We start from the raw sequence: 57252 nt of genomic DNA, 5'->3' as shown, positions 1-57252 counted from the left end.
CAACGAAACCTTAGGTCCAATGGGCGCAGAAGAGAGTTATTATCAAGGCTTGAGAAATGCCTATTTGCCAGCAAATAGTAAATTTCATGCACTTGAAGAGCTTAAGATGGTACGTGGCTTTGAGGGTGAAAAATATTTACTGATTGCGCCTTATGTGAGTGCTATTGCAGTTCAAGATGCTAAAGTGAATATTAATACAGCGCCTGCAATTGTATTGGCGAGTTTAGCTGAAAGTTTGGATGTCGAAACAGTAGAGGCTGTATTGGAGCAAAGACAGCAGAATATGGAACATTTTTCCAATGTCGATGAATTGTGGAGTCTGGAGCCATTCTCTCAAGCCAAAAATGAAAATCAAACCGCTTTAAATGCATTACTGGGTGTGAAATCTATTTACTTTCAGGCCAAAATTGAGGTCATGTTGAGTGAAAGAAAGCGTCAATTTCAGACCTATTTGCTCAGAGAAGATAAAAAAGTGCATGTGCTTTATCGTTCGCTTGCACCTGAATAAGGCAATCAGAAAAGACCGATCGTGATAAATGGTAAATTTAATGCGCTTTAGTTCACTTTTGTTCTATAATTAGCATTATTTTATTGACGATTCATACCATTCAGACACATGTTAATTCGTAAGTTGTTTAAGTTCGAAAATGCGCATATTGTGCGAAACTGCACATCGGATCGCTGTAAGCGTTCGATTCATGGGCATAGTTATAAAGTTGAATTATTACTTAAAGCTTCGAAGTTGGATCATGGTCAAATGGTGTATGACTTTGGTTTGCTAAAAGGGCTTATCAAAGATATTTTTGACAGTTTTGATCATGCCATCTGTTTTTGGCAGCATGATGATCCTGAATATATTCAAGCGTGTCAAAAATTCAGTGCACGTTGGGTGGCATTACCTGTTTCACCGTCTGCAGAACAATTCTCGCGAATCTTTTTCTTCTTGGCTCAGCAAATACTCGCATCGACCGAAACACAAAATGGTGAAGGTGATGTAGAGGTCTATTCTGTGATTGTGCATGAAACAGACACAGGTTATGCACAAAGCTTTTTAGAAGATATTGAAAATGAGCAGATGGGTATTTTGTCTTTGGATGAGATTGTATTCTCAGAGCAGGTACAGTCGGAATGGACAGATCCACAGATGTATCAAAAGCTGAAGCAAGGTTTTAAATTCCAAAATCCAAGCGTGGATTTACAAGTAAAAATTTAATTTACAAATTAAGAAAGAATTTTAAGGGATTAGGAAATAAGCATGTCTTATACCGATCAACAACTACACAAGTTGGATAAAGTTCAGCTTGATGCCAGTTGGAAATATGGACTCAGTGATTTCTTGCTCAGCCCGCAAATGGATGAGTTAAGAGATTTTTTGGTGTCGGAAAAGCAAGCGCAGAAAGAAATCTATCCACCGAGCAGTCTGATTTTTAATGCGTTTAATACCACACCTTTAGAGCAAGTAAAGGTTGTGATTTTGGGTCAAGACCCGTATCACGGACCCAATCAGGCGCATGGTTTGAGTTTCTCTGTGCAAAAAGGGATTGCCTTGCCACCCTCCTTACGTAATATTTTTCATGAATTACATGCGGATATGGGTGTGGAGATTCCTCGACATGGTGACTTGACCCATTGGGCTGAACAAGGGGTGTTGTTATTAAACAGTGTGTTGACTGTAGAAGCGGGGCAACCGACTTCGCATCAAAAACGTGGTTGGGAAAATTTTACCGATCATGTGATTGATGTATTGAATGAACAGCGAGAACACATTGTATTTATTCTCTGGGGCGCCTATGCTCAACGTAAAGGACAAAGAATAGATCCAAACAGACACCTCATCTTAAAAGCAGCACATCCATCTCCTTTGGCTGCGAACCGTGGTGGTTTTTTTGGATGTAAGGTTTTTTCTAAAACAAATAATTATCTCAAACATAATGGCATTGAGCCGATAGATTGGCAGCTGGACGCATGACAAACTCTCCCGTATTAAAAAATTATCACCCAGACGTTCTTGTAGAAGAAGCGATTAATGGTTGGCGTATTGTCCGTTTAAATCGCCCTAAGTCGTTGCACGCTTTAGATGAATCGATTGTTACAGCCTTATTGGAAGTATTTCAGGACTTTCACCACGATGATCGTGTTAAGGCAATTTGGCTAGATTCAACCACACCAAAAGCTTTTTGTGCGGGTGGTGATGTACGTAAATTACGTCAATTGGTGATTAATTCTGAAGTTGATGCGGCAAATAAATTCTTTGAGCAAGAATATGCCTTAGATCTACTTTTACATAACTACGCTAAACCTGTATTGGTTTGGGGAGAGGGTTATGTGATGGGTGGTGGTCTAGGTTTGTTTATGGCAGCACCATTTCGTATGGTGACACCATACTCACGTTTGGCAATGCCGGAAATCAATATTGGTTTATATCCAGATGTGGGTGCAACCCGTTTCTTGGCTGATCGTGGTGCGATTGGCTTGTTTACAGGTTTGACTGGTTCAATCATGACAGCGGCAGGTGCTTATAGCATTGGTTGGGCAACGCATATCTGTGATGCGCATCGCGATAAAGTGTTGGATAAGCTGATTAATATTGATTGGGGGCATTACCCAGCGGGCGATTTCCGCGCGATTGATGACACTTTAAATAGTCTGCATCGTCCTGTAGGGCCTGGTCCATTACAAAATTCATTAGATGTCATTCAAAGTGTTTGCCGTGGTGTGAATTTCGAGCATGACTATGAGTCGATTATTGGCTTACGTGATGCGCGTAGTGATTGGTTGCGTCAAGCCAGCGAAAACTTGCAAAAAGGCTCTCCAGCAACGGCAGCATTAACTTGGTTGCTGTGGCAATGGGGTAAGCAGATCCATTCTTGGAATGAAGTGTTTGAGTTGGAAACACAAATTTCGGACTGGAAAATCCGTCATGCTGATTTTGTTGAAGGTGTGCGTGCACGTCTGGTGGATAAAGATTTGGCACCAGAATGGAGTGCGGGAACGGATATGTCTTTAAAAGGAATCTTATCTGCTAATCCACCTATAACAACCATTGAAAGCTGGAATCAGCTTCTAAAACAGTATGGTGTGATTGCCTAAAGCAATGTCCGAATTTGAAATTTATTCAGATGAATACTGGATGCAGCTTGCTTTTGAGCAGGCTGCATTGGCTGCTGCTGAACAGGAAATTCCTGTCGGTGCGGTATTGGTGAGTCAAAATCAAATTTTGGGTGTTGGGCATAATGCGCCCATTTCTCTGATGGACCCGACAGCACATGCTGAAATTCAGGCGATCCGTCAAGCCTGTCAAAACCTTCAAAACTATCGGCTTCCTGCCGATGCCGTTTTATATGTCACTTTAGAACCTTGTACCATGTGTGTAGGTGCTTTAATTCATGCACGTATTGCGCGTGTGGTCTTTGCAGCGACTGAGCCTAAGGCGGGTTCGTTGGTTAGTGCTCGAAAGTTATTAGAAACAGGTTACTACAATCATCAATTTGAAGTGCTTGGTGGGTGTCTAGAAGCACAGTGTTCTCAGCAATTGAGTGATTTCTTTAAAATGCGACGACTGCAAAAGAAAGAACAGAAAATACAACAAAAACTTGACGGTTTAAAATAATTGATCAAATTTCATGTAGAATTTGATGACAATAATAATTGTCAAATTGAGATGAATATATGAATTCGATTCAAGTACAAAAGAAATTTAATGCGCCTGTGCAGCAAGTCTTTGATTTATTAGCAAAGCACACAACTTATAATGTGGCATTTGCACCCATTCAGGTGGAGAGAGTGGTTGATTCGGCAGATCCTCAGCGTCCAGATGGTTTGGGTTCAGTCAGACGATTGGGTTTGGGACCTGTAAAGCCATTGAAGGAACAAATTACGCTAATGCAGGAAAATCAAAGAATTGAATATAAAATTATTCAAAACCCATTGATTAAACACCATCTTGGCATAATCGAATTTGAGGCATTAAATCCTGAGTCAACATTGGTGACTTATACGATTGAATTGCAGGCACGTGTTCCATTTGTCAATAAATTAATCCTTGCACAGCTTAAATCAGCGATTAAACTAGGCTTTTCTAAACTCGCAAAATCTGTATAAGGTAAAACGGAATAGCAATGACAGTAAATATTATTACCATCGATGGGCCAAGTGGTTCAGGTAAGGGCACTCTTGCGGCAAAGCTGGCAGGACATTACCAGTTCCATTTATTGGACTCAGGTGCTTTATACCGTTTATTGGGTTTGTCGTTGCATAAGCAAAACTTATTAGATGTGCTGGATCAGCAATTAGATCGTTGTGCTGAAATTGCAACAAATTTAGACATAAAATTCGTAACCACTCCAAATGAAACACAAATTTTATTAGAGGGTGAAGATGTCACTCAAACCATTCGAACAGAACGTGTAGGAGAATTCGCATCAAAAGTTGCAGCAATTCCTGTGCTTAGAACGGCATTGTTTGACCGTCAGCGTGCATTTGCACAAGCGCCAGGCTTGGTTGCGGATGGTCGAGATATGGCAACGGCGATTTTTCCAGAAGCGCAAGCGAAGATTTATTTAACTGCTTCAGCACAATCCCGAGCCGAGCGTCGGGTAAAACAGTTGCAGGGTATGGGGCTGGATGTTAAAATAAACGACATTTTAGCTAATATTGAAGCTCGCGACAAACGAGATATGGAACGCGAAGTCGCTCCACTCAAACCCGCAGCCGACGCTTTGATTATTGATAGCTCTGAATTAAACATTGATGAAGTGTTTAATCTGATGACTCAATATATCGATAAGCAATTAGCAAAGTAAAGAAATTTTTAGCGAAAGCATAGCTTGATCAGTTCATAACGGACTATGTAGACGCTTAACTAAAACGGCCTTGTCTGATCCAAGACCGCATACTTTATCGGGTATATCATGACCGAATCTTTTGCAGCCCTCTTTGAAGAAAGCGAATTAAACCTCAACGTTGAAAAGGGTGCTGTCATCCAAGGCGTTGTAGTAAGCATCGACTCTGACTGGGTAACTGTTGACACTGGCCTTAAATCTGAAGGTGTTGTTGACCGTGCTGAATTCTTAAACGAACAACGTGAACTTGAAGTTCAAGTTGGCGATACAGTTGATGTTGTTGTTGAAGCTCTTGACAACGGTATGGGCCAAACTGTTTTATCACGTGAAAAAGCGAAGCGTGCTGAAACTTGGACTAAACTTGAAAAAATCTTTGAAGATGGCGAAATCGTTACTGGTGTTATCTCTGGTAAAGTTAAAGGCGGTTTCACTGTTGACATCGGTCCAGTTCGTGCGTTCTTACCAGGTTCTTTGGTAGATACTCGTCCTATCCGTGACACGACTCACCTTGAAGGTAAAGAGTTAGAATTCAAAGTAATCAAACTTGATGCAAAACGTAACAACGTTGTTGTATCTCGTCGTGCTGTTATGGAAGCTGAATCTTCAGCTGACCGTGAAGCTCTTCTTGCTCAGCTTGAAGAAGGTCAAACAGTTACAGGTACTATCAAGAACCTTACTGACTACGGCGCATTCGTTGACCTTGGCGGTATCGATGGTCTTCTTCACATCACTGACATGGCTTGGAAACGCATCAAGCACCCATCAGAAGTTGTTGAAGTTGGTCAAGAAGTTACTGTTAAAGTACTTAAATTTGACAAAGAGCGTAACCGCGTATCTTTAGGTCTTAAGCAATTAGGCGAAGATCCATGGTTAGCGATCATGAGCCGTTACCCTAAAGGTTCTATCGTTAAAGCTCGCGTTACTAACTTAACTGACTACGGTTGCTTCGCTGAAATCGCTGAAGGCGTTGAAGGCTTAGTACACGTTTCAGAAATGGACCACACGAACAAAAACATCCACCCATCTAAAGTTGTTCAGATTGGTGATGAAGTTGACGTTATGGTTCTTGAAGTTGATGAAGAACGTCGTCGTATTTCTCTTGGTATCAAACAAACTCGTGCTAACCCATGGGAAGAGTTTGCTAAGAACCACGACAAAGGCGAGAAAGTTTCTGGTACGATCAAATCTATCACTGACTTCGGTATCTTCATTGGTTTACCAGGCGGTATCGATGGTCTAGTTCACTTGTCTGATATTTCTTGGAACGAACAAGGCGAAGAAGCTATCCGTCGTTACAAGAAAGGTGACACTGTTGAAGCGGTTATCTTGTCTGTAGACGCTGAAGGCAACCGTATCAGCCTTGGCATCAAGCAAATGAACAGCGATCCGTTCAACGATTTCTTAGCTGCTAACGAACGTGGTGCTTTGGTTAAAGGTACTGTAACTGCAGTTGACGCTAAAGGCGCTACTGTTAAGTTGGCTGACGAAGTAGAAGCTCAATTAAAAGCTTCTGAAATCAACCGTGACCGCGTTGAAGATGCAACTAAATTCTTAGAAGTTGGTCAAGAAGTAGAAGCAAAAATCATCAACGTTGATCGTAAATCTCGCTCTATCAACTTGTCGATCAAAGCGAAAGACGAAGCTGAAGAGAAAGAAGCTGTTGCTAACTTGAAGACTGCATCTGCATCTCAAGACAATGGTCCTAAGACTATTGGTGACTTGATCAAAGCTCAAATGAACCACTAAGTAGGTCGTATAAATTGTATTGTTAATGTAATTTAACTAATACTTTTTACACAAATACTGTAAACGGTAGCGTAGTATTTAATTATTGCGCTACCGTTTTGTATTTAAACAGGTTATTATCAGTTTAGGTACAAGTAGTACAAGTAGCTTGATAATTAAAGAGGTCGCAGATGACTACTGAAGCACTTAATAAGTCTGACTTAATTGAGCGTATTTCTCTAAAAAACCCGCATTTAGCGGAACCTTTAGTTGAAGAAGCAGTTAAGATCATGATTGATCAAATGATTGCAGCACTTTCGTCTGATAGTCGTATTGAAATTCGCGGGTTTGGTAGTTTTGCCTTACATCATCGTGAACCACGCATTGGTCGCAATCCTAAAACAGGAAAGTCTGTTGAAGTTGCTGCAAAGGCGGTTCCACATTTCAAACCTGGTAAAGCATTACGTGATGCGGTGAATGAAGCTATAAATCAATAATAATAAAAAGTGGGGTGTATATGCGTTATGTATTGGTCGCCATATTAATCATTCTATTTGGTTACTCGTTGGCTTTGGTTTTACAGAATGGTACTGAAGTCACGGTTGATTTGTTGTTTACACAAGTCCCTGCAATGCGTTTGGGTTTAGTTTTATTGCTGACTCTGGCATTGGGTGTGGTAGTAGGATTATTGCTTGGTGTGCAAGTATTCCGTGTGTTTCAAACAAGTTGGGAGATTAAGCGCTTACGTAAGGATATTGATCACCTACGCAAAGAACAAATTCAAGCTGCGCAATTGGCTGCTGCTGAGGCTGCTGCGAATGCAAGGCATGAAAAAACTGTATTTGATGTAACAAACGATAATAAAAGCCCATTATAATGGGCTTTCTTTTTGTCTGACTAAAGGTAAATTCTCTTGAGTATCATTGTTGCATTAGATGCTAAAAGCCAAATTGATGCGTTGCACATTGCAGAGCAGTTAGATCCTGCATTATGTCGAGTAAAAGTTGGTAAAGAGTTATTTACCCATGAAGGTCCAGCTGTTGTTAAAGCTTTGCATGCGGAAGGCTTTGAAGTTTTCTTGGATTTGAAATTTCATGACATTCCGAATACCACGGCTCAAGCAGTTTGCGCAGCAGCAGATTTGGGTGTATGGATGGTGAACGTGCATGCATCAGGTGGTCGTAAAATGATGGAAACCTGTGTAGCGCGTTTAAAAGCAGGTAATTATGCAACGCAACTGATCGCTGTGACTGTTTTAACCTCAATGGGTCGTGAAGACTTGCGTGATATTGGTTTAGATATTGAACCATTTGAACAGGTAAAACGTTTGGCACAGTTAACACAAGCGTCAGGTTTGGACGGTGTAGTGTGTTCTGCACAAGAAGCCAAGATGCTGCGTGATTTATTGGGACAAGATTTTGCGTTGGTAACTCCTGGCATTCGTCCAGAGGGTGCAAATGCAGATGATCAAAAACGTATTGTGACACCAAAACAAGCGATGTTAGATGGCTCTACACACCTGGTTATTGGGCGCCCAATCACGAAATCTGACAATCCACGCCAAACACTAAAAGATATATTGGCTACGCTTTGAGATGATGAATAATTGATTGAAAGCCTTTCGAATGAAGGGCTTTTTTTATGAATTGAATATTAAGAAGGTGAATAGGTGATAAATAAAAAATTATTTGAGCTTGATGGGGCTAGTGATGAAGAGCAGGTTGCTGAGTTGCAGAACACTTTAGAGGAAACGCTGTTAATTGAAGAAAAGAAAGAAGAGTCTTCTGCTGATTGGTCATCTGGAATTGATTTGTTGGATATTGGATCCGCTGTCATTGACGCAGTCGTAGATCTTGTTGGTCATATTGATATGGATTTGTAGTATGTCTGGCTCAATTTTATTTATTTCCCTTGGTATTAACTTATTAACATCAATACCAAGGGAGATTGTCTTGCTCTTAAAGTGCGGCAAGTACACTCACAGCGATGGGTGCCAGAATAGAGAGAATAAAACCACTCACCATTGCGTGTGGAATGAAGTCATTGCCACAAGCCTGTTTGACCATAGGTAATGATACATCCATGGCAGTTGCTGCGGCTGAGGCAATCGCAGAGCGGGGGTAACGCCAGCCAATACAATACATCAGAATAATCGCAATAATCTCTCGGAATAAATCATTAATTAACGCAATACTGCCAAGCGCAGGGCTTTTTAGTTCTGAAACTACAATGCCACTCATGGAATAGAACCCGTACCCTTGCGAGAGCATAATCAGGTCTTTGAGTTGAAGATGTTGAAGGAACATGCTGGCAATTAAAGCGCCGATAATTGAACCGATAATGCACCCAATTGGAACGAGCAGGATTTTCAAGTTTAACCAAGAACGATCTAAGGGGCTAAAGGCAAGATCCAGCCCAATTAAGAACATAAATGCGAGTAACAGATACCAAGTGTTTACTTGGATGGGTAAGCCATAGTTTTCGAAAAATTTGGCAAGTACGAAACCGACTGCTAAGGCTAAGCATGCATAGGAAATACTGATAAAAGATTTGAGTAAAAGGTCGAGCGAAATTTTACCTGAAGTGGGTTGAATCCCAATGAATTTATACAGTGCGAAACAGCATAAAAATGAACCTATAGTCGTCAGGAAAGCGAGTGTGGTTGCGCTGGTTAAAATCTGCGAAGAACCATGAATATCTTGTAATGCATGGGTGAATTCCATGCTAATGCCAATCAAGAGTAAGTAGGAAAAATAAGGTAAAACTTTAAAGCAAAACTGAACTAAGTAAATCGGTAGTTTTTTTGCGAATAGATAGCCTGCTGCGAGGCAAAGCAGGAGTTGTGAAATCAGGATCAGGGCTTGCATGGTAAGAATATTAATTTGCAGTTGCAGCATCATAACTTAACTGTGCCATCGTTGCAGCGACTTGTGCGTCAGATTGCATTTTTTGTTATGGAGAGATTAACTAGATTGGATACATATTTTTATACGATTGTAGTTTGATAGATTCGGCAATTTTCAAATGCACTAAATTGGGTTAAAAAATGGATTCACACCAATATTGTCACAAATATGAAAAGATCCATTCTCAGTCTTATGTATTTAATACAAGCGATGCGTAAAGCTGGGATTGATGTTGATCAGCAGTTACAAGGGATTGGCTTGAGTGTCGATGCGTTGGACCCTACCGCAATAATTCATCCGCGATTAGAACGTGATGTTTTAAAAGTATTGTCCGAGCAAGTTTCCACTGAGCAGGGTTTATATATTGGGCAGCATTATGCTTTGGCAGGATATGGTCCATTGTTGATGTTGTTGGTCACGAGCGACACGATTCGAACTGCTTTAGAACGAGTGATTGCATATCAGCCCTTAACCCATTTAACAGCAAAACTCAGTCTTAAGTTTCAAAATCATCAGGTTGCATTGTGTTATCAGGCAGATGATCTAGTAGATGAATTGAATATGTTTCGTGCGCAATCGGAATTGGCAGGGACTTATAAATTTATTCAAGAGCTATATAAAAAGATGAGGCTGATTGTGCCTCAGCTTAAGGTAGAGTTACCATTTGATCCACCTGAAGATCCTGACATTCTCGCAATGTATCAGGCCTACTATGGTTCGGATATTACGTTTTCACAACCTTATGCAGCGTTTTGGTTTGATGAGGCTGTACTGGATATTCATATTCTATCGGCAGATCAAATGACGTTTCGGATTTATGATTATAAGTGTCAAGCTGAAATGAAGCGTTTGGCACAGCAGTCTACCGTACCCGATTTGGTTGAGCGTGTTCAGGATTATCTGGATTTACAACAAGGTGCAATACCAACCATGGCGGAAACAGCACAAGCCTTGCATATTCCTGAGCGCACATTGAGGCATCAGTTACAACAGTTAAATAGCAGTTATAAGCAGATTAGAGAGCAATTGATTAAAGAAAAGGCATTGAGGTTGATTGAATATCAGGAGTACACCATTGAAATGATTGCTGAATTATTGGGTTATTCTGAACCAGCGGCATTTAACCATGCTTTTAAACGCTGGTTTGGACGTAGTCCTCGGCAATATTCCAAGTAGTACGGATACTCATGCCAAAGTTTTATTTATTGTTCCCTAATTTTCGTTATACTTTCGTCAGACCAAAATAGTAATCAAGATATGTCGGATTTAAATCTTCACAGCACTGCCTTTGCACCATTATCACCAGCTGAACGTTATGCGCAAGCCTTGGCTTCTGGGCAATTTATGCCTGATGAAGCGCAAGCACAAGCTGTACATGAGTTAGATCGCGTCTGGCAAGAACTGATTCAGCGCTACAAGGCATCAAAAAAAGCATTTCGTCGCTTTCGTCGTCAGACTTCTCCACAGGGTGTCTATATGTGGGGCGGTGTTGGTCGCGGTAAAACATGGTTGATGGATCAGTTTTATGACTCGATTCCATTCCGTCGTAAAACACGTATGCATTTCCATCACTTTATGCAATATGTGCATCGTGAGCTGAATAAATTATCTGGTCAGCGTAATCCTTTGGATGCAGTTGCGGATCAAATTTATAAAGAGTCTGTGATTATCTGTTTTGATGAGTTCTTTGTGACCAATGTTACCGATGCAATGATTCTGAGTGATTTATTCCAGAAATTGTTTAGTCGAGGTGTAACGCTGGTTGCGACATCAAACATTGCTCCAGATGGTTTATATAAGAATGGTATTCACCGTGACCGTTTTATCCCAACCATTGAGATGGTGAAGAAAAACTGTGTCATTTTGAATGTGGATGCAGGTGTGGATTACCGTTTGCGTGTATTAAAGCAAGCACAATTGTTTAAGCACCCATTAACGCATGATCATAAAGTTTGGATTGCTCAGCGTTTTACAGCATTAACACAAACACAGCATCAGTCACAAGAGCCGATTGTGATTAACAGTCGTTTGGTAGAAACCATTGGTCATACTGAAGATGTATTGTGGTGTGAATTTTCTGAGTTGTGTTTAAAGCCGCGTAGCCCTGCTGACTTTATTGAAATTGCGAATATCTATAATACAGTTTTGGTTAGTAATGTTCCGCATTTGACAGATTATCTCTCTGAGGGAACGCGTCGATTCATTTATTTGGTCGATGAGTTTTATGACCGTGGAGTCAAATTATTGCTGACTTCGGAAGATACGATCATTGATATTTATCAAGGTGAAAAGTTGGCATTTGAAATTGAGCGTACACGTTCACGCTTACTGGAAATGCAATCTGATGATTATTTGCATTCTGAACACCGACTGATTGAGAAATCTGCCAAAGATTTTAACGAATAAGCAAAGAAACGCCATTAAATGGCGTTTTTTTATGGGTGAAAGTATTGTATGTTAAATCAACATTTTTGCTTGTATATGGAAAATGCGTCAGATCAAACAAGAAATGAAAATAAGTAATTGGGATGAGTTTGATAGATGTTCTGAACTTAAGTCTAATTTCGACATTTCTAAAACTTAATAAACTGTAAATAGAGTATTCATGGAAGTAATAATACAAACTTATCAGCATTTTATTTGATGATGTCAATATTTATTTTCAAGAAAATGCTTACTATTTAGGAGTGTGATATTACTATTCAGCAAAGTATAAATCGGTATACTAGAATCTCTTGTTATAAAAAGTAGCAATATCAGGAAAGACAATGACTGTACGTATTCAAAAAGGTAAGTTAGCGATTGCTAAAGAACTTTACGATTTCATCGAGAATGAAGCTTTACCAGGTTCTGGTTTGGACAGCGAAACATACTGGAAAAACTTTGAGCAAGTCGTTGTCGATCTTAGCCCAAAAAATAAAGCGCTTTTGGCAAAGCGTGAAGATCTTCAGGCTAAAATTGATGAATGGCACCGCAACAACACATTTGAATTAGAAGCTTACAAAGCTTTCCTAAAAGAAATTGGCTACTTGGTACCAGAAGTAGAAGATTTCCAGATCAGCACAGAAAATGTTGATGAAGAAATTGCATTATTGGCAGGACCACAATTGGTTGTACCTGTACGTAATGCACGTTATTGCTTAAATGCGGCAAACGCACGTTGGGGTTCACTCTACGATGCACTTTACGGTTTTGATGTGATCTCTGAAGAAGGTGGCGCAGAAAAAGGTAAAGGCTACAACCCAGTACGTGGCGACAAAGTAATTGCATTTGCAAAGAATTTCTTAAATGAAACTTTCCCACTTGCACAGGGTTCGCATGCTGATGCAACACGTTATGCAGTGGAAAATAACAAATTGGTTGTAACCCTTAAAGATGGTTCTACAACTGGTTTAGCACATGAAGCACAATTCGTTGGCTTTAATGGTGAAGAAGCAAACCCTTCTGAAGTTGTTCTATTGAACAATGGTTTACATGTCATTATTGAAGTTGATGCAAACAGCCCAGTGGGCAAAACCGATGCTGCTGGGGTAAAAGACTTAGTGCTTGAAGCTGCAATCACCACCATTCAGGATTTAGAAGATTCTGTTGCTGCAGTTGATGCAGAAGAGAAAGTTGAAGGCTACCGTAACTGGCTAGGCTTAATGAAAGGTGATTTGCAAGAGTCTATCGAGAAAAATGGTAAAACTGTTACTCGTACATTAAACAAAGACCGTACAATTAAGAACCTAATTGGTGGTACTACGACATTGCATGGTCGTTCATTGATGCTTCTTCGTAACGTGGGTCATTTAATGACGAACCCTGCGGTACTTGTAGATGGCGAAGAGATTTTTGAAGGCATCATGGATGCATTGGTAACACCATTGCTTACCATTGCTGATATTCGTGGTCAAAACGAGAACAAAAACTCTCGTAAAGGTTCAATGTATATCGTTAAGCCGAAGATGCATGGTCCAGAAGAAGTTGCATTTGCAGTTGAACTTTTTGAGCGTGCAGAACAAGCGCTTGGTCTACCTGCGAAGTCTGTAAAAATCGGGATTATGGATGAAGAGCGTCGCACATCTGTAAACTTGAAGAACTGTATTGCTGCTGCTAAAGACCGCACAATCTTTATTAACACGGGCTTTATGGACCGTACTGGTGATGAAATCCATACTTCTATGGAAGCTGCACCAGTTGTTCGTAAAGAAGCTGTTAAAACTCAAAAATGGATTGCTGCTTATGAAAACCGTAACGTGGCAATTGGTTTAGAGTGTGGTTTGCAAGGTAAGGCGCAAATTGGTAAAGGCATGTGGCCGAAGCCAGACAGCATGAAAGACATGTTGGCGACTAAAGCGGCTCATCTAAATGCGGGTGCATCATGTGCTTGGGTACCATCTCCAACAGGTGCTGCACTACATGCAATGCATTACCATCAAGTGAATGTGAAAACGCGTCAAGATCAGTTGAAAACTGAAGAAATGCTTTCATTAGACGACTTGTTAACACCTCCTTTTGCTCCAGATACAAACTGGTCAGCTGAAGAAATTAACAATGAGCTTGAAAATAACTGTCAAGGAATCTTGGGTTATGTGGTTCGTTGGGTAGATTTAGGTGTGGGTTGTTCGAAAGTTCCAGATATCAATAACGTTGGTTTGATGGAAGACCGTGCAACATTGCGTATTTCTTCTCAACACGTTGCGAACTGGTTGCGTCACGGTATTGTAACGCGTGAACAGGTTGAAGAAGTATTGAAGCGTATGGCGAAGATTGTTGACGGTCAAAATGCTGATGATCCATTGTATACACCAATGGCAACAGACTTTGATAACAACATCGCTTTCCAAGCAGCTTCTGATCTTATTTTCAAAGGTGGTGTACAGCCTTCAGGTTATACAGAGCCATTGTTGCACGCTGCGCGTTTAAAATTAAAAGGTTACACTGGCGACTAAGTTAGCTGCCTTTGTTAAAAAGCCTCCTTATGGAGGCTTTTTTATTTGCGAGTTTGTCTAAGAATTTTGAGCAAGAATCCGCAAATGAAAATTAAAAGTTGAGATTTAAATGTAGATGGTCTTTAGATGTAGAAATAAAAACAGGTCTTTCAGTATGAAAGACCTGTTTTAAAAAGCATAAATATTATCGGTTTAAGTTATTGAAAATATGCTTCAAACTATCCATCATTTTTTCAATTTGAAGAGGGGTTAGGCCTTCAAAAGATTGTTCTAGGACTGCGCTGGTTAAGTCATTAATCTTGTGCGCCATTTCGTGTCCTTTCTCTGTGAGAATTACACGGGTAATGCGTGCATCATCTTCACATGAGTAGGTGTCGACCAAACCTTCGTCTTTAAGGCGATATACAATTTTAGTGGTTGTCGACATTTTGGAAACCACCATATCTGAAAGATCAGATACGCTCGCATTGGGTTTGGATTTTAAGGCAAGTAAGATACGACGACGAGAATTATCCAAGCCATACTTTTTGAGGACTTGATCGACCTTTTGTACGTGCTGCGAATAAACCTGTGTCACCCAGAAAAAAGGAAAGTTATCTAGGCTGAAGTCATCTGTCGTAGGTAAAAATTTCGCATACTTTTTAGTCATATGTGATTCCCGTCATTTATTTTTATATTGCTTAATTTTATGAGAATTATCTCATGATAAGCAATATAACTGTGATGAAATAGTCAATTAGAAATCAACAAGATGTGTATTTCTATTTAAATTTGACTAAATCGTGTTCCTTTAAGTGCGAATTTAAAATTAAAATAAGCACTGCTATGAGTTAAGTGATTCTTTTTGTGTGGATTAGCTGATGTGCAATTGCTCTATACTGCTTGTAGCATCAGGATCCTACACATGAATTCGGTTGGGATAGGCAATTTAATTTACTTGATTTGTTTAAAAAACGACCTGCAAATCCGTTCGGGTGTACATTTTAGTGGAAAAAAATCATTTGAAAACTCTCTTTATTAACTAGGTGATACCGATACGTCTCACATCAAAAATAAAAATTGACAGATGAATTATTTAAATATTTTTATATAACAATGTCTTATTGTAATGAGATCCCTATTTAAAATAATTAAAAATCATTTATGACTGCTCGGTTTTCTTGTTTTGTTAAAATCAATTCGCTCAATGTATTTGAATTGTATCTAAAGATCATATTTTAATCTTTTCTTAAAATCAAATGTAAATTTCTGATTTTGTAAAAAAATTAAAAAAAGTAATTACAAAACGGGGAGAGTGTGCATAATAAAACAATCTATTGTTGAAAAGAGGTTATACATGGATCCGTCGCCGTGCAGGTCTAGCTTATTGAAATCAAGCCTTGAGTTAATCGAGGTGAATAAATAATGGAATTCTTATTAGATCCTGGAATTTGGGTTGGTTTGCTTACCCTAATTGTATTAGAAATTGTTTTAGGTATTGATAACCTAGTCTTTATTGCCATTTTGGCAGATAAACTTCCACCAGAACAACGTGATAAAGCACGTGTTATTGGTCTTTCTCTTGCATTAATCATGCGTTTAGGACTATTGTCCGTAATCTCTTGGTTGGTTACTTTGACCAAACCACTGATCCAAATTGCCGATTTATCCTTCTCGGGGCGTGATTTGATTCTGCTCTTTGGTGGACTGTTCCTTGTGTATAAGGCTGTCACTGAATTGCATGAGAAAATGGAAGGCAAGCCAGAGATTAAATCCACTTCATCTGTTGTATATGCGGGCTTCTGGGCTGTTGTTGCGCAGATTATTGTATTGGATGCAGTTTTCTCACTAGATTCTGTCATTACCGCAATTGGTATGGTGGACAATATTTATGTGATGATGGCTGCGGTAACTATCGCAGTTATTGTGATGTTATTTGCATCTAAGCCATTAACCAGTTTTGTAAACCGTCATCCTACAGTGGTAATTCTGTGTTTGAGCTTCCTGTTATTAATCGGGATTAGCTTGATTGCTGAAGGTTTTGGATTCCATATTCCGAAAGGTTATATCTACTCGGGTATTGGTGTGGCCATCCTGATTGAAGCATTTAATCAGTACTCAAAACGTAATGTAGCGAAACATGAATCTAAGATTCCTTTGCGTCATCGTACTGCGGATTCCATCTTAAAACTCATGGGTGGTAAAGTAGAGTCATCGCAATTGGGTGCTGAGCAAATTGAAGCACATGAGGCATTTGCCGACGAAGAACGCTACATGATTGGTGGTGTTTTGACACTGGCCGAGCGTTCGGTTGCATCTATTATGACGCCGCGCAATCAAATCTCTTGGATTGATTTAAACGATACACCTGAAAAAATCCGTGAGCAGGTACTTGCGGTGCCACATAGTTTATTTCCAGTCTGCCGCGGTAGTTTGGATAAGGTGATTAGTGTGGTGCGTGCCAAAGAATTATTAGATGTGCTTGATGATGGTGAAGAAGCACTCAAGGCATTAATTAAGCGTCAACGTCCAATTTTCATTTTTGAGAAGATGAAAGTGATTGATGCGATTAATACCTTAAGAACGTCTAAGGGTTCATTGGTTCTTGTGACAGATGAATTTGCCAATGTGAAAGGCTTAATTTCACCACTCGATGTTTTTGAAGCGATTGCGGGTGAATTCCCAGACGCAGATGAACAGTTAGATCTGGTTAAAATTAACGATGAAACTTGGAAAGCTTCTGGCATGCTAGATTTGTATCAGTTAGAACTAGAGCTAGGTATGCTGGATTTAGTTGAAGATGATGCAGGTTATATGAGTGTTGCGGGTTTGCTTTTAGATAAAACCCAAGGCGATGTTCAAGTCGGTACAAAGTTGGACTATCAAGGTGTCCACTTCGAAGTAACGGAGCTGGAAGATAATCGCATTAAATATGTCACGATTATGTATCGCCATTAATTAAGTTTGTTAAAAAAGCCCGAAAGTTCGGGCTTTTTTATTGAATAAAAAGTCCATCAAGCCAGATTGGAGTGTGGCACAGCTTGATGGAGAAACTAGTTTCGTAGTTGCTGTTCAATTACATCCCAAAGGTTGCGATGTGATTTTCGGAACATCTGCATGTGTCCAATACTTTTATGTTGAAACTGTTGAGGTTTTAGTTCAATCATGGATGTTTTGGCGTTGGGGTAAAGTTTGAGTAGTGCTTGTACATTGGGCTGGGTGGCAATTTCATCATCAGATGCCCAAATTGCTGTAATAGGGCAAGTAATTTGATTGTGATAGTTCGGTAGTTGTTCTTTTTTCACAGCATGCATGACATAACCTTGTGTCCCACAAAACTCAGCCCATTGTTTGGCAACTTTTTTAGGCAGGTTCTCCCCCATACCAATCATTTTGGTAGCACCAAATCCTTTTAGCTTGCTGGAGATTGGGAAGAGTAAGTGGAACATGATTGGGGCGAGGAATTTAGTCTTACCTTTTAAGCCATGTATATGCCCTGTGGAGCCCGATACAGCAATCACTTTGGCAACCTTGGGGTAGTTTGGGGAAATGCCAAGTAGCTGCCCACCTGCACTATGACCCAGAAGAATGACTTGGGATGCTTTGGTTTGGTCTAATAGACAATCGATTGCAGCGGTAATATCGAGTTGTCCCCAATCGACAATACTGGCTTCAGATTGGTGCAATGGACCATGTAACGAGGCACCAATGCCCCTAAAGTCAAAGCTCATGACGCTATAGCCTATGCTACTCAGCCACTCGGCGTAGGAGTGATAAAATTCCTTAACAATACCTGTGGCGGGACAGATTAAGATGGGTAAGGTTTTGTCGGAATTCACTTGGCTTGGATAAAGCTTTGCACTTAATTTATAACCATCCGCGCAATGTATGTATAAGGATTTAACTTGAGTATCCATGAGTGAAGTTTCAATTACTATTTCACAATACTTTAGCTAAGTTCTAAAAAGAAACCTGTAAAAAATATGACTTACAAGTCAGATAAGCGTAGAAAATTCTTAAATAGGGTTGTTGAATGGTTGTGTATTTTTCTGTTGCTGTGAAGCTGGCGATTATTTTTAGTGGCTTGTTTTTATGGGTGGGCATGTTCACAGGGGTTTGGAAATACTGGCAGATCAGGAAATCACCACAAGCACGAGCGCATTATTATGTGGATATTGCGCATCGAAGTAGCTTGTTATATGCACCTGCAAGTTTAATTTTGGCGGTCTTGGCTGCATTTTCAGTCTGGCCAGCGTTGTGGAATTTGGTCTTTGTTTTACTGAACTTATTCTTTTTTAGTGCTTCAATTTTAAGTTATGTTCTGCATGGCTTTTTTAAAGATACGAATAATCAATTTAAAGAGCCACATCGGCTAGGAAAACGAATTTTGCCAAAAACTGTGATGACCTTGAGTATGTTCTTATTGCTGTTGAGTGAGTTATTTGCGACAGGAATGTTAATCTTGGGAACAGCGTTATATCTTTTTTAATAATTATAATTTGGATTTGAAGATGGATGAATAATCATCCATCTGTTTAATCGGTGGTCTTAGATTTCTTTTGGGCGCGGACTTTTTGGTCTATGGCGGCCCAACCATAAAAGGCGGCAGAAACAAAAAGCGCGTAGGCAAAATATTCGGCTTTTAGATGTCCTTGAATTAATCCATGAAATAGCAAAGTAAGCATCAAGGCCACGGTGGTGCTTAAATAGGTGACCATGTTTTTATTTGCCTTCAGAGCGTTAATGAAGACTTGCTTATTGAAATGTAATGATAACATCTCCATCCCTCCTATGAATTTGACTAAAACCTAAGTGTTTTAGTCGGATTGGTTAGTAATGTTGTACTTCGAATTTAGGGGTATTTCAATAGCTAATACCTTTATTTTGTCGAAAAACTATTACTTATATAAAAATTTATATGGGAAATTGTTTATTTTGTGAATAGTTCATATTTTATTCGGTAATACTAGCTTGCACATTTGTTGGGATACAAATGTTGAAAATATGAACTTCATCGCCTAACACCTAGCCTAATTCGATCTACGAAAAAACTTAATAGTGCTTAAGTCGAATAAAGCAAAAAGCAGACCAAATTATGGGAAATTCAAACGAGAGCTGTTGGAAGAGAGGTGCATGCAGGGCATGTTATTGCATGTCTGCGAAAAGTAAACAATAAAGGTAGATTTGGGTAAAATCGACATTTATTGGTCACATATAAAATCGAATTTGGGTAAAATTGGATTTTAATTACAAATCGAAAGATTATTTTCTAAATTTGTCGCAGATCATTGCAATAACTAAGACCAATAAAGATGGAATTAACCATGCAAGGTTTTGTTCATTTAAGGGTAAATGTTGAACAAATTCTGGTAAAAAAGCATTCAATTCTGCTGCTTTAAGACCTTCTAAAATACCAAAAAGAAAAGATACTGCTGTGACTGGTGCAATAACGGCTGGAGGATTTTTCCAGAATTTTGCAAAGAAGCTCAGCATAATCACCACAATTGCAGGCGGATAGATCGCACACAATACAGGGACAGAAACTGCAATCAGTTTAGTCAAGCCTAAGTTGGAGATCAGTAGAGAAAATCCAATTAGAACAAAGACTAAAATTTTATATGGTATCTTAGTTAATTCTGAGAAGTATTCTGCGCAAGCACAAGTCAGACCAATTGCAGTTACCATGCAGGCAAGGAAAATCATACCAGTAAGGAAGATTGAACCTAGATCGCCGAATGCATGTTGTACATAAGCATGCAAAATAATCGCACCATTAGCTGCATTTGGAGCAACTTCATGGCTTCCAAGACCGAGTTTAAATAGGCTGAGATAAACCAGCGTTAAGCCGACACCTGAAATTAGACCCGCAATCACAGCGTACTTGGTCACTAACTTTTTGTCGGTTACACCACGTGAATGGATCGCATGAATAATCACAATACCGAAAACTAGTGCGCCGAGCGTATCCATGGTGAGATAGCCATTCACAAAGCCTTCAGAAACGGGGCTGGCGACATAATTATTAATTGCAGGAGGGATGTAACCTGCTGGGATTAAAAATGCAGCAATACCGAGCACAGCAAGAGAAATGATCTTAATTGGTGCAAGGAAATGTCCAACCGTATCCAAGAGTTTATTTGGATAGAGTGAAATGAGCGTCACAATAGCAAAATAGATAACACTGTAAATAAACAGGCTATTTGCTGAAGTGCCAAAATAAGATGAGAAACCAATCTCATAAGAAACTGTTGCAGTACGTGGCGTAGCAAAGAGGGGTCCTACAGCCAAATAACAGACAACGGTTAAGATTAAGCTTGCTACTTTACCGAGTGGAGAACTCAAGAGTTGAATTGAGCCTTCAACGCGTGAAAGGGCAATAATCGTGATTACAGGTAGACCCACGGCAGTAACAAGGAAGCCTGCAGCTGCAAGCCATACGTGTTCACCGGCTTGTTGGGCAACAATTGGTGGAAAGATAATATTGCCTGCTCCAATGAACAGAGCAAAGGTCATAAAACCCAAGGCAATAATATCTCGAGTACGAAGATTCGTCATATCAGGAGATGCATTGACTAAAAACAGGCGATTCTAGTAGAAAAATAAGGACTTGGGAAAATTTTTTATATGTAATATGAATTTTTTTTATACAATCTTTTCTGTGTTTTATTTAATGGTCGAATTATATTGCTGAAAATGGATGAAAAAATGCTAAACAGTATGTTTAGAGATTTGTAAAAAAAATCATCGTGTATTGGGCTAATCGTTTAGATGTTTTGCCTTCAGCTTGTCTGAAGATTGAAGTGCTTAGGCTGAGTGGGTGCGTTAAGCAACATTTTTAAATGAAAAGGATTATAATGCCTGCATCATTTAAGAGGGTGAGGATATGCTGGCTTCTTCAGTAGTGATTAAAACTGAGCAAGATATTGAAAAACTACGTGTGTCTGGGCGTTTGGCTGCACAAGTTTTGGCAATGATTGGCGAGCATGTTAAGCCTGGTGTAAGTACAGAATATCTAGATGATATTTGCCATGATTATATTGTGAATACCTTAAATGTGACTCCTGCCAATATTGGTTATTATGGCTATACCAAAACCACCTGTATTTCTCCGAATGAAGTGGTTTGTCACGGAATTCCATCTGCAACCCGTATTTTAGAAGATGGGGACATTATTAATATTGATGTTGCAATCATTAAGGATGGTTATTTTGGTGATACCAGCCGAATGTACTATGTGGGGAGTGTGAAGCCAGAAGCCAAAAAGCTGGTAGATACAACCTATGAAGCTATGCTCGCGGGTATTCAAGCGGTGAAGCCTGATGCTACATTAGGTGATATTGGTTTTGCGATACAGTCTGTCGCGCAGCGTGAAGGCTTTAGTATTGTAAAAGATTACTGCGGACACGGCATTGGTAAGGTTTACCATGAACAACCTAGCGTTTTGCACTACGGTCAACCTGGTCAGGGCTTGAAGCTGAAGAAAGGTATGGTGTTTACCATTGAGCCGATGGTGAATATTGGTCGTGGATCGGTGAAAGAGTTAAGAGATGGTTGGACTGTAGTGACCGTAGATAAGTCACTTTCTGCTCAATGGGAACACATGGTTGCAGTAACCGAGACCGGCTTTGAACTGTTAACCCCATGGCCAGAAGGAACAGGTGATTATCCTGAAATCAAATGACGGCTGAGTGAAAGCTGGATTTAGACTTAAGTCTAAATTTTTGCCTTTTATGGTTTATTGATAGCTAATTTCTATTGAGATTCGATTGAAGGCAAATATTTTCAAGGTCGAGTGAATATTGGTCAGAAGAATTAATCGTTTTTTTATATTTGATGAAATTTTGCGCGATTCATATAATGCACTCCAAGATTCTAGCTGTAGTTTCTTATTTTGATTTTCAAGCTTATCCTCCTCGGATAAGCTTTTTTTTTGAGTATTATTACTTGTGACTGAGATGTTCCACTAAATAGTCGATGAATACCCGCACAGCAGGAAGTTGTCCACGACGTGATGGATAGACAGCATGGAATATCCCGTGTGGTGCTTTCCAGTCAGGTAAGACGCGAACCAGTTCACCTGTTTTGATGTAATCTTGCGCAATTGAATCAGGTAATAAAGCAATACCACAGTTCTGTCGCGCCAGTTGCGCCAGCATCATTAAATCAGAACCCATAACAACAGGATTGACTTTAATTTTCTTTTGATGATTTTGATTGTCGTGCACAGTAATCTGTTGATCAAGATGTTCATCCACCATGCTCAGAATATGGTGCTTCGCCAAATCTTCAGGTTGCTTCAGTTCACCAAATTCATTTAGATAGGCTTGGCTGGCAAATAAGTGTTGTTCAATCAGTTCAAATTTTCTTAAGATCAGGCTTGGATCATCATCAAGATTGGAGCGAACACGCAAAGCGATATCGATGCCTTCATTAATGACATCGACACGTCGGTTACTGACCAAGAGCTGTACTTTAATTTCTGGATATTTTTTTAAAAAGCCGGGCAAAACTTTAGTGATTTCATTTTGGGCAATCGAGACGGGTAAGCTGACTTTAATAACACCGCGTGGTTCAACACTTAAATGGTCGACTAAGTCATGAGCCGCTTGTGCGGCATTCATCATGACTTGTGCGTGACGGTAGACGTTCATGCCAATTTCTGTGACAGCAAAATGGCGTGAACTTCGCTGAATCAGTCGTACGCCCAGACGCTCTTCTAAATTGTAGACGCGACGACTCAGTTTGGATTTGGGGATGTCGGTTGCCCGTTCTGCAGCACTAAAACCGCCGTGTTCCACCACTAAAGCAAAGCAATAAAAATCATCTAAATCAGATAACATTTATAATTCCATTTATGCAACGATTTTTAAAATTTAGTGTTAATGTTGCATATTGTCAATTTTAAAACGTAGGTATTTCATGTAAATTTTCGATGGAATCCTTTAGACTGCAAACAAGAGATTACAGTTGAAATAAGATGTACCAACAAATCATTGAAATAGATTCAGCCGAAAGCAATATCTGCTGTCCAATTTGTCAGCATGCCGTTGTGGATTGGTCGGAAGAGCAATATATTCAGCCGTGTGAGCATACATTGTTTATTGCAATGGATTTGGGTTTTGAATTTGTGTCAGACCGTTTTGAACAGAAAATGTCGCGTTCAGTTGATGAAATTCATGACGATGAAACTGCCAATGTCTATGCTGAAATCATGAAGGTTGATTTTGAGCAAGCCATTTTGGTGCGTTCGGAATTAGGTGTGGAAAATATGTATCGCTATACAGGTTTTGCAGTCTAATTGAATAAAAACAGCTCCATGAAAGGAGCTGTTTTTATATGCAGGCTTAGCCTTCAATTTCTTCTTCAATGTCGTCGTCAGCGGTATCCATACCAAGTTCTTTCAACTTGCGAGTTAGGGTGTTACGCCCCCAACCTAAAAGTTCAGCGGCATGACGTTTACGACCACGCGTTTGTTGTAGTGCAGCATTAATCAATGTGCGCTCAAACATTGGTGTCGCAATATCCAGAATCTTCATTTCGCCATTTTTGAGCTTTTGAATTGCCCATTGACCCAGTAACTCATCCCAATGATGTAGCGAGATACGGTCGAAATTGGAAGTGGTAGTTTGTTCTGATGATTTCTCAATCGGAATCTGTTTCAGTTCAGAAGGCAGATCTTCAGGATAAACCTCACGACCTGTGATCATCACCGTAAGCCAGCGGCATGTATTTTCCAATTGGCGAACATTACCTTGCCAAGGCAATTGCTGCATGTATTCTTGTGTTTCAGGGCGCAAGATTTTTGGGCTAACCCCGAGTTCTTTGCCTGCACGCGCCAAGAAATGCTGCGCGAGCATAGGAATATCTTCGCTACGATGCGCAAGTTTTGGAATGTGAATACGGATCACGTTGAGACGGTGATACAAGTCTTCACGGAAGCGACCTTCATTTACCAGCTTTTCTAAATCTTGGTGCGTTGCTGCAACAATGCGGACATCGACTTTGACTGGGATGTGACCACCAACGCGATAGAATTCACCATCTGCCAAGACACGTAATAAGCGAGTTTGTGTTTCAAACGGCATATCCCCAATTTCATCAAGGAACAGTGTGCCGCCGTTGGCTTGTTCGAAACGTCCTTGACGTTGCGTATTAGCGCCCGTAAATGCACCTTTTTCATGACCAAATAATTCGGTCTCGATCAAGTCTTTTGGAATGGCAGCCATGTTTAAAGCAATAAATGGTTTGCTGCTACGCGGCGAATGGCGGTGTAAGGCATGCGCAACCAATTCTTTACCTGTACCAGATTCACCATTAATCAGTACGGTAATGTGGGACTGAGAAAGGCGACCAATCGCTCGGAAGACTTCCTGCATGGCAGGTGATTCACCAATAATTTCTGTCGATTGAATTGGAGAAGCAGTTTTTGCAGATTCTTGTTGTTGTAGCTTGGTAATATGCAGGATGGCACGATTGACCAATGCCAATGCTTCATCAATATCAAATGGTTTAGGTAGATATTCAAAAGCACCAGTTTGATAGCTTGACACTGCGGATTCTAAATCAGAGTGCGCCGTCATAATAATGACAGGGAGGTCTGGGTAATTGCTTTTGACTTTGGCTAAGAAGGTTAAACCATCGATACCCGGCATACGGATGTCAGTCAGAATGACATCAGGTGCATCGGTAGCAAGCTGATCTAAAGCAGATTGTGCTTCTTCAAAGCTGGTGACATCAAAACCTTCTTCTTTAAATGTTTTTTCAAGCACCCATCGCATGGCGCGATCGTCATCAATTACCCATATTTTATTTCGCGACATGGTTAGACTCCCAAGGTAAATATAAGCTAAATACTGTTTTTCCCGGAACAGATTGGCATTCAATCATTCCGTTATGTTGATGCATAATGTTTTGTGCAATACTCAGACCGAGTCCTGTGCCTTTGGCACGCCCAGTCACAAGTGGATAGAACACGGATTCCAAGATCTCTTCAGGAACGCCTGGTCCATTGTCCTCAATATCAACGCGAACTGCAGAGCGATTCAGCACACCATTAATCGTGACCAAGCGTTGAATACGAGTTCTTAAAACCAGTTCAGGTTGATGTTCGGTAAAGAACTCTTTATTTTCCATCATGGCTTGAACGGCATTGACGCTGATGTTAAGCATGACCTGAATCAGTTGATCACGATCAGCATTTACGTCAGGTAATGAAAGGTCATAATCACGTGTGATCTTGATTTTCTTTTTGGTTTGATTGGCAATCAGTGAACGAACGCGTTCCAGAGGTTCGTGAACATTGACGGGTTCATAACTTGGTAATTGACGTGAACCGAGCATGGTATCTGCAAGATTACGTAGACGATCGACTTCACTAATAATAATGTCAGTGAATTCTGAATATTCTGGGTTGTTTAAACTACGTGCGAGCAGTTGTGTTGCACCGCGAATCCCGCCTAAAGGGTTCTTAATTTCGTGAGCTACCCCGCGAATGAGCTGGCGTGCAACCTGATGCTGCTGAATAAGATTTTCTTCTTTGGAAATTTTCAGCATACGGTCAATCGGATTCAGCTCAATTAACAGTAAAGGGTGATAAGGCTTACCGGCATTTAGTTGCGATACGGTGTAATCCACATGAATGTCTTTAAAGTTGACATTGATGGTGGCTTCACGACGTGTATAAGGTTGACCCGTAGCTAAAGTGTTAAATAATGCTTCTTGTGTATTGAATTCATCGTTAGGCATATGCAGCAAATTGAGGACGGGTTGTCCATTTGCTCGCAATAAACTCATATCAAACAATGACTCGCATGATGAGTTTAAATAAAAAATATTAAGTTTACTGTCGACAAGCAAAATCGCGGTGGTCAAATTGTCCACCAAAACGCGGTAGTCGATAGTATGTGGCTGATCCATTAGCGAGGGTATCCTGTGTTAAAATGGCGCAATGGCATCTTCAAAAAGCAATTAATAGTCCAATATTGGAACGCAATTGATGCAAATTAAGCAAAATGCACGCCAACTTTAAATCCAGCGTGTCAAAGTTGAGCCTTTATTAAGAAAATGCGCTGAAATTGGACTTTATTAAAATTGTAAGCCGAAGATTATGGGTAGATAACTTTTAAAATGTATCAAAATGGTGCAAATGTAAATATATAAAGCAAACAGTGGATTAATTTTGGTGCATTACAGAAAGAGTAGGCTTTCCACCTATTTTTATGAATAGAAAAGTCTTACAATACGCGGATTCTAGTGGAGCGCAGATTCATGAAGTCCCCCAAAGTCGGTTTTGTTTCTTTAGGTTGTCCTAAGGCATTGGTAGATTCTGAACGAATTTTAACTCAGTTAAAGACTGAAGGTTATGATGTGGCATCAGATTATGATGGTGCCGATTTGGTTGTTGTTAATACCTGTGGTTTTATTGAATCTGCAGTACAAGAATCATTGGATGCGATTGGTGAAGCTATGAGCGCCAATGGTAAAGTTATTGTGACAGGTTGTTTAGGTAAAGACGAAGATAAAATTCGTGAAATGCACCCAAATGTCCTTAAAGTCACAGGTGCGGCAGCCTATCAGGATGTCATGGAAGCGGTACATGAATATGTGCCTGCGCCACCAAAGCACAATCCATTTATTGATTTGGTACCAGAGCAAGGCATTCGCCTAACCCCGAAACATTATGCTTATTTAAAAATATCGGAAGGATGCAACCATCGTTGTACCTTCTGTATTATTCCAAGCATGCGTGGTGATTTAGTCTCACGTCCAGTTGGTTCTGTTCTGGATGAAGCGGCCGCATTAAAACGTGCAGGCGTAAAAGAAGTGCTGGTGATTTCTCAAGATACTTCGGCTTATGGTGTAGATACCAAATATAAGCTGGATTTCTGGAACGGTCAGCCTGTTAAAACTAAATTTTATGACATGTGTGAAGCCTTAGGTCAATTAGGGATCTGGGTACGTTTGCACTATGTCTATCCATATCCGCACGTAGATGCTGTTATCGATTTAATGGCACAAGGTAAAATCTTACCGTATTTAGACATTCCTTTTCAGCACGCCAGTCCGCGCATCTTAAAATTGATGAAGCGACCAGCCCACAGTGAAAACACTTTAGAGCGTCTTAAGTTGTGGCGTGAGAAGTGCCCTGAATTGGTGATTCGATCAACATTTGTGGTTGGTTTCCCTGGTGAAACTGAAGAAGATTTCCAAATGTTGCTAGATTGGTTGAAGGAAGCGCAGCTAGATCGAGTAGGCTGCTTTACTTACTCACCAGTTGAAGGTGCTACGGCAAATGATTTACCTGATCATGTGCCTGAAGAAATTAAACAAGAGCGTTATGAGCGTTTTATGGAAGTTCAGCAAGAGATTTCTGTTGCGAAACTTCAAAAGCGTATTGGTCAAGTCATGACAGTATTGGTTGATGATCTTGAAGAAGAGTTCCCTGTTGCAGTTGCACGTTCTTATGCTGATGCGCCTGAAATTGATGGTAATGTCTTTGTGGAAGATATCGACAAGGGTCTGATTAAAGCTGGTGATCTGCTTGAAGTTGAAATTACCGACGCAGATGAATACGACTTGTTTGCAAAGTTGATTCGAGTGAAATCGGCTTAAGTAAATCCATTTATAGAAAAATAGAAATTAAGTTAATTTGGAGTTTGGAATGTCAGATTCAAAGAATCCACGCTATTCTCGCATCTTGCTAAAACTTTCGGGTGAAGCGCTTGCGGGCAATAAAGACATGGGTATCGATGCACAAGTACTTGATCAAATGTCACTATCAATTGCACATTTGGTTGGTTTGGGTGTGCAGGTTGGTATTGTTGTTGGTGGTGGTAACTTATACCGTGGTAGCCAGTTACAAAAAGATGGTTTGGTTGGTCGTGTAACGGGTGATCAAATGGGTATGTTGGCAACGGTGATGAACGGTTTAGCCATGCGCGACGCATTGGTACGTCGTAACATTAAAACGCGTTTAATGTCAGCATTGCCAATTGGTACTGTGGTGGAGTCTTATTCTAGTCGTGATGCAATTCGTCATCTTACTCAAGGTGAAGTGTGCGTATTTGTTGCGGGTACAGGCAATCCATTCTTTACGACTGATACTGCGGCTTGCTTGCGTGGTATTGAAATTGAAGCGAGCCTCATCTTAAAAGCAACGAAAGTTGATGGTGTTTATAACAAAGACCCAAGCAAATTTGATGATGCAGTTAAATATGATCACTTAACATTCGACCAAGTGTTGGATGAGAAATTGGGTGTGATGGATTTAACAGCAATTTGCTTGTGCCGTGACCATAATGTTCCGCTTCAAGTGTTTGATATGAACAAGTCTGGCGCGTTGCTTTCTGTGGTTATGGGTGAAAAAGAAGGGACTCACGTTACGAATTAATGTACGTGAGCCTGAAAGCTCTTTATACTACTCGCTATTTTAGTAATTACATCTTTAAGAATTAAGTAAGGAAGATCATATGATTAACGATCTTAAAAAAGACGCAGAAGACCGTATGAACAAGTCGCTTGACTCGTTGGAACATGGTTTTGCAAAGGTTCGTACTGGACGAGCGCATCCATCCATTCTGAACGGTGTAATGGTTCCTTACTATGGCTCTGATGTTCCTTTAAATCAGGTTGCTAACGTTGGTGTAGAAGATTCTCGTACACTTTTAGTTCAGCCGTTTGAGCGTTCAATGGTTGCAGCAATAGATAAAGCGATTCGTGAATCAGATTTGGGTCTTAATCCAATTACTGCGGACGCGATTCGTGTACCAATGGCGGCTTTGACTGAAGAAACACGTCGTGACATGCAGAAAGTTGCACGTAACGAAGCTGAAAACGCAAAAGTTGCTATTCGTAACATTCGTCGTGATGTATTGGGTGATCTCAAAGCATTGTTGAAAGAAAAAGAAATTTCTGAAGATGATGAGCGCCGTGCAGGTGATGATATCCAAAAAATCACAGACAAATACGTTGCTGAAGTTGAAAAGCGTTTGGCTGCTAAAGAAGCTGAATTAATGAAGGTCTAAGATTAATGACCACATCTGAAGACGCTACACATCTTCCAAAACATGTTGCCATCATTATGGATGGCAACAATCGTTTTGCCAAAAAAATGCAAATGCAAAAGGGTGCGGGACACCGTGAGGGTAAAAATGTCCTTGATCCGATTGTTGAGCATTGTCGAAAAAGAAATATTCAAGCCTTAACCGTTTTCGCATTTTCAAGTGAGAACTGGAATAGACCTCAGTTTGAGGTGGATTTGCTGATGAATTTGTTGGAAGAAACAATTCATGAGCAAATCCCGCGCATGGAAAGATTTGAAATTGCTTTGCGATTTATTGGTGATCGTTCTCGCTTGTCTCCGCATTTACGTGAGTTAATGTTGCATGCCGAGCAAAGGACTGCTAAGTTCACTCAAATGACTTTAACCATCGCAGTAAGTTATGGTGGTATGTGGGACATGGCGCAAGCAGCTCAGCAAATTGCTCAAGAAGTAAAAGCTGGTAAGCTTGAGGTTGAACAGATTAATGCTGAGCTTATGGGGCAGCATATTAGTTTGTCTGATTTGCCTGCTGTAGATTTGCTGATTCGCACAGGTGGAGATTATCGACTGTCGAATTTCTTGCTTTGGCAAGCAGCTTATGCAGAGTTGTATTTTACTGAAACTTTATGGCCTGAATTCGGTGTGCAAGAATTTGATCATGCACTTGAAGTCTTCGCAGGGCGTGAGCGTCGTTTCGGTAAAACATCTGAGCAAATTCAACAAGATAAATTTGAGAATTAATAAATGTTAGAGCGGATTATTACCGCATTGGTATTGGTGGCAGTTGTACTGAGCTGTATGTTTGCCACTCAATCACAGTATCCGATGTTGATTCTGATGATTGTTGCCGCTGGGGTTGCTGGCTATGAGTGGTTTAAGCTCATGCCTAGAAAAACAAATCAAATCATCAAGCCTTTTGCATGGTGCTACGGTCTAGTGACTGCAGCATTAGCAACTTTGGCATTATATTTTAAAGACATTGCATTATTGTTGTGGTGTGCTTCTATTTTATCTTGGTTAGTCAGTGTTTATTGGGTAAAAAATTATCCAGAATATGATGGCTGGTATAACAATAGCCTGTATTTTTTGGGTTTTGTGTTGGTTGCTGCAGCCGTTACCGCTATTTTTGCGCTATGGTTTAGTTCGCCATGGTGGTTAATGTACCTGTTCTTGCTGGTTTGGGGAGCGGATAGTGGTGCGTATTTTGTTGGACGTAAGTTTGGTAAGAAGAAGCTTGCACCCGATGTTAGTCCGAATAAATCTGTAGAGGGTTTGTACGGTGGAATTTTAACTTCAATGATTATTGTGATTGCGGTTGAGATTCTGTATCTGGATTTAACCTTAGCACAACATATTTTGTTTTTGATTCTCTCTATAGTCACGGTGTTTAGTTCGGTACTGGGTGACTTGTTTGAGTCAATGATCAAACGTCGTGCAGGAATTAAAGATTCTGGTCGCATCTTACCTGGGCATGGTGGGGTTTTAGATCGTATAGATTCATTATTAGCTGCAGCACCAATTTTTGCTGCGGGTATGTATGTGTTAAAACTTATTGGCGTAGATTTGTAAATGTCACAAGCTGTTTGTATCTTAGGTGTAACGGGTTCTATTGGTCAAAGTACCTTAAAAATACTGCAACAGCATCCTGAAGACTATTCAGTCTTTGCGATTACGGCATTTAGTCGAATTCAGGAGCTGGTACACATCTGTAAGCAGTTCCGACCTAAAGTTGTGGTGATTCCATCTGTAAAAGAGCAGGAGTTGCGTCAACTTTTTTTACAGGAAGATCTTCAGGAGATTGAAGTCTTGTTTGATGAGGCTGGCTTAGAGGCCGTGGCTCGTCATCCTGAAGTTGATGTGGTGATGGCAGCGATCGTCGGGGCAGCAGGGCTATTGCCGACCTTGGCAGCAGTTAAAGCAGGCAAACGAGTGTTGCTTGCCAATAAAGAGGCGCTGGTGATGTCAGGCGATTTGATGATGCAAGCAGCGCGCGATCATCAAGCTTTATTATTGCCAGTCGACTCTGAACACAATGCGATTTTCCAGTGTTTACCCGAACAATATTTAAATGCAGAGCGTAATGGGCAGCCAAAACTGGGTGTGTCACGTATTTTGCTTACTGCATCAGGCGGTCCATTTCTTAACCATTCCTTAGATCAGTTGCATGGTGTTACGCCAGCACAAGCTTGTAAGCATCCGAATTGGTCTATGGGGCAAAAAATCTCGGTGGATTCAGCGACTTTAATGAATAAAGGGCTTGAACTCATCGAAGCGTGTCATCTCTTTGCAATTTCAGAACATTTTGTAACAATTGTGGTTCATCCACAGAGTATTATTCACTCCATGGTGCAATATGTTGATGGTTCAACGTTGGCGCAAATGGGGAATCCAGATATGTGTACTCCAATTGCGCATGCTTTGGCTTGGCCGAAACGTATTGATACTCATGTTCCAGCTTTGGATTTATTTGTAAATCATCGTCTTGATTTTCAGGAACCAGATACTACTCGTTTTCCTGCATTGAGTTTGGCGCGCCAAGCGATGCAAGCGGGTGGTTTGGCACCTGCAATATTAAATGCAGCCAATGAAGTTGCCGTGGCATCTTTCTTGCAAAAACAGATTCGTTTTACAGATATACCCGTAGTAGTTGAACATACATTGAATCAGGTTGAAAATGGTTCTGCGGATTCAATTGATTTAATCTTACAAGTCGATTCAACTGCGAGATCAATTGCTCAGCAGTTTGTAAGCAGTAAAGGAAGCTAACATGAATGCCTTGTTTATGATTATTGCAGCAATTTTATTGCTCGGGCCTCTCATTGCAATTCATGAGTTCGGACACTATTTTGTTGCACGTAAACTCGGCGTTAAAGTTTTAGTTTATTCAATTGGCTTTGGTCCAACTGTATTAAAGTGGACATCTAAAAAGTCGGGCATTCAATATCAATTGTCAGCCTTACCTTTGGGTGGTTATGTCAAAATGTTGGATGAACGTGAAGGTAATGTTGCAGAAGCTGATTTGCCTTATGCCTTTAACCGTCAGCATCCATGGAAACGTATTGCAATTGTAGCTGCTGGACCATTAATTAATCTTATTTTTGCAGTTTTATTGTTTTGGGTATTGTTTCTACCTGCGCAAGAACAGTTAAACACACGTGTGGGTAAAGTTTTGCTAAACACGCCAGCCGCTGCAGCACAAATGCAAGTTGGAGATAAGATTACAGCTGTAGATGGTACGAAGACGACAACTTGGGAACAACTTAATTTTGCTCTGGTTGATCGTGCAGGTGAAACGGGAGTGATTCATATCGATGCTGATCGAAATGGACAACTCCAGTCTTTTGAATTGCCAATTAAAAACTTCTTGAAAGATCAAAATCAATCGCCTTTAGATAGTCTGGGTTTTATCCCTTTCCGTCCACATATTCCCGCAGCGGTCATGAAATTAAGTGAAGATGGTGCGGCAATTCGTCAGGGCATGAAAGAGGGTGACCGCATTGTCGCGATTGATGGCGTGAAGATGAAAGACTGGTTTGATGTGGTTGAGGTGGTGCAAGCATCGCCCGAGAAACTACTTAAAATTGATGTCTTGCGTCAAAATCAGTTGGTGCATTTGGAAGTCATGCCGCAAGGCAAGCGAGATAACATGGGTAATGTGTCTGGCGCGCTTGGTGTGCAAAATAACCCAGGCAAGGTGGTTATTCCTGAAGAATACAAACAAACCATTCAATATGGTCCTGTAGAAGCTTTTGGTAAAGCGTTAGATAAGACAGGGCAAATTAGCACCATGATCTTGAATTCTATGGTAAAAATGGTGCGTGGTTTAATTGGGTTGGAAAACCTATCTGGTCCAATCACCATTGCCAAAGTTGCTGGTCAAAGCGCTGAAATGGGATGGCAAACTTTCATTTCATTCATGGCGTTGATGAGTGTAAGTTTGGGGATATTAAACTTGTTGCCGATTCCAATGCTGGATGGCGGACATTTAGTGTACTACTTTATTGAATTGATTCGTGGTAAACCTGTTTCTGAACAAATACAATTGGTTGGTTTAAAAATTGGTATGGTACTGCTGGGTAGCATGATGCTCCTCGCATTATTTAATGACTTTATGCGTTTATAACAACGTGCTTTGAAATTAACATCGGAAAAGACTGGCATGCAGCACACACATTTATTTATGCCTTTGGCACTGGTTAGTGCTATGGCAGCAGTACAACAAGTATATGCAGCGGATGAATTTATTGTTCGTGATATAAAAATTGATGGACTCGTTCGTTTAACTCCTGCCAATGTGTATACCATGTTGCCAGTGCATAGTGGTGATCGTGTTGATGATCAAGCGATTTCGAATTCAATTCGAGCCTTGTACGCATCGGGCATGTTTGATGACATTAAGGCATCAAAACAGGGTGATACACTTGTTTTTACAGTGGTTGAGCGCCCGCTGATTTCTAAAATTGAATTAAAAGGCAATAAACTCATTCCAAAAGAAGCTTTGGAAGAAGGTTTGAAAAAAATGGGCTTGGCTGAGGGGGAGGTGTTAAAGAAATCAACACTTCAAACGGTTGAGTCAGAGCTTGAGCAACAGTATGTGCAGCAAGGTCGCTATGATGCTGACGTTAAAGTGACGACTACTGCGAAGCCGAATAACCGTGTAGACTTATTGCTTGAGTTTAATGAAGGTAAAGCAGCAAAAGTTGTCGATATTAATGTTATTGGCAATACTGTATTCAGCGATAGTGATATTCAGCAAGCTTTTGCTGTTAAAGAAAGTGGTTGGAGCTCAATTGTTTCGCGTAATGACCGTTATGCACGTGAAAAAATGGCGGCAAGTTTAGAAGCATTACGAGCTTTATATTTGAATGCTGGCTATATCAACTTCGATATTACTAACTCTAGTCTGAATTTAAGTGAAGATAAAAAGCGTATTTTCATTGAAGTATCTGTGAATGAAGGTGAGCAATTTAAATTTGGTGAAACCAAATTCTTAGGTGACGCATTGTATAAGCCTGAAGAACTCAAGGCGATGCAAATTTATAAAGATGGCGCGACCTATTCACAAGAAAAAGTAAATGCGGTTAAGCAATTATTATTACGTAAATATGGTAATGCGGGTTATTACTATGCGGAAGTGAATGTGGTTCCGCAAATTAATAATGAAACGCGTGTGGTTGATCTTAATTATTACATCAATCCAGGTCAGCAAGTTACGGTGCGTCGTATTAACTTTACGGGCAATACCAAAACTTCAGATGAAGTATTGCGTCGTGAAATGCGCCAAATGGAAGGTGCTTTAGCAAGTAATGAAAAAATTGACTTGTCTAAAGTGCGTTTAGAGCGTACTGGTTACTTTAAGACAGTTGATATTAAACCGACACGTATTCCAAATATGCCTGATCAGGTTGACTTGAATGTGAATGTTGAAGAACAGCATTCTGGTACAAGTACACTTGCGGTAGGTTACTCACAAAGTGGTGGTGTAACATTCCAAGCCGGACTCAGTCAAACCAACTTTATGGGTACAGGTAACAGTGTTGCTATCGATCTATCACGTTCAGAAACGCAAGATTACTACAACCTCAGCGTAACTGATCCGTACTTTACTATTGATGGTGTGCGTCGTGGTTACAACATGTACTACCGTAAAACAAAGTTGGATAGTGACTACAACGTCAACAACTACGTAACGGATAGTATTGGTGGGGGGATTAACTTTGGTTATCCAATTGATGAAAATCAAAGTATTAGTGCGGGTCTGAATGTAGATCAAACAAAAGTTACGACAGGTCCTTATGTGTCTACTTATGTACGTGATTATTTACTTGCAAATGGTGGTAAGCCAACGAATACAGGTTCGTACTGTCCTGCGGATAGTTCAGGTAATTCTCAACTGACTGTACCTGTATATGATACAGATGGGACTACTGTATTATCTTATACTTGTGCTGTACCAGAAGTTACATATGATAATGCTTTTGAAGGTGAATTCTTAACCTATAATTTAACTTTGGGTTGGTCATACAACACACTGAATCGCCCTCAATTTCCAACTTCTGGTCAGTCACATCGTGTCAATGCTGAAATTGCACTACCTGGCAGTGATGTTGAATATCAAAAAATTACCTATGATGCACAAGCCTTCTTACCTTTAGGTAAGGACTTTGTGCTGCGTGGTTATGGTAAGTTGGGTTATGGTAACGACCTGCCATTTTATAAAAACTTCTATGCAGGTGGTTATGGTTCGGTACGTGGTTATGACAATAGTACCTTAGGTCCAAAATATGAAGGTGTATATTACGAGCAAACTAATCAGGATGATCCTTCTCCAGAGGAAGTGGGTGGTAATGCCTTAGTGCAATTTGGTACTGAATTAGTACTACCTTTGCCATTTAAAGGCGACTGGACGCGCCAAGTTCGTCCAGTATTGTTTGCTGAAGGTGCACAAGTGTTTGATACGCAATGTGACGTATTCACGACTGATGCTGCTAAACGGACATGTAAAGATGAATATGGCTTTGATTTAGGTAATATGCGTTATAGCGTGGGCGTAGGCTTTACCTGGATTACTATGATTGGTCCATTATCATTAAGCTATGCATTCCCGCTAAATGATAAAGAAGGCGATCAAACTAAAGAGATTCAATTTGAAATTGGTCGTACTTTCTAAGTACGATCCTTTCGAATTATACACAATATAGAATAAGGTTTAATAAATGCGTAAAATAATCAAAGCATTAGCTTTTGCTAGCATTTCACTCAGTTCAATGGTTCATGCTGCGGGCTATGGCGTGGTGGATTTAGAGCAAGTAGTGGAAAATAGCACTTACCTGAAAGCGCAGAATGCAACGCTACAACAATCAATCAAACCGCAAACCACTCGTTTAGAGCAGTTAGGTAAAGAGCTTGATGCGATGAAGCAAAAGGCTCAGGCAACTAAACTTTCTGAAGCTGAAATGCAGAAAATGAGTGCAGAGTATCAAACTAAGTTGAATGAATTAAATGGCATTCAGCAAGGTTTGCAATCTAAAGTACAAGCATCTTTGCAAGTTATGAATAAGACGCTTGATGCCCGAATCAAGCAAGTTGCTGAACAATTGCGTAAAGAAAATAGCTTAGATGTTGTTTTGAATAAAAACTCTGCGCTTGCTTATGACGCTAAGTATGATTTAACTGATAAAATGATTCAAAAGGTTAATGCAATCAAGTAATCCATGAATCTTAACAAAAAAAGTTTAAAAGACCTCGCTCACCTAGTTCAAGGTGAGTGTCTTGGTCAATCTGACCTAGTTATTCAGGGCTTAGCGAGTCTGGATACAGCATCTCCGCAGCATATCTCCTTTGTTACAGATGAGAAGTATCTGGAAAAGGCATTAGCATCCCGAGCTGGGGCTTTAATTGTCACCAAAGCGCTACAAGAAAAATTGCATAGCCATCAAAATTTTATCTTGGTTCCGAATCCATATCTGGCTTTCGCCATCTTGACTCATGTGTTTGAGAAAAAACATAGTGAAGTGGGGATTGAGAGCACAGCCAAAATTCATCCTTCTGCAATCGTGTCTGACAGTGCTTATATTGGTCATTATGTTGTGATTGGTGAAAATTGTGTGGTTGGTGATAACACCATTATTCAAGCACATGTGCGTATTGATGATGATGTCGAAATAGGCAAAGATGGTTTCATTGATTCGCATGTCACTTTAACGGGTGCGTGTAAAATTGGTGATCGAGTGCGTATTCATGCCAATACCGTGATTGGTAGCGAAGGATTTGGTTTTGCGCCATATCAAGGTAAATGGCATCGTATTGCACAATTGGGATCAGTAATTATTGGTCATGATGTACGTATTGGTTCGAATTGTAGTATTGATCGCGGTGCTTTGGATGATACTATTTTGGAACATGGTGTTAAGATTGATAACCTTGTGCAAATCGCCCATAACGTTAAGATCGGTGAAAACACTGCAATTGCAGCGAAGTGTGGGATTGCAGGTAGTACTACGATTGGCAAAAACTGTATCCTTGCAGGTGCTTGTGGTGTAGTAGGGCATATCACAATTGCTGATAATGTAACAATTACAGGAATGTCAATGGTCACAAATAATATTTACGAAGCTGGAAGTTATTCTGGTGGAACAGGATTATTTGCAACACCACAGTGGAAGCGGACAGTTGTGCGGTTCAGACAATTAGCAGATGTGCCATTGACCCAATTAGTCAAACGACTTGATCATATGCAGACTCAAATTGAGTCCCTTGAATCAACTTTTAAATTGCGTAAATAGAATTATGATGACTGAGTCGACTTTACTACCATTTACGAAACCAGAATTGCCAATGCATATTCAGCAAATTCGTGAATATTTACCACACCGTTATCCATTCTTATTGGTTGATCGTATTACTGATGTAACTGATAATGGGATTGTTGGTTATAAAAACGTTTCAATCAACGAAGAGTTCTTACAAGGACATTTCCCGAACTATCCAATTATGCCAGGTGTGCTGATTGTTGAAGCTTTGGCTCAAGTTTCGGGTATTCTTGGTTTTATTATGAACAATGAGAAGCCAAGTGAAGGTTCTTTGTTCCTTTTTGCGGGTGCAGAGAAGGTAAGATTTAAAAAACAGGTGGTTGCAGGCGACCAACTTGTATTAAAATCAGAACTGATTATGCAAAAACGTGGTATTTACAAATATAACTGTATTGCTACTGTAGATGGTGTTGTTGCTACAACCGCAGAAATCATGGTTTATCATCAGAAAGTATAGAGCAGGCATGAGCAATAACGAATTAATTCATCCAACCGCTATTATTGACTCATCAGCAGTAATTGCTCCAGATGTGCAAATTGGACCGTATTGTATTATTGGTCCGCAGGTCACAATTGGTGCAGGAACAAAACTTCATTCACATGTTGTGGTTGGGGGATACACGCGTATTGGAAAGAATAACGAAATTTTCCAGTTCGCGAGTATTGGTGAAGTATGCCAAGATTTAAAATACCGAGGTGAAGAAACTTGGTTGGAAATTGGTGATCACAACTCGATTCGTGAGCATTGCAGCTTGCATCGTGGTACTGTGCAAGATGAGTCTTTAACTAAGATTGGCAGTCATAACCTATTAATGGTGAATACCCATATTGCGCATGACTGTATGGTCGGTGATCATAATATCTTTGCCAATAACGTTGGTGTTGCAGGACACGTTCATATTGGTGATTACGTTATTGTTGGTGGAAACTCAGGTATTCATCAGTTCTGTAAGCTTGCTTCATACAGCATGGTGGGCGGGGCGTCTTTAATTGTTAAAGATGTGCCAGCTTATGTCATGGCTTCGGGTAATCCAGCACATGCATTTGCCATGAATGTTGAAGGTATGCGTCGTAAAGGTTGGTCTAAAGAAGTAATTCAAGGTCTACGTACAGCATTTAAACTCATTTATAAAGAGGGTTTGACTACGGTTGAGGCTGTTGAGCGAATTCGTCAGGAAATTTTACCGACAGTTGCTGAAGCTCAATTGTTACTTGACTCTCTTGAACAATCTGAACGCGGTATTGTGCGTTAAGTTTTGTATCATAAGAAAAGACACCATATGGTGTCTTTTTTTATTTCTTCAAATAGCCAGCTTCTTCACTTTTCGGATATTGTTTTAAGAGTTTGGCTTTGTATTGATTGGCTAAAGCTGTATTGCGGTCAACATCTTTTGCTATGCTATATAGTTGATATAGCGCACGAGATGCTTTGGATGACTGTGGATATTGATTCACGACGATATTGTAATTGCGCTTAGCTTCCGTGTAATTGGTTGGTTCGATGGCCAAATTAAATTCAGCTAGCCAAAAATATGCATTGCTGATGTAGATACTGTTTGGGTGGTTTTTAATAAAGTTTTGCATAGGTGCAATGGCTTTTTTGGCACCACCTTGTTTGTAGGCATCTAATGCGACAGTATAGGCTGCCTTCTCTAGCTCAGTTGCTTGCTGATTTGCCGCAGCAGGCCCAGTATTGCTTACTGTTGCGCTAGGCGTAACAGGTGGAATTGCTGTTGGGCTGCTGCTATTGACTGGATTTACTGCTGTAGTGGCGGGTGTGCTGGTACTGGGTGAACTATCCTGTTGATTATCCTCCGTTTGAGTAGCACTCTCAGGATCAACCTTTTGTTGTAAAAGTTCTAGGCGTTGATCTAGGTCGGTATAGCGGTTGTTGAGTTCATTTTTAAGCTGTTCAATCGTATTTTCTTGTTCTTCAATGCGCCCACGCAAGCTACGAATATCATTTTCAAGTTGCTGGTTTTTCTGCATCAGTTGCCAATTGATGTTGGTTGGTACACTGGTTTCTGCAACAGGGGTGTTGGTTGAAGTTGAGCCATAGTTAGAACCGGAGTCGCTTTGACTTAAACCGCGAGTTTCAATTGGGACGTTGGCAAAAATAGAACTGGTGCTGAGTAAAGTGAGTGCATAAAGTGCATGCTTAAATTGCATCATAAAACATATCCATTTTGTATTACTTGCTTAAAGCCTTGTGTTTATATGGCTTTATTCATTTCATCTTGAACACATTTAAAATGCTCAAGCACTGAAATGCAATAAGTGTTTTCAATCTTGTCGTATGTTTAAGGTAAACCCAAAAATAAATATGCATATAAATTGTGCTAAATACATGCTTTTGTATTTTAAATAGACAAATGAATGGCTTAGGTACATAAAACTAGGATAAGGGCTTGCAACTTGGTAAAAAATCTCTATACTCTGTTCTTGCAATGGTAGCCCTGCCGGTTACTTCGCAATTACACTCTGCGAACCCCGCCAGGACCGGAAGGTAGCAACGGTAGTAGAATTGTGATGTGCCGAAGCTTTGCTGGTAGGGTTGCCACCATTTCATAATTATAACCTCTAATTTTTATCTTTATTTATTCTTCACTTTCTTTTCTGCTAATTACTTTCATAATCGCATCCATATCAAATCCTCTGTACTGTAAGAAGCGAATTTGCTTTGCTTTTAGTTTTGGGTCTCTTTCAACGGTTATACCGAATTTTTTGATTTTAAGTTGATAGGCTTGTTCTGCCCAATCAATTTCTTTTAATTCTTCTTGAATTAATTCACTGTTTATTTTTTTGTTTTTTAATGCCAGCTTAATGCGCTGCGGACCTTTGCCTTTACGTTTTTGGCTGGAAAGTACAATTTCAGCAACACGTTGGTCACTTTGATAATTATTGTTTGAGAGTTCTTCAACAAGGTTGATCACTTCTTCTCGATTTGCCGCATAGGTCGCTAGTTTCTCTATCAACTCTGCTTTGGAGTATTCCTTGCGGGTTAGTACGGCAAATGCATAAGAGCGCAAACGCGAGCCTGTGAGTCCTGTATTTTGTGGGGACTCCGTCTCTATGTCTTCGTGAGCTGGCTGAGTTGTCAGTGATGCTTGCACTGGAGTCTGTTCAGTATCTGATGTTCCAAATTCTTGCTTGAGACTCTCATAGTTGAGTAGTTTAGGAAATTTAGATGGATTCATATTACTTCTAATCTTTGATTGAAAAACGCCCCGTAGGGCGTTTTGGTGCAATGGCGATATGTTGAGAACTTAAATGACTTATGCATCTAGCAAAAAGTTAGGCTCTTCTTCCTCTTTTTCTTCAACAACACCGCCAGTAGTTAGCAACTGTTCGCGAATGATGCGTTCAACTTCTTGTGCCAATTGCTGGTTTTCTTCAAGGTGACGAATCACATTGTTTTTACCTTGACCAATTTTGTCGCCTTGGTATGAATACCAAGCACCAGCTTTCTGGATGATGTCTTGCTGAACGGCAAGATCAACCAACTCACCGAGCTGATTTACACCTTTACCATAAAGAATCTGGAACAGGGCTTCTTTAAATGGAGGAGCCATTTTGTTTTTAACAACTTTGACTTTGGTTTCTGAACCAACGATTTCATCGCCTTCTTTTACTTGACCTACACGACGAATATCTAGACGTACAGATGCATAGAATTTCAATGCATTACCACCAGTTGTGGTTTCTGGACTACCGAACATCACACCAATCTTCATACGGATTTGGTTAATGAAGATCACCATACAGTTCGAGCGTTTCGCATTACCTGTGATTTTACGTAGCGCCTGACTCATTAGGCGAGCTTGTAAGCCCATGTGCGAGTCACCCATTTCGCCTTCAATTTCGGCACGTGGGGTAAGTGCGGCAACGGAGTCGACAACAATAAGGTCGATTGCGCCAGAGCGAACCAGCATGTCCGCAATTTCGAGTGCTTGTTCACCATTGTCTGGTTGAGAGACGAGTAGATTGTCGATATCAACGCCAAGCTTACGCGCATATTGTGGATCAAGCGCATGTTCAGCATCGATAAAGGCACACGTACCGCCAGCTTTTTGACATTGTGCAATCGCTTGTAATGTCATGGTCGTTTTACCTGAAGATTCAGGACCGTAAATTTCGACGATGCGACCTTTAGGTAAGCCACCAATACCGAGTGCGATATCTAATGTTAATGAACCTGTGGAAACCGCTTCAACGGCTTGCACGGTGTTATCGCCAAGACGCATTACTGTATTCTTACCAAATTGTTTTTCAATTTGGCTTAGGGCAGCATTCAGCGCCTTGCTTTTATTCTCATCCATCTCACGACCTCAAAACTATGTCACTTCATTTCTAACTAAAGTGGATGTATTGCATTACAAACGTTTTCCACTTCAGTATAGTGACAGAATTATTCCTGTTATTCTATGTCTGTTGTATCTAGTGCGACACAACATGACGCGACTGATTTAATCATCATTATATGACCAATACTGGTCAAATTGTTGATCATTTTCTTGTTTAAATTTACTGATTTGTCGGCGATCTTTTTTAGATGGACGATGATCAGGTCGAGCAAGATTATGCAACTTTCTTTGTGATGCAAGCAATTCTCTTTTTGCTAAACTGACTTCAGTTTCTTCATACAGCAGTTGAGCTACTGGCGAAGGACCACGCACTCCTGAAATGGCTTTGATGACCACAGTTTTTTTTTCAAAACCCTGTTGAATGGTGAGTTCCATTCCGACACGAACTTCTTTAGAGACTTTGACGCGTTCACCGTCAAAATGGACTTTGCCGCCCTCAATGGCAGATTTGGCGATGCTACGTGTTTTAAAAAAACGTGCAGCCCATAGCCATTTGTCGATACGCATGGTTTCAGCAGCTAAATGTTGCTCTGCTTTAGGCATATTGCTTGTGTTCCTCGGCTTGTTCCAGTAAAGGGATGAAATCCGTCAAATGTTTTAACATTGGAAAGGGGGATTCGTCACGGACTAATCCTATAGATGAGGGCTGTTGAATGCTAATTAAATGCTGTAAGCCGAATTTTTGTGCACCCAATAAAACTTTCTCTGTATCATCAATAAAATACGCCTGAGCAATATTAAATGGATGTTGTAGCTGCAGCTCTTCCCAGAAGGCAGGAAACTCTTTGGCATGACCAAGGGTTTCACTGCTGACAATCACATCGAAATATTCAGCAATGCCAGTTTGTTCTAATTTGAACTTTAAACTGGCGCAGTCGGCATTGGTGGCAAGCCAGCATGGATACTGGTTGGCTTTTAGATATTCGAGTAGCTCGATACAACCACTGCGTAGGCTGACTTTATGTTGATGTTCTTGCTGTAAAGCCAATACATCTACCCCGACTTTTGCTGACCAGAAACGTGAGGAATACCAATTTAAGGTGTGGCTATGTTCTTGGTAAAACTCAAATAAAGTCGCCTGACTTTGTTCAAGGGTACATTGATGTGTTTCGGCATAACGAATAGGCAGCAATTGGTTCCAGATCAAATCGTCATAGGCAAGATCGAGTAATGTGCCATCCATGTCGAAGATCACAATAGGTTTAACCATTTAACAGTCCTAACAGTCTTTGGGAGTAATGGAGAGTATCAGCTCTGCATAATGGGTGAGCTGAATGAAATCAGGCTTTACTATAACAGCAAAGTCATGAATAGAATAATGGATGCTTTACGTATTGAGATTTGAGAGTCAATTGATGCAGTCCATTGGTGGAATTGCCTAGTTTAGGGAAATGCGGCATAGTGATAAATTACCTTTTGGTAAAATAATTAAACTGATTATTAAGTATTTAAATCTATTTTAATGATAATTATAGGTAATATTGATCATGGTGGGATGTGTACGGCTGCTTTATGTAAGTAAATTTACTCAGAATGATGATGTATTTAAGCCTGAATTAATGAATATTTTAGCGACCTCTGTTGATCATAATGCTTCGCATGAAATTACTGGAGTGCTGTGTTATGGCAATGGATATTTTGTTCAATGTCTAGAGGGTGAGAAATCTAAAGTCAGTAATTTGTACTTTGACCGCATTTTAAAAGACCCACGGCATAAGGGGTGTCAGATTCTGTATTTTGAAGAGCAGGTTGAGCGCTTATTTCCTGAGTGGGCAATGAAGTTTGCGCCAATTAACCCGAGTATCAGGGCCTTCTTCCAACAGCAGTATGCCGAAGAATTTAATCCGACTTTATTGACTGCAAGAACCATAGGGCCTTTCATCAAGCTTTTGGCACAGCAGAATGCGTGGGAATATTATACTTAACAGGACTCTGTGTATTTTCACATTCCTGAGTAATACGATTGAGACTTAGGGTTGTGCAATTTAGCATTACAAAGCGTATGATGAAATATAGAAACGAATTGCAATGAAGTAACTCAGTGCAGGAAAGAAAATACTGTGCGACATGTAATAAATCAGCATTTCTTGAAGATGCTTATTAAAGGCGATTTATGTTTATAAAAACAGATGAACCGCAAGATGCAATGATCTTGCAACTGGTTCCAATGATGACGCAGGCATGTGAAATCCTGAATCAGGAATTTCAGCAATATTGTTCAGGTGAACATTTTAATATTGAACATAAGCATGATGCATCGCCTGTCACGCAAGCAGACTTTAGAGCCAATCAATTTATTACACAGGCTTTGGCGGACTATAGTCCTGATATTCCATTGTTGTCGGAAGAAGGTGAGTATAGTCTACGTCAGCAATGGCAACGTTTCTGGTTGCTTGATCCACTGGATGGCACCAAAGAATTTTTACATCAGCGACCTGAATTCACGATTAATTTAAGCTTGGTAGATGGTGCACAGACCGTATTTGCCATTCTAGCGATTCCTGGCGAGCAATCGATGTATATCTGTCCAATTCAAGGCATGCCGCTGAAATTGGATATAAAGACTCAACAATGGTTTATCTATAGTTCAGAACATCAACAAACAGATACGGTTAAGATAGGCCTTAGTCAAAGTTCACAGCAAAAAGGTCAATATCATGAGTATCTGCAAGTCTTAGAAAGCATCACGGAATACAGTGTGTTTAAGGCAGGAAGTGCTTACAAGTTCTGTATGATGCTGGAACATAAGATTGATATTTATCCGCGATTTCATCCCACCAGTGAGTGGGACACCAGTGCAGGGCAATGTTTGCTTGAGCGCATTGGTGGTGGACTCGTAGACTTTAAGGGACGTCCATTTTTATATAATCAGCGTGATAGTTTGCTGAATAAGGGTTTTATTGCCTACCGAACGGCTGAAATGCAGGTATTGGCTTTAGAAGTATTGGCAAGAATGTTGAGCAAGCATTAGGCAAACAGGTTAAAATGGTACAGTGTAAATACCCAAAAACTATGAAGATATCATGGCATTAGAAAGACTCCCGCGCAGTATGCTCAAAGCAATCGATTTATTGCCTGATACCAGCACGCCAGTTACATTGTTCACGCGACATTCTCTACGCGAGATGGTGAGTGGGCAGGGCTTAGCGGGTTATGATTTACAATTGACTTCTCAAGGTAGAGATTTGGCTCAGGCATGGGGAGCACATCTGATTGGTCAAACCGACCGTATTATTCAGCATTGTATTTCTAGTCCTATTCAACGCTGTGTCGATACCGCAGCCCTGATGATTCAGGGTGCAGATTCTATGAGTCAGCAAAGTAATACCCATCATATTGAGATTGTGCAACAAGGCTTGCTGGTTGAGCCTGGTAGTTTTGTTTTGGATATTAAGCAGGCAGGTCCTTATTTTCGTGAACAAGGTGCATTGGGCTTTATTAATAGCTTTGTGAATAATGCATTGCCTGGAATGAAGCATCCGATTCATGGGGTGGTAGATGTGCTGGAGCTGATTTATAACACCCATCCCCAGCAGCATAGCGGTTTAAGTTTGGCGGTAAGTCACGATACGATTATTGCGGCTATTCTTGCGGTGATTTCTGGTCGTAATGTGATTACACAAGAAGATTGGCCACAAATGATGGAAGGTTTATTTGTCTGGTTTGAAGGTGATGAATTTTTAGATTCGAAACTCAAATGGATTTGGCGTGGCGAATTGCATGAACTCAATATTCGGCAGTTTAAACAGCATCATTAAAATAATAACCAGCTAAGGTTTTATTTTTTATATTTGTGATAAGCAAGTATGTCCTTCATTATTCTTAATTTTTTGTATTATATAAAAATATAATATATCATAATTTAAATAACATCATGTTTTTAAATGATTTATTTTACATTTACCTATCTAAATTAATAACAATTGGGGATTTTTTTGAAAAGTGTGATGAATTACCCTTTGCACATTTTAAGTGTTTGTGTTGCTTCTATTTTATTAACAGCCTGCGGTGGCGGCGGTGGGGATTCTACTAGTGGAGGTACTTCAAATCCTGATTCATCTATAGATACCACGCCAAACCAGCCCTTGTACCCTGAACCAAGCAAAGATGTACTGGATGAGGAGACGCTGGGTTTTTATGATTATGATGCGAATTCTTCAACGCGTGTAATCCGTTCCGATTTAACGGGAACATTACAAGCTATGGTGCAATTTGCACAGGCACATGTGGTTGATCCTAGTGGAAATGAGGCGAAAAATATGCCTCGACTGACATCGGAGCGGGAAGCTTTACTATTAGTTACCCCGACGGCTGAAATGGGGGATGTGCAGCAGCTTGAGCTTGAGATCTATCAAGATGGATTATTGGTGCGCCGTGTAAAATTAAATGATCCATCGCAAATTCCACTTTCAGATCAAAGTAATCAAGACCAACGTCCGCAAGTCTTGTATAGCAAACGAGCTTGGTCGACTAAGCTAAATTGGGATGAAATTCAATCTGGGCTGAAGCTTAAATTGATTGATGGAAGTGGGCGTACAGGTGAATTATTAGAGTCACAAATTGATTTTGCACCGCCAGGTGAATTGGTTTTAAACAATATCCGACTTGGTTTACTAACTGATCCGCCTATTTCTACAGGACACTATATGTTGCTTGAGCCTGAAAAGGCAGGTACAGATTACTTCCAAACCATTCCTGCTGCGGAAATGACCGTCGCTAAATACGATGATATGAAACTTAGTCGAGTGATGGTCGCTAATGGTACGATTTATGACACCAATAGTGCTGTAGAGGGTGGTGTTTATTCGGGGGATATGCGAGAAAATGTAGCAAAATCTACTTTTAGTGTAGGTATTAATTTAGCCAATTGGGGTGTGACCAGTGCCTCCATGGCGAGTCAAGAGCAACCTCAGCTAACCGAAAGTGTGATTGTACATCATGCGCGTGGCAAATATAGCAATGGTGATCAAACCCATGGTTTAAGCGGTGGCAATGGCATGCTGACGCTAATTGATTCAGTTGGCAATGAGTTTAGTCATGAGATTGGACATCATTATGGCTTGGGGCATTATCCTGGTTCGGTATCGGTTGAAGGTCAGCCGACCAATTATTTCTGGTCAGCACATCATGCGGACAGTGGCTGGGGCTATATTTCATTTCGCGATAAAATGCGCGGTAATTTAAATTGGAAATCTACCAGTTTGGGTGATGGTGCGAATGGTGTGCCAAATTTTCTAAAACTTTATCCTTATGGTTGGGATGCTATGGCGGGCGGTGCAACGGCTAGCTCAATTTCACGTTATACCCATCATACGGGATATAGTACATCAACCAAGATACAACCACACTTTAACCGCTATATGTGGGATGCAAATTCGAGCACAGGTTATTTAAAATGGAATGCCACCACGCGAAAGATGGAAGTTGCACAACCTCGAGTGCCAAGTTCTAGTAAAGTTTGGTATAACCGAGCGGATGGGAATTATCTCAAGCCACGCTTATTTGGTGTGCCTGTATATACCATTTTGGGTGGATATGATCCCGTAAATCAGGTAGGTCTATTGTATCCTGCTGCGCGGAGTAACTGGGGCAATGTATTTACTCTACCTGAAGTCACTACGACTGCAACACAAGCCGCATGTTGGTTAAAGGTGGTTTCAGTAAATGGTAGTCAAACCATTGCATTGGCGCCAAATCGCATGGATGCCACGAACAGCCCTGCCAATAAATTGCATGTCAATCTTGCGATTTCAGATCAGCCTCAGCATGTTGATTTATATTGTAAAAAGACAAATGAAGCTGAAAAGTTGTTATCCAGTATCGATATCCCAACATATACCGATGCAATTCAGCCAGCAGTAAAAATTGGTCGTGAAAATGGTTATGCAGCTTTACGCAAAGTCGAGCTTCTAAGCCTAGAGCAGGCATTGCTTGCGCAAAGTGGGCAAGCAATCGTGGCTTTGTCTGCGAATGAGCAGCTCTTGTATGATGCATATCGAAACAATCGAGCAGAACTCTCTGTTCCCGCACAGCAAGTGCTTGCGCTGTACGAAAGCCAGCAGCAAAAAATTTATCGTTTAAATCGCTGGATGAATGTGTACGCTCAAGATTTGGTAGCCGAAAAGACGGATGCAGAAACAGCATTGGCGGCATTTATTCAGCAATTGGGTTTGGAAACGGATACTCTATTGAATCAGCAAAGTACCTTGTTGAATAAAACCAATTGCTTAAAAGTAGAGAAAACTGCAGCAGGTCAATATAACCCTTATATTAGTGGTCCAACAGCTTGTACAGGAGATGACTCCGAAAAATGGATTTTAGATGCTTTAGGGCGTATTCATAGTAAATGGGCTATGGATCAATGTTTAACCAGTAATGGTAGTGGCAATAAAATTACACTGGCGACGTGTTCAACGCAGTCAAGCAGTCAGATTTGGAGCATGATGGCCGATACCCAGTCGATTCGTCAGGGAAGTCAGTGTTTTGACTTGAATAAAGGCTATTTGGTGGATAATCGTGCTGATTTGATTCGTTACTCATGTACCAATGGAGCAAACCAAAAGTGGAGCATGCTGGTTCCAAATAACAATCTTATTTTATCTTATTTAAAACCAAAGAATTTGGCTGTACTGGCAAATTAAGCTGATGGCTCCTTCACAATGCTTGGTGGAGGGGCTTTAGTTGGTGAAATATTTGAATGGAACAGGTTGGAGATAAATCTACAGACGTAAAAAAAGCCCTGATGGGCTTTTTTCAATACAGCAAATTAGTTAGCTAAAGCTTTAACTTGTGCATTTAAACGGCTCTTATGACGAGCAGCTTTGTTCTTATGGATGATGCCTTTATCAGCCATACGGTCGATTACAGGAACAGCTTTTTTGTAAGCTTCTGTAGCAACAGTGTGGTCACCAGCAGCGATAGCAGCTACTGTGCGTTTGATGTAAGTACGAACCATAGAACGCAAGCTTGCGTTGTGTTTACGTGCTTTAACGTTTTGACGAGCACGTTTTTTTGCTTGAGCAGAGTTTGCCACTCGTGCACTCCTTGAATTAGATTGGTCTGGGCGGGCTGCAATTCAAACTGAAAACCAACATCAGCAGAACTATCACCAGCCCGTAAACAAGTGCCATATTTTGATTAAACACGACTACGAAGTCAAGTCTTGACATGCTTTGACAACATTTTAGATGCAGAAAAATGTTAAAGAAAACGTTAGATTACTAATAAATCATGGAGAATGATCAAAAAATGATAAATCCGATTCAAAAGGCAATAGTGATTGGCGCAACAGGTTTAGTTGGTCGAGCCTTAATAAAACAATTAAATGAATTAGCCAGTTGCGAACAAATTACGGCAGTCGTACGGCATTATGATGTGCAATTAAGTCAGAAGGAAAAAGTGCATCAATTTGTGCTTGAAGATTTTTTAATGCTCAATGATGAAGATATCCAAGGTCATACTCATGCGTTTAGCTGTTTAGGCTCAACGTTGAAAAAAGCAGGGTCTAAAGCACAGTTTTATAATATTGATTATGAAATTAATGCGCACTTTGCCGATTTGTTGGAAGAAAGAGAAATCCATTATCTGTTGGTGAGTGCACTGGGAGCCAATGCAAAATCGCCGATTTTCTATAATCGGGTGAAAGGTGAGCTTGAACAGCATATTCGAGAGTTGGCGTTGTACAAGACCTCTATACTGCAACCCTCACTCTTATTGGGTGAGCGATCTGAACAGCGCGTGTTAGAAGGTGCAACGCAACGTTTATATCAGAAGATGTCGCATTTAGTGCCTGATTCTTTTAAATATAAGCCAGTGACCGCAGAACAAGTGGCTCATACTATGGTCGTGGCAGCCCAATCTCAAACTGAAAAGTTTGAAATTTATGATAATTTACGCATACAAAAAGCCAAATAATGGAGAGAGAAGTGGCAACTGTACCTTTTGTAACTTGTGATTTACTGGATGATAATCCTGAAAAAGAACTTCAGGTGGTGACGCCATCAATGGATGGTAAATTCTTTAAAAGCTATGGCGCACGTAAAAGCTTTGGTGGTCAAGTGGTGACTGTAAAGTGTTTTGAAGATAACTCCCGTGTGAAAGAGTTATTGGCGACGGACGGTACAGGTAAAGTTCTTGTGGTCGATGGTGGTGCGTCAATGCGCTGTGCACTTATGGGAGACTTGATTGCTGAATCTGCTGTGAATCATCACTGGAATGGGGTGATTATTTATGGTTGTGTGCGTGATGTAGACGCAATTGCAGTACTAGATTTGGGTGTGCATGCATTGGCTGCAATTCCACAAAAAAGTAATCGTAAAGGCATAGGCGAAACAGATATTCCACTTTATTTTGGTGGTGTGACCATCCAATCTGGTGATTATATTTATGCCGACAACAACGGCATTGTGGTGGCTAAAGAACAATTGGTCGAATTATAAGACGAACGAGAAAAAGGACAATATATGGTGAACCATCAAATTAAAGTCATTCAAGCCTTGGCTTCTTCTTTGGCTGAAGGTGGTCGAGGTGTGTCGGGTACAGCCTTTCCCAAACAACCTGAGAAAGCATTAAAACTCTATGAATTTGAAGGTTCGCCATTTTGTCGCCGTGTGCGAGAAGTTTTAACTTTACTTAATTTGGATTATGAGGTTTATCCTTGTCCAAAAGGTGGAAACAAGTATCGTCAAATTGTAAAACAACAAGGTGGGAAAACGCAGTTTCCATTCTTGATTGATGAAAATACGTCGACGCACATGTATGAGTCACAGCAGATTATTCATCATCTGTTTAAACATTATGGGCGTACAGGCAAGACTCCAAAAAAATTTGCACATTATCCAAAGTTGCCTGTGGTGGCTTTGGCAGGAACGTTGATTAATGGCGCGCGGGGTGTTTGGATTGATAAAAGAATTATTGATCGTGCAGCACCTGAACAAATGCTTGAATTATGGGGCTTTGAAGCCAGTCCATTTACACGTGTGGTGCGTGGGGTACTGACTGAACTCGAATTGCCGTTTGTCTTTCATAATGTTGCCAAAGAGCGCTGGCAAGATATGGGACCTGCGGTATTACGCTTGAAACCCGGCAAATATATTCCAATTAAAGAAGGCAAGCGTGAAAAGGTGGTCGAACTGATGGGGCGTGATATTCAAGTTCCATATCTGGTCGATCCAAACACGCAAGTGAAGATGTTTGAATCGGCAAAAATTGTGAAATATCTGAAACAGCAATACGGTGCGTAGGATTGAAATAAAACGAGCCTCGGAATCATTTGGATGTATTTCGAGTGCTTATTTAAGCTGTTAACACATCAAATAATTGTTGCATGCCTTCTGTCGCCGTTTTTGCAATAAGTTGATACTGTGTGGGCATACTTGGTCGATGCGCTTTGGGGTCAATATAATATGCCTGACAGTACTGTGGAATTTCATGAATTAATCCTGCAACGGGATAAACTTCCAAGCTGGAACCAATCACAATAAAAATATCTGCTTGTTGCACAATTTCTTGTGCTTCTGCATAGGCGGGTACGGCCTCACCAAACCAGACCACATGTGGGCGGAGTGGATAGCCCTCGGGGCAAAGATTCTTTTCTAAATTAAGTTCCCAACCTTGTATTGGATAAAATTCTGTTGAATATTCAGCATTTGGTCCAGAACTTTTGGCAAGGCGAATATTGCCATGTAAATGCAAGACATTGTCACTCCCTGCACGCTCATGTAAATCATCGATGTTTTGCGTAATGACATTGATATGATAGTGCTGTTGTAATTGAGCAATTAGTTGATGTGCACGATTTGGCTGAGCTTGTAAAATATGCTTGCGACGTTGATTATAAAAGTCTTGAACCAATTGCGGATTTCTTGCCCATGCTTCAGGTGTGGCAACATCTTCAATATTATAATTTTCCCAAAGACCATCATGATCACGAAAGGTTTGAATGCCACTTTCAGCACTCATGCCTGCACCTGAAAATACCACTAAGTTTTGCATAGCATTCCCTCATCGTATTGCTTGAGCCGAATCGGCATTCATGACTGAAATTGACTTTACTTCATGTTGTATCCAATCAACAAATTTATTCAAAATTGGTGAAGGTTGCTGATTCGAATGAACTAAATAATAAGCACGATTGCTTGGTAATAGACTATTGCTGGCAATTGCAAGCGCTTGATGATGGAGTTCTTGTTCAATCAGCATTTGAGGAATTAACGCAACACCCATGGAATGCGATGCTGCAACAGCGAGCATGGAGAACAATTCATGGCGCTGACCTACATCGGCTTTCGCATGTTGGATGTGATGAGCTTCAAACCATTCCTGCCAGATCGTCGGGCGTGTGGTTTGCTGTAATAAGGGCAGTTGTGCAATTTGATCTGGAGTTAAATCATAATTGTGTGGACTTAGTTTTTGGGCATTAGGAAAGTATTTCTCAATCAGCGCTGGAGAACAAACTGCAACAACATCTTCCTGCATTAAAAAATGGGTTTGGATGCCAGGCCAATGATGAATTTGTTGCTCAGTACCTGCATATATGGCTGCATCAAACATTTGCTCATTAAACAAAAAAGGTTTGGTGCTGGTCTCTAAGTGAATGGTGATTTCGGGATAACGTGCATTAAAGACGTGTAATTTCGGGAGTAACCAACGTGTCGCAAAGGTCGGAACGACCCCGAGCTTGAGCGTACCACCTAAACCCTTATGCGACATAACTTCCTGTGTGGCTTTTTCTAAGCCAATTAAATAGGGCTTTATCACGTCATAGTATTGCGCTCCCGCAACAGTCAGTTCCATGCCATGTCGGGTACGGGTAAACAGTTGAATGTCTAAAAAATCTTCCAATTGCTGGATTTGACGCGAGATGGCACTTTGGGTCATCGATAGTTCTTGCGAGGCATGCGTGTAACTGGCATGTTTGGCCGCAGATTCGAAGCAGAGCAGGCTCTGCATGGATGGAATTTTTCTTCTCATACTCATGGCTGGATCATTAGGATATTTTAAAACAGCATAAAACACGCCGTTCAGATAATCTCAAAATAGCGCAGGAATATATTTTTTACCACTTTATAACCTTATAAATATGTGAACATGAAATAAGATATGTGATTTAAGCATATCTGCATGCGAATTCATCGTTTGAATTATTTGTTTTTCCAGCATAGCATCAATACAGATAACAAGACCTAGCAGAGGATGCAATGAACCAAATGGTGAATACAAAAGCGACACGTGTACAATTTGATTGGAAAGATCCATTTTTAATTGAACAGCAACTGACTGAAGAAGAACGCATGATTCGTGATGCGGCGAATGCGTATTGTCAGGAACAGTTGATGCCACGTGTATTGGAGCAGTTTCGTCATGAACGAACTGATCCTAGTATTTTCCGTGAGATGGGCGAGCTTGGCCTATTAGGCCCAACGATTCCAGAACAATATGGTGGCGCGGGTTTAAATTATGTGAGTTATGGCTTAATTGCGCGTGAAATTGAACGTGTGGATTCAGGCTACCGTTCTATGGCAAGCGTACAAAGTTCTTTGGTGATGGTGCCCATTTATGAATTTGGTACAGAGCAACAAAAACAGCAATATTTACCAAAACTAGCATCCGGTGAGTACATTGGTTGCTTCGGTTTGACTGAGCCTGATCATGGTTCAGACCCAGGAAGTATGATCACACGTGCTAAAAAAGTTGCAGGTGGTTATCGTTTATCGGGTGCCAAAATGTGGATTACCAATAGTCCAATCGCAGATGTGTTTGTAGTTTGGGCGAAAGAAGTGTCTGAAGAAGGCAATGTTGGTGACATTCGCGGCTTTATTTTAGAAAAAGGTTGGGAAGGGCTTTCAGCACCAGCAATTCATGGCAAAGTTGGTTTACGTGCATCAATCACGGGTGAAATTGTGATGGATAACGTATTCGTACCAGAAGAAAATGCTTTCCCTGAAATTCGTGGCTTAAAAGGTCCATTTACCTGCTTAAATAGCGCTCGTTACGGCATTGCTTGGGGTGCGATGGGCGCAGCAGAGTTCTGTTGGCATACCGCACGTCAATATACGATGGACCGTAAACAATTTGGTCGTCCTTTAGCGGCAACCCAACTTATTCAGAAAAAATTGGCGGATATGCAAACTGAAATTGCTTTAGGTTTACAAGTTGCATTACGTTTTGGACGTATGAAAGATGAAGGAATTGCTTCGGTTGAAGGAACTTCTCTCATCAAGCGTAATAACTGTGGTAAGGCTTTAGACATTGCTCGTTTAGCCCGGGACATGATGGGTGGTAACGGTATCAGTGATGAATTCGGTGTTGCTCGTCATCTGGTGAATTTAGAAGTCGTGAATACGTATGAAGGAACTCATGATGTGCACGCACTGATTCTTGGTCGTGCGCAGACAGGACTTGCGGCATTCTAATTTAAAAACTTCCTTTTGCTCAAAACAGGATGCTCGTAAGAGCATCTTGAGGGCAAGTTTGTCTTAAAAAATTAAAAGTAAATGAAGATGCAGGATTAAGGAGCACATAATGGGAGCGTTAAAGGGAATCCGTGTTTTGGATTTGAGTCGTGTCTTGGCGGGCCCATGGTGTGGGCAAATTCTGGCTGATTTGGGCGCTGAAGTGATTAAAATTGAGCGACCACAATGTGGTGATGACACACGTATGTGGGGACCGCCGTGGATGCGTGATGCTCAGGGTCAGCCTACTCGTGAGTCGGGTTATTACCAATCTGCAAATAGAAATAAATATTCGGTTGCGATTGATATTACACGTTCAGAGGGACAAGCCATTTTGCATGAAATGGTCAAAACGGCTGATGTAGTCATTGAAAACTATAAAGCGGGTTCGTTACAGAAATATGGATTGGATTATGAGACTTTGAGTGCGCTTAACCCAAATCTGGTGTATTGCTCGATCACAGGTTTTGGGCAAACAGGACCACGTGCGGCTGAACCGGGGTATGACTTTATCATTCAAGGCATGTCTGGATTGATGAGTATCACAGGTGAAGAAGAAAGTTCGGGGCGTGGTGCACAAAAGGTGGGTGTCGCTGTGGTGGATCTTCAAACGGGTTTATATGCCACGATTGCAATTCAGGCTGCACTATTGGCTCGTCACCAGATTGGACGAGGGCAGCACATTGATTTGTCATTGTTAGATGTTCAGGTCGCTGGTTTAGCCAATCAAGGCATGAATTATTTGACCACAGGTGTATCACCAAAGCGTATGGGCAATAGCCATCCGAATATTGTTCCATATCAAACTTTTTATGCAAAAGACCAAGAGTTTATTGTGGCGTGTGGTAACGATAAGCAATTTAAAGATTTTTGTATCGCAATTGGTTATACCTCATTACTAGAGGATGGGCGTTTTAATCGTAATCAAGATCGAGTTCGTCACCGTGAAGCGTTGATTGAATTATTATCCGCGCATTTTTTACAGCAAAATGCTGAGTCATGGGTAAGTGCGATTCATGCCTTTAAAGTGCCTGTTGGGTTAATCAATTCTGTTGCTGAAGCTTTACAAGAGCCGCAGATTCAACATCGGGAAATGGTGGTAAATATACAACATCCGCTTAATCCAGAGTTTCAGATGATTGGTTCACCGATTAAATTATCAGAAACACCTGTGGAATATCATCATGCACCGCCGCAATTGGGAGAACATACTTTGTCTGTATTGTCTCAATTTAAATCGGAACATGAATTACAGCGGTTAAAGGCAATTGGTGTGATTGAAGTTAAAATAGCCTAAGCATTAAAAAGCATTTGCTTCAACGGATTTCCGATTTTAGATAAAAAAGCCTCAGATTTGCTGAGGCTTTTTTATGTCAAGATTAAACAAGAAACTGTTGCAGGGCTTGATTAAACACTAGAGGCTGCTCCACATTAGAAATATGCGAAGCATCAATTTCTACCAATTGACTATTCGGAATCTGATTCTGCATAAACTGCGCATCTGCCACGGTAGTCACAGGGTCTTGCTGACCCACAACAATTAACACGGGCACAGTAATATGTTTCAGTTGCTCTCGCACATCCGCTTTAGCCAAAGCCGCACAACAGTTGGCATAACCTTCGGCGCTGCCAGCTGCCAAGTCGTTTTGAAGATGAGACACCACTGCAGCATGACTTTGGATAAAGGGAGCTGTGAACCATCGCGATGCTGCGGTATCTGCGATCGGTTGTAAACCTTGGGCTTGGACCAATGCCGCACGATCCAGCCACGCCTGTTCCTGACCAATTTTGGCTGCGGTATTGCACACCACCACATGGCTAAAACGCTCTGGATAATGAATTGCCAGCCATTGACCAGTTAAGCCACCCATAGAAATTCCACAGAAGGAGGCTTTTGCAATCTGTAAATGATCCAGCAACTGAATCACATCTTCGCCCAACTGCTGCAGGCTGTACGGACCTGTGGGCGTCGATGAAGCACCATGACCACGCGTGTCATAACACACCACAAAGAACTGATCCTTTAAAGCATTAAACTGCTGCTGCCACATGCCATAGTTGGTGCCTAATGAATTGGAAAATACCAGTGCAGGGTTGCTGGCATCGCCAAAGGTTTGATAATTGATGGTTGCATCATTTGAAATAAATGTTGGCATAAAATCCCTCCCGACCTCCCTTTAAAAAAGGGAGGGGAAATATCTTAAATAGTTATGATTTGTTAAACGCGCTGAATAATCAGCGCAATGCCTTGACCGACACCGATACACATTGAACACAGGGCATAAGTGCCACCGGTTTGTTCCAATTGATTCATTGCTGTCGTCACCAAACGCGCACCTGAAGCCCCGAGTGGATGACCAATCGCAATTGCACCACCATTTGGATTCACTTGCATGGTATCGTCGGCTAAACCGAGGTCACGCGTGACGGCAAGTGCCTGTGCAGCGAAAGCTTCATTCAGCTCAATCACATCCATTTGCTCAATCGTCAGATTGGCTTGTTTGAGGAGTTTCTTGATTGCAGGTGCTGGAGCAAAGCCCATGATGCGCGGTTCTACACCGACTGCCGTAGAAGCAATAATCTTGGCACGCGGTTTAAGTTGATACTGTTCAATTGCTGCTTCTGAAGCAATCAGTACAGCAGCCGCACCGTCATTGATGCCTGACGCGTTTCCCGCTGTGACGGTGCCTTCTGCTGTG

58 protein-coding genes and 1 other RNA gene (1 of these 59 only partly in view) are annotated in these 57252 nt (G+C 40.7%); 41 read left to right on the top strand and 18 right to left on the bottom strand.

Annotated features, from left to right (window positions below; all coding sequences use genetic code 11):
* From gspK to GWK51_RS13240, 12 genes are all read left to right on the top strand, one after another.
* Nucleotides 1-508, top strand: the 3' portion of a protein-coding gene (gspK, locus tag GWK51_RS13295) for a type II secretion system minor pseudopilin GspK (RefSeq protein ID WP_161934073.1). It extends 440 nt beyond the left edge of the window; 508 of the gene's 948 nt are visible here — the last part of the coding sequence; its start codon lies beyond the left edge, outside the window; the stop codon is at nucleotides 506-508.
* Between the two features lie 108 nt (nucleotides 509-616).
* Nucleotides 617-1213: a 6-pyruvoyl trahydropterin synthase family protein gene (locus tag GWK51_RS13290; RefSeq protein ID WP_161934072.1), complete on the top strand. Its 597-nt coding sequence runs from the start codon at nucleotides 617-619 to the stop codon at nucleotides 1211-1213.
* A 42-nt stretch (nucleotides 1214-1255) separates the two neighbouring features.
* Nucleotides 1256-1969, top strand: a complete 714-nt coding sequence (gene ung / locus GWK51_RS13285; RefSeq protein ID WP_161934071.1) for a uracil-DNA glycosylase — start codon at nucleotides 1256-1258, stop codon at nucleotides 1967-1969.
* Nucleotides 1966-3090 carry an enoyl-CoA hydratase/isomerase family protein gene (locus GWK51_RS13280; RefSeq protein WP_161934070.1) on the top strand — a complete coding sequence of 375 codons (1125 nt, stop codon included), beginning with the start codon at nucleotides 1966-1968 and terminating at the stop codon, nucleotides 3088-3090. Before ung ends, GWK51_RS13280 begins: the two co-directional genes overlap by 4 nt.
* Before the next feature lie 4 nt (nucleotides 3091-3094).
* The gene (gene tadA / locus GWK51_RS13275; RefSeq protein ID WP_161934069.1) at nucleotides 3095-3610 is read left to right on the top strand and encodes a tRNA adenosine(34) deaminase TadA; all 516 of its coding nucleotides are present in this window, start codon (nucleotides 3095-3097) and stop codon (nucleotides 3608-3610) included.
* A 59-nt stretch (nucleotides 3611-3669) separates the two neighbouring features.
* Complete coding sequence (locus GWK51_RS13270) at nucleotides 3670-4101, top strand: SRPBCC family protein (protein WP_161934068.1); 432 nt, start codon at nucleotides 3670-3672, stop codon at nucleotides 4099-4101.
* 17 nt (nucleotides 4102-4118) lie between these two features.
* Nucleotides 4119-4802: a (d)CMP kinase gene (cmk, locus tag GWK51_RS13265; RefSeq protein ID WP_161934067.1), complete on the top strand. Its 684-nt coding sequence runs from the start codon at nucleotides 4119-4121 to the stop codon at nucleotides 4800-4802.
* A 108-nt stretch (nucleotides 4803-4910) separates the two neighbouring features.
* Complete coding sequence (gene rpsA, locus GWK51_RS13260; RefSeq protein WP_016167693.1) at nucleotides 4911-6587, top strand: 30S ribosomal protein S1; 1677 nt, start codon at nucleotides 4911-4913, stop codon at nucleotides 6585-6587.
* 170 nt (nucleotides 6588-6757) lie between these two features.
* Entirely contained in the window at nucleotides 6758-7063 is a 306-nt protein-coding gene (locus GWK51_RS13255) for an integration host factor subunit beta (protein WP_100242426.1), read from the top strand.
* Between the two features lie 20 nt (nucleotides 7064-7083).
* Nucleotides 7084-7443: a lipopolysaccharide assembly protein LapA domain-containing protein gene (locus GWK51_RS13250; protein WP_044740024.1), complete on the top strand. Its 360-nt coding sequence runs from the start codon at nucleotides 7084-7086 to the stop codon at nucleotides 7441-7443.
* 36 nt (nucleotides 7444-7479) lie between these two features.
* Nucleotides 7480-8160, top strand: coding sequence for an orotidine-5'-phosphate decarboxylase (gene pyrF, locus GWK51_RS13245; RefSeq protein WP_161934066.1), 681 nt, complete (start codon nucleotides 7480-7482; stop codon nucleotides 8158-8160).
* 75 nt (nucleotides 8161-8235) lie between these two features.
* Nucleotides 8236-8448 (top strand): hypothetical protein, encoded by a 213-nt coding sequence (locus tag GWK51_RS13240; RefSeq protein ID WP_161934065.1) that lies wholly within the window; start codon nucleotides 8236-8238, stop codon nucleotides 8446-8448.
* 76 nt (nucleotides 8449-8524) lie between these two features.
* Here GWK51_RS13240 and GWK51_RS13235 read toward each other — a convergent pair whose 3' ends face one another.
* The gene (locus tag GWK51_RS13235; protein WP_161934138.1) at nucleotides 8525-9433 is read right to left on the bottom strand and encodes a lysine exporter LysO family protein; all 909 of its coding nucleotides are present in this window, start codon (nucleotides 9431-9433) and stop codon (nucleotides 8525-8527) included.
* A gap of 207 nt (nucleotides 9434-9640) precedes the next feature.
* Between GWK51_RS13235 and GWK51_RS13230 the strand changes: the two genes are divergently transcribed.
* The 3 genes from GWK51_RS13230 to GWK51_RS13220 all read left to right on the top strand — a co-directional run bounded on the left by GWK51_RS13230 (nucleotide 9641) and on the right by GWK51_RS13220 (nucleotide 14406).
* Nucleotides 9641-10648 (top strand): AraC family transcriptional regulator, encoded by a 1008-nt coding sequence (locus GWK51_RS13230; RefSeq protein WP_161934064.1) that lies wholly within the window; start codon nucleotides 9641-9643, stop codon nucleotides 10646-10648.
* An 81-nt stretch (nucleotides 10649-10729) separates the two neighbouring features.
* Nucleotides 10730-11878, top strand: coding sequence for a cell division protein ZapE (zapE, locus tag GWK51_RS13225; RefSeq protein WP_142768914.1), 1149 nt, complete (start codon nucleotides 10730-10732; stop codon nucleotides 11876-11878).
* A gap of 362 nt (nucleotides 11879-12240) precedes the next feature.
* On the top strand, nucleotides 12241-14406 hold the full coding sequence (locus GWK51_RS13220) for a malate synthase G (RefSeq protein WP_161934063.1): 2166 nt from the start codon (nucleotides 12241-12243) through the stop codon (nucleotides 14404-14406).
* A gap of 184 nt (nucleotides 14407-14590) precedes the next feature.
* On the opposite strand, the gene GWK51_RS13215 is transcribed toward GWK51_RS13220, so the two are convergent.
* Nucleotides 14591-15055 (bottom strand): MarR family winged helix-turn-helix transcriptional regulator, encoded by a 465-nt coding sequence (locus GWK51_RS13215; RefSeq protein ID WP_142768912.1) that lies wholly within the window; start codon nucleotides 15053-15055, stop codon nucleotides 14591-14593.
* A gap of 755 nt (nucleotides 15056-15810) precedes the next feature.
* On the opposite strand from GWK51_RS13215, the gene GWK51_RS13210 reads away from it, so the two are divergent.
* Nucleotides 15811-17343: a TerC family protein gene (locus tag GWK51_RS13210; RefSeq protein ID WP_100242434.1), complete on the top strand. Its 1533-nt coding sequence runs from the start codon at nucleotides 15811-15813 to the stop codon at nucleotides 17341-17343.
* Nucleotides 17344-17438: 95 nt separating this feature from the next.
* On the opposite strand, the gene GWK51_RS13205 is transcribed toward GWK51_RS13210, so the two are convergent.
* The gene (locus GWK51_RS13205) at nucleotides 17439-18302 is read right to left on the bottom strand and encodes an alpha/beta hydrolase family protein (protein WP_161934062.1); all 864 of its coding nucleotides are present in this window, start codon (nucleotides 18300-18302) and stop codon (nucleotides 17439-17441) included.
* Between the two features lie 116 nt (nucleotides 18303-18418).
* On the opposite strand from GWK51_RS13205, the gene GWK51_RS13200 reads away from it, so the two are divergent.
* A complete protein-coding gene (locus tag GWK51_RS13200; protein ID WP_161934061.1) occupies nucleotides 18419-18874 on the top strand; it encodes a hypothetical protein in 456 nt (151 codons plus the stop codon).
* A gap of 46 nt (nucleotides 18875-18920) precedes the next feature.
* Here the strand turns inward: GWK51_RS13200 and GWK51_RS13195 are convergent, their stop codons facing one another.
* Both GWK51_RS13195 and brnQ read right to left on the bottom strand, forming a co-directional pair.
* On the bottom strand, nucleotides 18921-19163 hold the full coding sequence (locus tag GWK51_RS13195) for a hypothetical protein (RefSeq protein WP_100242437.1): 243 nt from the start codon (nucleotides 19161-19163) through the stop codon (nucleotides 18921-18923).
* A 484-nt stretch (nucleotides 19164-19647) separates the two neighbouring features.
* A complete protein-coding gene (gene brnQ / locus GWK51_RS13190) occupies nucleotides 19648-20940 on the bottom strand; it encodes a branched-chain amino acid transport system II carrier protein (RefSeq protein WP_142768908.1) in 1293 nt (430 codons plus the stop codon).
* A gap of 328 nt (nucleotides 20941-21268) precedes the next feature.
* On the opposite strand from brnQ, the gene map reads away from it, so the two are divergent.
* A complete protein-coding gene (map, locus tag GWK51_RS13185) occupies nucleotides 21269-22066 on the top strand; it encodes a type I methionyl aminopeptidase (protein ID WP_100242439.1) in 798 nt (265 codons plus the stop codon).
* A 259-nt stretch (nucleotides 22067-22325) separates the two neighbouring features.
* On the opposite strand, the gene GWK51_RS13180 is transcribed toward map, so the two are convergent.
* Nucleotides 22326-23225, bottom strand: a complete 900-nt coding sequence (locus GWK51_RS13180) for a LysR family transcriptional regulator (protein ID WP_100242440.1) — start codon at nucleotides 23223-23225, stop codon at nucleotides 22326-22328.
* A gap of 137 nt (nucleotides 23226-23362) precedes the next feature.
* Here GWK51_RS13180 and GWK51_RS13175 point away from each other — a divergent pair, with 137 nt between their 5' ends.
* A complete protein-coding gene (locus GWK51_RS13175) occupies nucleotides 23363-23683 on the top strand; it encodes a hypothetical protein (RefSeq protein WP_161934060.1) in 321 nt (106 codons plus the stop codon).
* A gap of 46 nt (nucleotides 23684-23729) precedes the next feature.
* Here GWK51_RS13175 and glnG read toward each other — a convergent pair whose 3' ends face one another.
* Nucleotides 23730-25205, bottom strand: coding sequence for a nitrogen regulation protein NR(I) (gene glnG, locus GWK51_RS13170; protein WP_142768905.1), 1476 nt, complete (start codon nucleotides 25203-25205; stop codon nucleotides 23730-23732).
* Nucleotides 25192-26301 carry a nitrogen regulation protein NR(II) gene (glnL, locus tag GWK51_RS13165; protein WP_161934059.1) on the bottom strand — a complete coding sequence of 370 codons (1110 nt, stop codon included), beginning with the start codon at nucleotides 26299-26301 and terminating at the stop codon, nucleotides 25192-25194. Before glnL ends, glnG begins: the two co-directional genes overlap by 14 nt.
* A 351-nt stretch (nucleotides 26302-26652) precedes the next feature.
* Here glnL and rimO point away from each other — a divergent pair, with 351 nt between their 5' ends.
* From rimO to lpxA, 12 genes are all read left to right on the top strand, one after another.
* Complete coding sequence (gene rimO, locus GWK51_RS13160) at nucleotides 26653-27996, top strand: 30S ribosomal protein S12 methylthiotransferase RimO (protein WP_161934058.1); 1344 nt, start codon at nucleotides 26653-26655, stop codon at nucleotides 27994-27996.
* Between the two features lie 49 nt (nucleotides 27997-28045).
* Nucleotides 28046-28774, top strand: a complete 729-nt coding sequence (gene pyrH, locus GWK51_RS13155) for a UMP kinase (protein ID WP_100242445.1) — start codon at nucleotides 28046-28048, stop codon at nucleotides 28772-28774.
* A gap of 79 nt (nucleotides 28775-28853) precedes the next feature.
* Nucleotides 28854-29408: a ribosome recycling factor gene (gene frr / locus GWK51_RS13150; RefSeq protein ID WP_142768903.1), complete on the top strand. Its 555-nt coding sequence runs from the start codon at nucleotides 28854-28856 to the stop codon at nucleotides 29406-29408.
* A gap of 5 nt (nucleotides 29409-29413) precedes the next feature.
* Nucleotides 29414-30166, top strand: coding sequence for a polyprenyl diphosphate synthase (gene uppS, locus GWK51_RS13145; RefSeq protein ID WP_142768902.1), 753 nt, complete (start codon nucleotides 29414-29416; stop codon nucleotides 30164-30166).
* Nucleotides 30167-30169: 3 nt separating this feature from the next.
* Nucleotides 30170-30994, top strand: a complete 825-nt coding sequence (locus GWK51_RS13140; protein WP_142768901.1) for a phosphatidate cytidylyltransferase — start codon at nucleotides 30170-30172, stop codon at nucleotides 30992-30994.
* Nucleotides 30995-32191: a 1-deoxy-D-xylulose-5-phosphate reductoisomerase gene (gene ispC, locus GWK51_RS13135; RefSeq protein WP_161934057.1), complete on the top strand. Its 1197-nt coding sequence runs from the start codon at nucleotides 30995-30997 to the stop codon at nucleotides 32189-32191.
* Between the two features lies 1 nt (nucleotide 32192).
* Nucleotides 32193-33548 (top strand): RIP metalloprotease RseP, encoded by a 1356-nt coding sequence (rseP, locus tag GWK51_RS13130; protein WP_161934056.1) that lies wholly within the window; start codon nucleotides 32193-32195, stop codon nucleotides 33546-33548.
* 36 nt (nucleotides 33549-33584) lie between these two features.
* Entirely contained in the window at nucleotides 33585-36095 is a 2511-nt protein-coding gene (bamA, locus tag GWK51_RS13125; protein WP_216071775.1) for an outer membrane protein assembly factor BamA, read from the top strand.
* Nucleotides 36096-36141: 46 nt separating this feature from the next.
* The gene (locus GWK51_RS13120) at nucleotides 36142-36636 is read left to right on the top strand and encodes an OmpH family outer membrane protein (RefSeq protein ID WP_161934055.1); all 495 of its coding nucleotides are present in this window, start codon (nucleotides 36142-36144) and stop codon (nucleotides 36634-36636) included.
* A 3-nt stretch (nucleotides 36637-36639) separates the two neighbouring features.
* A complete protein-coding gene (lpxD, locus tag GWK51_RS13115; RefSeq protein ID WP_161934054.1) occupies nucleotides 36640-37710 on the top strand; it encodes a UDP-3-O-(3-hydroxymyristoyl)glucosamine N-acyltransferase in 1071 nt (356 codons plus the stop codon).
* A 7-nt stretch (nucleotides 37711-37717) separates the two neighbouring features.
* Entirely contained in the window at nucleotides 37718-38194 is a 477-nt protein-coding gene (fabZ, locus tag GWK51_RS13110) for a 3-hydroxyacyl-ACP dehydratase FabZ (RefSeq protein ID WP_100242454.1), read from the top strand.
* 7 nt (nucleotides 38195-38201) lie between these two features.
* The gene (gene lpxA / locus GWK51_RS13105) at nucleotides 38202-38990 is read left to right on the top strand and encodes an acyl-ACP--UDP-N-acetylglucosamine O-acyltransferase (protein WP_161934053.1); all 789 of its coding nucleotides are present in this window, start codon (nucleotides 38202-38204) and stop codon (nucleotides 38988-38990) included.
* Nucleotides 38991-39030: 40 nt separating this feature from the next.
* Here lpxA and GWK51_RS13100 read toward each other — a convergent pair whose 3' ends face one another.
* Nucleotides 39031-39909 carry a YbgF trimerization domain-containing protein gene (locus GWK51_RS13100; protein WP_161934052.1) on the bottom strand — a complete coding sequence of 293 codons (879 nt, stop codon included), beginning with the start codon at nucleotides 39907-39909 and terminating at the stop codon, nucleotides 39031-39033.
* A gap of 285 nt (nucleotides 39910-40194) precedes the next feature.
* Between GWK51_RS13100 and ffs the strand changes: the two genes are divergently transcribed.
* An RNA gene (ffs, locus tag GWK51_RS13095) (signal recognition particle sRNA small type) lies at nucleotides 40195-40291 on the top strand.
* 43 nt (nucleotides 40292-40334) lie between these two features.
* Here ffs and GWK51_RS13090 read toward each other — a convergent pair.
* The 4 genes from GWK51_RS13090 to GWK51_RS13075 form a co-directional block, all read right to left on the bottom strand.
* Nucleotides 40335-40934, bottom strand: coding sequence for a regulatory protein RecX (locus GWK51_RS13090; RefSeq protein ID WP_161934051.1), 600 nt, complete (start codon nucleotides 40932-40934; stop codon nucleotides 40335-40337).
* Nucleotides 40935-41012: 78 nt separating this feature from the next.
* Nucleotides 41013-42056, bottom strand: coding sequence for a recombinase RecA (gene recA / locus GWK51_RS13085; RefSeq protein WP_100242458.1), 1044 nt, complete (start codon nucleotides 42054-42056; stop codon nucleotides 41013-41015).
* Nucleotides 42057-42203: 147 nt separating this feature from the next.
* Nucleotides 42204-42644, bottom strand: a complete 441-nt coding sequence (locus GWK51_RS13080) for an RNA-binding S4 domain-containing protein (RefSeq protein WP_161934050.1) — start codon at nucleotides 42642-42644, stop codon at nucleotides 42204-42206.
* Nucleotides 42637-43311, bottom strand: coding sequence for an HAD-IA family hydrolase (locus tag GWK51_RS13075; RefSeq protein WP_161934049.1), 675 nt, complete (start codon nucleotides 43309-43311; stop codon nucleotides 42637-42639). Before GWK51_RS13075 ends, GWK51_RS13080 begins: the two co-directional genes overlap by 8 nt.
* A 277-nt stretch (nucleotides 43312-43588) precedes the next feature.
* Between GWK51_RS13075 and GWK51_RS13070 the strand changes: the two genes are divergently transcribed.
* The 4 genes from GWK51_RS13070 to GWK51_RS13055 all read left to right on the top strand — a co-directional run bounded on the left by GWK51_RS13070 (nucleotide 43589) and on the right by GWK51_RS13055 (nucleotide 48742).
* On the top strand, nucleotides 43589-44026 hold the full coding sequence (locus tag GWK51_RS13070; RefSeq protein ID WP_216071774.1) for a BLUF domain-containing protein: 438 nt from the start codon (nucleotides 43589-43591) through the stop codon (nucleotides 44024-44026).
* Nucleotides 44027-44214: 188 nt separating this feature from the next.
* The gene (locus GWK51_RS13065; protein ID WP_161934048.1) at nucleotides 44215-45072 is read left to right on the top strand and encodes a 3'(2'),5'-bisphosphate nucleotidase CysQ family protein; all 858 of its coding nucleotides are present in this window, start codon (nucleotides 44215-44217) and stop codon (nucleotides 45070-45072) included.
* A gap of 52 nt (nucleotides 45073-45124) precedes the next feature.
* Nucleotides 45125-45859 (top strand): histidine phosphatase family protein, encoded by a 735-nt coding sequence (locus GWK51_RS13060; RefSeq protein WP_100242462.1) that lies wholly within the window; start codon nucleotides 45125-45127, stop codon nucleotides 45857-45859.
* A 189-nt stretch (nucleotides 45860-46048) separates the two neighbouring features.
* Complete coding sequence (locus tag GWK51_RS13055; RefSeq protein ID WP_161934047.1) at nucleotides 46049-48742, top strand: M66 family metalloprotease; 2694 nt, start codon at nucleotides 46049-46051, stop codon at nucleotides 48740-48742.
* Nucleotides 48743-48867: 125 nt separating this feature from the next.
* On the opposite strand, the gene rpsT is transcribed toward GWK51_RS13055, so the two are convergent.
* Complete coding sequence (gene rpsT / locus GWK51_RS13050; RefSeq protein ID WP_100242464.1) at nucleotides 48868-49134, bottom strand: 30S ribosomal protein S20; 267 nt, start codon at nucleotides 49132-49134, stop codon at nucleotides 48868-48870.
* A gap of 215 nt (nucleotides 49135-49349) precedes the next feature.
* Here rpsT and GWK51_RS13045 point away from each other — a divergent pair, with 215 nt between their 5' ends.
* The 3 genes from GWK51_RS13045 to GWK51_RS13035 are packed head-to-tail and all read left to right on the top strand — an operon-like array spanning nucleotide 49350 to nucleotide 51343.
* Nucleotides 49350-50015 (top strand): NAD(P)H-binding protein, encoded by a 666-nt coding sequence (locus GWK51_RS13045; protein WP_161934046.1) that lies wholly within the window; start codon nucleotides 49350-49352, stop codon nucleotides 50013-50015.
* An 11-nt stretch (nucleotides 50016-50026) separates the two neighbouring features.
* Nucleotides 50027-50539, top strand: coding sequence for a ribonuclease E activity regulator RraA (gene rraA / locus GWK51_RS13040; RefSeq protein WP_161934045.1), 513 nt, complete (start codon nucleotides 50027-50029; stop codon nucleotides 50537-50539).
* 24 nt (nucleotides 50540-50563) lie between these two features.
* Nucleotides 50564-51343, top strand: coding sequence for a glutathione S-transferase N-terminal domain-containing protein (locus tag GWK51_RS13035; RefSeq protein ID WP_161934044.1), 780 nt, complete (start codon nucleotides 50564-50566; stop codon nucleotides 51341-51343).
* Nucleotides 51344-51395: 52 nt separating this feature from the next.
* Here the strand turns inward: GWK51_RS13035 and GWK51_RS13030 are convergent, their stop codons facing one another.
* Both GWK51_RS13030 and GWK51_RS13025 read right to left on the bottom strand, forming a co-directional pair.
* On the bottom strand, nucleotides 51396-52094 hold the full coding sequence (locus tag GWK51_RS13030) for an SIR2 family NAD-dependent protein deacylase (protein ID WP_161934043.1): 699 nt from the start codon (nucleotides 52092-52094) through the stop codon (nucleotides 51396-51398).
* Nucleotides 52095-52103: 9 nt separating this feature from the next.
* Nucleotides 52104-53072: a LysR substrate-binding domain-containing protein gene (locus GWK51_RS13025; RefSeq protein ID WP_161934135.1), complete on the bottom strand. Its 969-nt coding sequence runs from the start codon at nucleotides 53070-53072 to the stop codon at nucleotides 52104-52106.
* 227 nt (nucleotides 53073-53299) lie between these two features.
* Here GWK51_RS13025 and GWK51_RS13020 point away from each other — a divergent pair, with 227 nt between their 5' ends.
* Both GWK51_RS13020 and GWK51_RS13015 read left to right on the top strand, forming a co-directional pair.
* Complete coding sequence (locus GWK51_RS13020; protein WP_161934042.1) at nucleotides 53300-54514, top strand: acyl-CoA dehydrogenase; 1215 nt, start codon at nucleotides 53300-53302, stop codon at nucleotides 54512-54514.
* Nucleotides 54515-54623: 109 nt separating this feature from the next.
* Nucleotides 54624-55850, top strand: coding sequence for a CaiB/BaiF CoA transferase family protein (locus tag GWK51_RS13015; RefSeq protein WP_161934041.1), 1227 nt, complete (start codon nucleotides 54624-54626; stop codon nucleotides 55848-55850).
* Between the two features lie 82 nt (nucleotides 55851-55932).
* On the opposite strand, the gene pcaD is transcribed toward GWK51_RS13015, so the two are convergent.
* A complete protein-coding gene (gene pcaD / locus GWK51_RS13010) occupies nucleotides 55933-56709 on the bottom strand; it encodes a 3-oxoadipate enol-lactonase (protein ID WP_161934040.1) in 777 nt (258 codons plus the stop codon).
* 62 nt (nucleotides 56710-56771) lie between these two features.
* On the bottom strand, nucleotides 56772-57252 hold a 481-nt coding region (locus GWK51_RS13005; RefSeq protein ID WP_456236804.1), incomplete at its 5' end, for a thiolase family protein.

This window comes from Acinetobacter kanungonis (genome assembly GCF_009939195.1).
Taxonomy (GTDB): domain Bacteria; phylum Pseudomonadota; class Gammaproteobacteria; order Pseudomonadales; family Moraxellaceae; genus Acinetobacter; species Acinetobacter kanungonis.
This window is presented reverse-complemented; position numbering and strand designations above follow the sequence as displayed.

What these genes read in the sequence shown, in the direction of transcription:
- GWK51_RS13290 (WP_161934072.1), top strand. Translation starts at nt 617, where the DNA reads ATGTTAATTCGTAAGTTGTTTAAGTTCGAAAATGCGCATATTGTGCGA.
- ung (WP_161934071.1), top strand. Translation starts at nt 1,256, where the DNA reads ATGTCTTATACCGATCAACAACTACACAAGTTGGATAAAGTTCAGCTT.
- GWK51_RS13280 (WP_161934070.1), top strand. Translation starts at nt 1,966, where the DNA reads ATGACAAACTCTCCCGTATTAAAAAATTATCACCCAGACGTTCTTGTA.
- tadA (WP_161934069.1), top strand. Translation starts at nt 3,095, where the DNA reads ATGTCCGAATTTGAAATTTATTCAGATGAATACTGGATGCAGCTTGCT.
- GWK51_RS13270 (WP_161934068.1), top strand. Translation starts at nt 3,670, where the DNA reads ATGAATTCGATTCAAGTACAAAAGAAATTTAATGCGCCTGTGCAGCAA.
- cmk (WP_161934067.1), top strand. Translation starts at nt 4,119, where the DNA reads ATGACAGTAAATATTATTACCATCGATGGGCCAAGTGGTTCAGGTAAG.
- rpsA (WP_016167693.1), top strand. Translation starts at nt 4,911, where the DNA reads ATGACCGAATCTTTTGCAGCCCTCTTTGAAGAAAGCGAATTAAACCTC.
- GWK51_RS13255 (WP_100242426.1), top strand. Translation starts at nt 6,758, where the DNA reads ATGACTACTGAAGCACTTAATAAGTCTGACTTAATTGAGCGTATTTCT.
- GWK51_RS13250 (WP_044740024.1), top strand. Translation starts at nt 7,084, where the DNA reads ATGCGTTATGTATTGGTCGCCATATTAATCATTCTATTTGGTTACTCG.
- GWK51_RS13235 (WP_161934138.1), bottom strand. Translation starts at nt 9,433, where the DNA reads ATGCAAGCCCTGATCCTGATTTCACAACTCCTGCTTTGCCTCGCAGCA.
- GWK51_RS13230 (WP_161934064.1), top strand. Translation starts at nt 9,641, where the DNA reads ATGAAAAGATCCATTCTCAGTCTTATGTATTTAATACAAGCGATGCGT.
- zapE (WP_142768914.1), top strand. Translation starts at nt 10,730, where the DNA reads ATGTCGGATTTAAATCTTCACAGCACTGCCTTTGCACCATTATCACCA.
- GWK51_RS13220 (WP_161934063.1), top strand. Translation starts at nt 12,241, where the DNA reads ATGACTGTACGTATTCAAAAAGGTAAGTTAGCGATTGCTAAAGAACTT.
- GWK51_RS13215 (WP_142768912.1), bottom strand. Translation starts at nt 15,055, where the DNA reads ATGACTAAAAAGTATGCGAAATTTTTACCTACGACAGATGACTTCAGC.
- GWK51_RS13210 (WP_100242434.1), top strand. Translation starts at nt 15,811, where the DNA reads ATGGAATTCTTATTAGATCCTGGAATTTGGGTTGGTTTGCTTACCCTA.
- GWK51_RS13205 (WP_161934062.1), bottom strand. Translation starts at nt 18,302, where the DNA reads ATGGATACTCAAGTTAAATCCTTATACATACATTGCGCGGATGGTTAT.
- GWK51_RS13200 (WP_161934061.1), top strand. Translation starts at nt 18,419, where the DNA reads ATGGTTGTGTATTTTTCTGTTGCTGTGAAGCTGGCGATTATTTTTAGT.
- GWK51_RS13195 (WP_100242437.1), bottom strand. Translation starts at nt 19,163, where the DNA reads ATGTTATCATTACATTTCAATAAGCAAGTCTTCATTAACGCTCTGAAG.
- brnQ (WP_142768908.1), bottom strand. Translation starts at nt 20,940, where the DNA reads ATGACGAATCTTCGTACTCGAGATATTATTGCCTTGGGTTTTATGACC.
- map (WP_100242439.1), top strand. Translation starts at nt 21,269, where the DNA reads ATGCTGGCTTCTTCAGTAGTGATTAAAACTGAGCAAGATATTGAAAAA.
- GWK51_RS13180 (WP_100242440.1), bottom strand. Translation starts at nt 23,225, where the DNA reads ATGTTATCTGATTTAGATGATTTTTATTGCTTTGCTTTAGTGGTGGAA.
- GWK51_RS13175 (WP_161934060.1), top strand. Translation starts at nt 23,363, where the DNA reads ATGTACCAACAAATCATTGAAATAGATTCAGCCGAAAGCAATATCTGC.
- glnG (WP_142768905.1), bottom strand. Translation starts at nt 25,205, where the DNA reads ATGTCGCGAAATAAAATATGGGTAATTGATGACGATCGCGCCATGCGA.
- glnL (WP_161934059.1), bottom strand. Translation starts at nt 26,301, where the DNA reads ATGGATCAGCCACATACTATCGACTACCGCGTTTTGGTGGACAATTTG.
- rimO (WP_161934058.1), top strand. Translation starts at nt 26,653, where the DNA reads ATGAAGTCCCCCAAAGTCGGTTTTGTTTCTTTAGGTTGTCCTAAGGCA.
- pyrH (WP_100242445.1), top strand. Translation starts at nt 28,046, where the DNA reads ATGTCAGATTCAAAGAATCCACGCTATTCTCGCATCTTGCTAAAACTT.
- frr (WP_142768903.1), top strand. Translation starts at nt 28,854, where the DNA reads ATGATTAACGATCTTAAAAAAGACGCAGAAGACCGTATGAACAAGTCG.
- uppS (WP_142768902.1), top strand. Translation starts at nt 29,414, where the DNA reads ATGACCACATCTGAAGACGCTACACATCTTCCAAAACATGTTGCCATC.
- GWK51_RS13140 (WP_142768901.1), top strand. Translation starts at nt 30,170, where the DNA reads ATGTTAGAGCGGATTATTACCGCATTGGTATTGGTGGCAGTTGTACTG.
- ispC (WP_161934057.1), top strand. Translation starts at nt 30,995, where the DNA reads ATGTCACAAGCTGTTTGTATCTTAGGTGTAACGGGTTCTATTGGTCAA.
- rseP (WP_161934056.1), top strand. Translation starts at nt 32,193, where the DNA reads ATGAATGCCTTGTTTATGATTATTGCAGCAATTTTATTGCTCGGGCCT.
- bamA (WP_216071775.1), top strand. Translation starts at nt 33,585, where the DNA reads ATGCAGCACACACATTTATTTATGCCTTTGGCACTGGTTAGTGCTATG.
- GWK51_RS13120 (WP_161934055.1), top strand. Translation starts at nt 36,142, where the DNA reads ATGCGTAAAATAATCAAAGCATTAGCTTTTGCTAGCATTTCACTCAGT.
- lpxD (WP_161934054.1), top strand. Translation starts at nt 36,640, where the DNA reads ATGAATCTTAACAAAAAAAGTTTAAAAGACCTCGCTCACCTAGTTCAA.
- fabZ (WP_100242454.1), top strand. Translation starts at nt 37,718, where the DNA reads ATGACTGAGTCGACTTTACTACCATTTACGAAACCAGAATTGCCAATG.
- lpxA (WP_161934053.1), top strand. Translation starts at nt 38,202, where the DNA reads ATGAGCAATAACGAATTAATTCATCCAACCGCTATTATTGACTCATCA.
- GWK51_RS13100 (WP_161934052.1), bottom strand. Translation starts at nt 39,909, where the DNA reads ATGATGCAATTTAAGCATGCACTTTATGCACTCACTTTACTCAGCACC.
- GWK51_RS13090 (WP_161934051.1), bottom strand. Translation starts at nt 40,934, where the DNA reads ATGAATCCATCTAAATTTCCTAAACTACTCAACTATGAGAGTCTCAAG.
- recA (WP_100242458.1), bottom strand. Translation starts at nt 42,056, where the DNA reads ATGGATGAGAATAAAAGCAAGGCGCTGAATGCTGCCCTAAGCCAAATT.
- GWK51_RS13080 (WP_161934050.1), bottom strand. Translation starts at nt 42,644, where the DNA reads ATGCCTAAAGCAGAGCAACATTTAGCTGCTGAAACCATGCGTATCGAC.
- GWK51_RS13075 (WP_161934049.1), bottom strand. Translation starts at nt 43,311, where the DNA reads ATGGTTAAACCTATTGTGATCTTCGACATGGATGGCACATTACTCGAT.
- GWK51_RS13070 (WP_216071774.1), top strand. Translation starts at nt 43,589, where the DNA reads ATGGTGGGATGTGTACGGCTGCTTTATGTAAGTAAATTTACTCAGAAT.
- GWK51_RS13065 (WP_161934048.1), top strand. Translation starts at nt 44,215, where the DNA reads ATGTTTATAAAAACAGATGAACCGCAAGATGCAATGATCTTGCAACTG.
- GWK51_RS13060 (WP_100242462.1), top strand. Translation starts at nt 45,125, where the DNA reads ATGGCATTAGAAAGACTCCCGCGCAGTATGCTCAAAGCAATCGATTTA.
- GWK51_RS13055 (WP_161934047.1), top strand. Translation starts at nt 46,049, where the DNA reads ATGAATTACCCTTTGCACATTTTAAGTGTTTGTGTTGCTTCTATTTTA.
- GWK51_RS13045 (WP_161934046.1), top strand. Translation starts at nt 49,350, where the DNA reads ATGATAAATCCGATTCAAAAGGCAATAGTGATTGGCGCAACAGGTTTA.
- GWK51_RS13035 (WP_161934044.1), top strand. Translation starts at nt 50,564, where the DNA reads ATGGTGAACCATCAAATTAAAGTCATTCAAGCCTTGGCTTCTTCTTTG.
- GWK51_RS13030 (WP_161934043.1), bottom strand. Translation starts at nt 52,094, where the DNA reads ATGCAAAACTTAGTGGTATTTTCAGGTGCAGGCATGAGTGCTGAAAGT.
- GWK51_RS13025 (WP_161934135.1), bottom strand. Translation starts at nt 53,072, where the DNA reads ATGAGAAGAAAAATTCCATCCATGCAGAGCCTGCTCTGCTTCGAATCT.
- GWK51_RS13020 (WP_161934042.1), top strand. Translation starts at nt 53,300, where the DNA reads ATGAACCAAATGGTGAATACAAAAGCGACACGTGTACAATTTGATTGG.
- GWK51_RS13015 (WP_161934041.1), top strand. Translation starts at nt 54,624, where the DNA reads ATGGGAGCGTTAAAGGGAATCCGTGTTTTGGATTTGAGTCGTGTCTTG.
- pcaD (WP_161934040.1), bottom strand. Translation starts at nt 56,709, where the DNA reads ATGCCAACATTTATTTCAAATGATGCAACCATCAATTATCAAACCTTT.